Annotated in this window: 57 protein-coding genes (1 of these 57 only partly in view); 20 read left to right on the plus strand and 37 right to left on the minus strand. The window is 44.2% G+C overall.

Going from position 1 to position 57,362, the window contains the following annotated elements; translation table 11 throughout:
* A protein-coding gene (addA, locus tag ACGTN9_RS13660) for a helicase-exonuclease AddAB subunit AddA (protein WP_499593651.1) crosses the window boundary here: on the minus strand, nt 1-1,800 show its beginning. The gene continues 1,920 nt to the left of window position 1, outside the view; 1,800 of the gene's 3,720 nt are visible here — the first part of the coding sequence; the start codon lies at nt 1,798-1,800; the stop codon falls past the left edge of the window.
* Entirely contained in the window at nt 1,800-5,300 is a 3,501-nt protein-coding gene (addB, locus tag ACGTN9_RS13665) for a helicase-exonuclease AddAB subunit AddB (RefSeq protein ID WP_499593653.1), read from the minus strand. Before addB ends, addA begins: the two co-directional genes overlap by 1 nt.
* Nucleotides 5,301-5,385: 85 nt before the next feature.
* Between addB and ACGTN9_RS13670 the strand changes: the two genes are divergently transcribed.
* Nucleotides 5,386-6,528 (plus strand): MFS transporter, encoded by a 1,143-nt coding sequence (locus ACGTN9_RS13670; protein ID WP_499593655.1) that lies wholly within the window; start codon nt 5,386-5,388, stop codon nt 6,526-6,528.
* An 81-nt stretch (nt 6,529-6,609) separates the two neighbouring features.
* Here ACGTN9_RS13670 and lepB read toward each other — a convergent pair whose 3' ends face one another.
* Entirely contained in the window at nt 6,610-7,152 is a 543-nt protein-coding gene (gene lepB, locus ACGTN9_RS13675) for a signal peptidase I (RefSeq protein WP_499593657.1), read from the minus strand.
* A 53-nt stretch (nt 7,153-7,205) separates the two neighbouring features.
* The gene (locus ACGTN9_RS13680) at nt 7,206-7,853 is read right to left on the minus strand and encodes a TVP38/TMEM64 family protein (RefSeq protein WP_499593659.1); all 648 of its coding nucleotides are present in this window, start codon (nt 7,851-7,853) and stop codon (nt 7,206-7,208) included.
* 230 nt (nt 7,854-8,083) lie between these two features.
* Between ACGTN9_RS13680 and ACGTN9_RS13685 the strand changes: the two genes are divergently transcribed.
* Nucleotides 8,084-8,473 (plus strand): YhjD family protein, encoded by a 390-nt coding sequence (locus ACGTN9_RS13685; protein WP_499593661.1) that lies wholly within the window; start codon nt 8,084-8,086, stop codon nt 8,471-8,473.
* On the opposite strand, the gene ACGTN9_RS13690 is transcribed toward ACGTN9_RS13685, so the two are convergent.
* Entirely contained in the window at nt 8,421-8,939 is a 519-nt protein-coding gene (locus tag ACGTN9_RS13690) for a competence protein ComK (protein WP_499593663.1), read from the minus strand. The genes ACGTN9_RS13685 and ACGTN9_RS13690 overlap by 53 nt on opposite strands.
* 123 nt (nt 8,940-9,062) lie before the next feature.
* Entirely contained in the window at nt 9,063-9,206 is a 144-nt protein-coding gene (locus ACGTN9_RS13695; RefSeq protein ID WP_499593665.1) for a hypothetical protein, read from the minus strand.
* A gap of 65 nt (nt 9,207-9,271) precedes the next feature.
* On the opposite strand from ACGTN9_RS13695, the gene ACGTN9_RS13700 reads away from it, so the two are divergent.
* Both ACGTN9_RS13700 and ACGTN9_RS13705 read left to right on the plus strand, forming a co-directional pair.
* Nucleotides 9,272-9,745, plus strand: a complete 474-nt coding sequence (locus tag ACGTN9_RS13700; protein ID WP_499593667.1) for a DUF3939 domain-containing protein — start codon at nt 9,272-9,274, stop codon at nt 9,743-9,745.
* A 1,009-nt stretch (nt 9,746-10,754) separates the two neighbouring features.
* Complete coding sequence (locus ACGTN9_RS13705) at nt 10,755-11,345, plus strand: SCO family protein (protein ID WP_499593669.1); 591 nt, start codon at nt 10,755-10,757, stop codon at nt 11,343-11,345.
* A 138-nt stretch (nt 11,346-11,483) separates the two neighbouring features.
* Here the strand turns inward: ACGTN9_RS13705 and ACGTN9_RS13710 are convergent, their stop codons facing one another.
* The 3 genes from ACGTN9_RS13710 to ACGTN9_RS13720 all read right to left on the minus strand — a co-directional run bounded on the left by ACGTN9_RS13710 (nt 11,484) and on the right by ACGTN9_RS13720 (nt 14,993).
* Nucleotides 11,484-13,022, minus strand: coding sequence for a fatty acid--CoA ligase family protein (locus tag ACGTN9_RS13710; protein WP_499593671.1), 1,539 nt, complete (start codon nt 13,020-13,022; stop codon nt 11,484-11,486).
* A 157-nt stretch (nt 13,023-13,179) separates the two neighbouring features.
* Complete coding sequence (gene lplA, locus ACGTN9_RS13715; protein ID WP_499593673.1) at nt 13,180-14,178, minus strand: lipoate--protein ligase; 999 nt, start codon at nt 14,176-14,178, stop codon at nt 13,180-13,182.
* Nucleotides 14,179-14,258: 80 nt separating this feature from the next.
* Nucleotides 14,259-14,993, minus strand: a complete 735-nt coding sequence (locus ACGTN9_RS13720) for an MBL fold metallo-hydrolase (protein ID WP_499593675.1) — start codon at nt 14,991-14,993, stop codon at nt 14,259-14,261.
* A gap of 131 nt (nt 14,994-15,124) precedes the next feature.
* Between ACGTN9_RS13720 and yhfH the strand changes: the two genes are divergently transcribed.
* Nucleotides 15,125-15,253 (plus strand): protein YhfH, encoded by a 129-nt coding sequence (gene yhfH / locus ACGTN9_RS13725; RefSeq protein WP_084315598.1) that lies wholly within the window; start codon nt 15,125-15,127, stop codon nt 15,251-15,253.
* A gap of 160 nt (nt 15,254-15,413) precedes the next feature.
* Here yhfH and ACGTN9_RS13730 read toward each other — a convergent pair whose 3' ends face one another.
* From ACGTN9_RS13730 to ACGTN9_RS13750, 5 genes are all read right to left on the minus strand, one after another.
* The gene (locus ACGTN9_RS13730; protein ID WP_499593677.1) at nt 15,414-16,139 is read right to left on the minus strand and encodes a CAP domain-containing protein; all 726 of its coding nucleotides are present in this window, start codon (nt 16,137-16,139) and stop codon (nt 15,414-15,416) included.
* A 222-nt stretch (nt 16,140-16,361) separates the two neighbouring features.
* Nucleotides 16,362-17,774 (minus strand): protoporphyrinogen oxidase, encoded by a 1,413-nt coding sequence (gene hemY / locus ACGTN9_RS13735; protein WP_499593679.1) that lies wholly within the window; start codon nt 17,772-17,774, stop codon nt 16,362-16,364.
* A gap of 9 nt (nt 17,775-17,783) precedes the next feature.
* Nucleotides 17,784-18,713: a ferrochelatase gene (gene hemH / locus ACGTN9_RS13740; RefSeq protein WP_499593681.1), complete on the minus strand. Its 930-nt coding sequence runs from the start codon at nt 18,711-18,713 to the stop codon at nt 17,784-17,786.
* 13 nt (nt 18,714-18,726) lie between these two features.
* Entirely contained in the window at nt 18,727-19,764 is a 1,038-nt protein-coding gene (gene hemE / locus ACGTN9_RS13745) for a uroporphyrinogen decarboxylase (RefSeq protein WP_499593683.1), read from the minus strand.
* 179 nt (nt 19,765-19,943) lie between these two features.
* The gene (locus tag ACGTN9_RS13750) at nt 19,944-22,124 is read right to left on the minus strand and encodes a transglycosylase domain-containing protein (protein ID WP_499593685.1); all 2,181 of its coding nucleotides are present in this window, start codon (nt 22,122-22,124) and stop codon (nt 19,944-19,946) included.
* 104 nt (nt 22,125-22,228) lie between these two features.
* Here ACGTN9_RS13750 and ACGTN9_RS13755 point away from each other — a divergent pair, with 104 nt between their 5' ends.
* Nucleotides 22,229-22,735 (plus strand): antibiotic biosynthesis monooxygenase family protein, encoded by a 507-nt coding sequence (locus tag ACGTN9_RS13755; protein WP_499593686.1) that lies wholly within the window; start codon nt 22,229-22,231, stop codon nt 22,733-22,735.
* Between the two features lie 111 nt (nt 22,736-22,846).
* Here ACGTN9_RS13755 and ACGTN9_RS13760 read toward each other — a convergent pair whose 3' ends face one another.
* The 4 genes from ACGTN9_RS13760 to ACGTN9_RS13775 all read right to left on the minus strand — a co-directional run bounded on the left by ACGTN9_RS13760 (nt 22,847) and on the right by ACGTN9_RS13775 (nt 26,112).
* Nucleotides 22,847-23,482, minus strand: a complete 636-nt coding sequence (locus tag ACGTN9_RS13760) for a response regulator (RefSeq protein WP_499593688.1) — start codon at nt 23,480-23,482, stop codon at nt 22,847-22,849.
* Entirely contained in the window at nt 23,479-24,540 is a 1,062-nt protein-coding gene (locus ACGTN9_RS13765) for a HAMP domain-containing sensor histidine kinase (protein WP_499593690.1), read from the minus strand. The genes ACGTN9_RS13760 and ACGTN9_RS13765 overlap by 4 nt, the downstream gene beginning before the upstream one ends.
* Before the next feature lie 12 nt (nt 24,541-24,552).
* On the minus strand, nt 24,553-25,320 hold the full coding sequence (liaF, locus tag ACGTN9_RS13770; protein WP_499593692.1) for a cell wall-active antibiotics response protein LiaF: 768 nt from the start codon (nt 25,318-25,320) through the stop codon (nt 24,553-24,555).
* Nucleotides 25,321-25,464: 144 nt separating this feature from the next.
* Nucleotides 25,465-26,112, minus strand: a complete 648-nt coding sequence (locus tag ACGTN9_RS13775; RefSeq protein ID WP_499593694.1) for a phosphatase PAP2 family protein — start codon at nt 26,110-26,112, stop codon at nt 25,465-25,467.
* Nucleotides 26,113-26,220: 108 nt separating this feature from the next.
* Between ACGTN9_RS13775 and ACGTN9_RS13780 the strand changes: the two genes are divergently transcribed.
* Nucleotides 26,221-26,655, plus strand: a complete 435-nt coding sequence (locus tag ACGTN9_RS13780; protein WP_499593696.1) for a ferritin-like domain-containing protein — start codon at nt 26,221-26,223, stop codon at nt 26,653-26,655.
* Nucleotides 26,656-26,778: 123 nt separating this feature from the next.
* Entirely contained in the window at nt 26,779-27,957 is a 1,179-nt protein-coding gene (locus ACGTN9_RS13785) for a M20 metallopeptidase family protein (RefSeq protein ID WP_499593698.1), read from the plus strand.
* Here the strand turns inward: ACGTN9_RS13785 and ACGTN9_RS13790 are convergent.
* Genes ACGTN9_RS13790 through ACGTN9_RS13800 form a run of 3 tightly spaced genes read right to left on the minus strand, consistent with a single transcriptional unit; the run spans nt 27,954 to nt 30,701 of the window.
* Nucleotides 27,954-28,709: an EcsC family protein gene (locus tag ACGTN9_RS13790; RefSeq protein WP_499593700.1), complete on the minus strand. Its 756-nt coding sequence runs from the start codon at nt 28,707-28,709 to the stop codon at nt 27,954-27,956. The two genes, ACGTN9_RS13785 and ACGTN9_RS13790, sit on opposite strands and share 4 nt — an antisense overlap.
* 41 nt (nt 28,710-28,750) lie before the next feature.
* On the minus strand, nt 28,751-29,965 hold the full coding sequence (locus ACGTN9_RS13795) for an ABC transporter permease (protein WP_499593702.1): 1,215 nt from the start codon (nt 29,963-29,965) through the stop codon (nt 28,751-28,753).
* Nucleotides 29,958-30,701, minus strand: coding sequence for an ABC transporter ATP-binding protein (locus ACGTN9_RS13800; RefSeq protein ID WP_499593772.1), 744 nt, complete (start codon nt 30,699-30,701; stop codon nt 29,958-29,960). The genes ACGTN9_RS13795 and ACGTN9_RS13800 overlap by 8 nt, the downstream gene beginning before the upstream one ends.
* A 501-nt stretch (nt 30,702-31,202) precedes the next feature.
* On the opposite strand from ACGTN9_RS13800, the gene ACGTN9_RS13805 reads away from it, so the two are divergent.
* The 3 genes from ACGTN9_RS13805 (at nt 31,203) to ACGTN9_RS13815 (ending at nt 32,845) form a co-directional block, all read left to right on the plus strand.
* The gene (locus ACGTN9_RS13805; RefSeq protein ID WP_499593704.1) at nt 31,203-31,637 is read left to right on the plus strand and encodes an HIT family protein; all 435 of its coding nucleotides are present in this window, start codon (nt 31,203-31,205) and stop codon (nt 31,635-31,637) included.
* Nucleotides 31,638-31,758: 121 nt separating this feature from the next.
* Nucleotides 31,759-32,283: a tryptophan transporter gene (locus ACGTN9_RS13810; RefSeq protein ID WP_499593706.1), complete on the plus strand. Its 525-nt coding sequence runs from the start codon at nt 31,759-31,761 to the stop codon at nt 32,281-32,283.
* 151 nt (nt 32,284-32,434) lie between these two features.
* Nucleotides 32,435-32,845 (plus strand): YtxH domain-containing protein, encoded by a 411-nt coding sequence (locus ACGTN9_RS13815; protein ID WP_499593708.1) that lies wholly within the window; start codon nt 32,435-32,437, stop codon nt 32,843-32,845.
* 515 nt (nt 32,846-33,360) lie between these two features.
* On the opposite strand, the gene ACGTN9_RS13820 is transcribed toward ACGTN9_RS13815, so the two are convergent.
* The 3 genes from ACGTN9_RS13820 to ACGTN9_RS13830 form a co-directional block, all read right to left on the minus strand.
* A complete protein-coding gene (locus tag ACGTN9_RS13820) occupies nt 33,361-34,299 on the minus strand; it encodes a glycine betaine ABC transporter substrate-binding protein (RefSeq protein WP_499593710.1) in 939 nt (312 codons plus the stop codon).
* A gap of 76 nt (nt 34,300-34,375) precedes the next feature.
* Nucleotides 34,376-35,221 carry an ABC transporter permease gene (locus ACGTN9_RS13825; RefSeq protein ID WP_499593712.1) on the minus strand — a complete coding sequence of 282 codons (846 nt, stop codon included), beginning with the start codon at nt 35,219-35,221 and terminating at the stop codon, nt 34,376-34,378.
* A complete protein-coding gene (locus tag ACGTN9_RS13830) occupies nt 35,205-36,407 on the minus strand; it encodes a quaternary amine ABC transporter ATP-binding protein (protein WP_499593714.1) in 1,203 nt (400 codons plus the stop codon). Before ACGTN9_RS13830 ends, ACGTN9_RS13825 begins: the two co-directional genes overlap by 17 nt.
* A 286-nt stretch (nt 36,408-36,693) precedes the next feature.
* Here ACGTN9_RS13830 and ACGTN9_RS13835 point away from each other — a divergent pair, with 286 nt between their 5' ends.
* A complete protein-coding gene (locus tag ACGTN9_RS13835) occupies nt 36,694-37,218 on the plus strand; it encodes a GbsR/MarR family transcriptional regulator (RefSeq protein ID WP_499593716.1) in 525 nt (174 codons plus the stop codon).
* A 52-nt stretch (nt 37,219-37,270) separates the two neighbouring features.
* On the opposite strand, the gene ACGTN9_RS13840 is transcribed toward ACGTN9_RS13835, so the two are convergent.
* A complete protein-coding gene (locus tag ACGTN9_RS13840) occupies nt 37,271-38,920 on the minus strand; it encodes a right-handed parallel beta-helix repeat-containing protein (RefSeq protein ID WP_499593718.1) in 1,650 nt (549 codons plus the stop codon).
* A 313-nt stretch (nt 38,921-39,233) separates the two neighbouring features.
* On the opposite strand from ACGTN9_RS13840, the gene ACGTN9_RS13845 reads away from it, so the two are divergent.
* Together ACGTN9_RS13845 and ACGTN9_RS13850 are read left to right on the plus strand one after the other, a co-directional pair.
* Complete coding sequence (locus ACGTN9_RS13845) at nt 39,234-39,782, plus strand: DUF3267 domain-containing protein (protein WP_499593719.1); 549 nt, start codon at nt 39,234-39,236, stop codon at nt 39,780-39,782.
* A 127-nt stretch (nt 39,783-39,909) separates the two neighbouring features.
* Nucleotides 39,910-40,095, plus strand: coding sequence for a hypothetical protein (locus tag ACGTN9_RS13850; protein ID WP_499593721.1), 186 nt, complete (start codon nt 39,910-39,912; stop codon nt 40,093-40,095).
* 87 nt (nt 40,096-40,182) lie between these two features.
* Here ACGTN9_RS13850 and ACGTN9_RS13855 read toward each other — a convergent pair whose 3' ends face one another.
* Nucleotides 40,183-40,266: a YjcZ family sporulation protein gene (locus tag ACGTN9_RS13855; protein ID WP_037985558.1), complete on the minus strand. Its 84-nt coding sequence runs from the start codon at nt 40,264-40,266 to the stop codon at nt 40,183-40,185.
* A gap of 189 nt (nt 40,267-40,455) precedes the next feature.
* On the opposite strand from ACGTN9_RS13855, the gene ACGTN9_RS13860 reads away from it, so the two are divergent.
* A complete protein-coding gene (locus ACGTN9_RS13860; RefSeq protein WP_499593723.1) occupies nt 40,456-41,370 on the plus strand; it encodes a peptidylprolyl isomerase in 915 nt (304 codons plus the stop codon).
* A gap of 885 nt (nt 41,371-42,255) precedes the next feature.
* Here ACGTN9_RS13860 and ACGTN9_RS13865 read toward each other — a convergent pair.
* From ACGTN9_RS13865 to ACGTN9_RS13885, 5 genes are all read right to left on the minus strand, one after another.
* Nucleotides 42,256-42,453: a sporulation YhaL family protein gene (locus tag ACGTN9_RS13865; RefSeq protein WP_499593725.1), complete on the minus strand. Its 198-nt coding sequence runs from the start codon at nt 42,451-42,453 to the stop codon at nt 42,256-42,258.
* 66 nt (nt 42,454-42,519) lie between these two features.
* Nucleotides 42,520-43,467, minus strand: coding sequence for a 3'-5' exoribonuclease YhaM (gene yhaM / locus ACGTN9_RS13870; RefSeq protein WP_499593727.1), 948 nt, complete (start codon nt 43,465-43,467; stop codon nt 42,520-42,522).
* Between the two features lie 144 nt (nt 43,468-43,611).
* Complete coding sequence (locus tag ACGTN9_RS13875) at nt 43,612-44,175, minus strand: GbsR/MarR family transcriptional regulator (protein WP_499593729.1); 564 nt, start codon at nt 44,173-44,175, stop codon at nt 43,612-43,614.
* A 70-nt stretch (nt 44,176-44,245) separates the two neighbouring features.
* Complete coding sequence (locus ACGTN9_RS13880) at nt 44,246-47,182, minus strand: ATP-binding protein (RefSeq protein ID WP_499593731.1); 2,937 nt, start codon at nt 47,180-47,182, stop codon at nt 44,246-44,248.
* Between the two features lie 13 nt (nt 47,183-47,195).
* A complete protein-coding gene (locus tag ACGTN9_RS13885) occupies nt 47,196-48,416 on the minus strand; it encodes a metallophosphoesterase family protein (protein WP_499593733.1) in 1,221 nt (406 codons plus the stop codon).
* 118 nt (nt 48,417-48,534) lie between these two features.
* Here ACGTN9_RS13885 and ACGTN9_RS13890 point away from each other — a divergent pair, with 118 nt between their 5' ends.
* A complete protein-coding gene (locus tag ACGTN9_RS13890) occupies nt 48,535-48,687 on the plus strand; it encodes a YuzL family protein (RefSeq protein ID WP_139823792.1) in 153 nt (50 codons plus the stop codon).
* 51 nt (nt 48,688-48,738) lie between these two features.
* Here the strand turns inward: ACGTN9_RS13890 and ACGTN9_RS13895 are convergent, their stop codons facing one another.
* Together ACGTN9_RS13895 and ACGTN9_RS13900 are read right to left on the minus strand one after the other, a co-directional pair.
* On the minus strand, nt 48,739-49,995 hold the full coding sequence (locus tag ACGTN9_RS13895; protein ID WP_499593735.1) for an ABC transporter permease: 1,257 nt from the start codon (nt 49,993-49,995) through the stop codon (nt 48,739-48,741).
* Complete coding sequence (locus tag ACGTN9_RS13900; protein ID WP_499593737.1) at nt 49,988-50,887, minus strand: ABC transporter ATP-binding protein; 900 nt, start codon at nt 50,885-50,887, stop codon at nt 49,988-49,990. The genes ACGTN9_RS13895 and ACGTN9_RS13900 overlap by 8 nt, the downstream gene beginning before the upstream one ends.
* A 183-nt stretch (nt 50,888-51,070) precedes the next feature.
* Between ACGTN9_RS13900 and ACGTN9_RS13905 the strand changes: the two genes are divergently transcribed.
* On the plus strand, nt 51,071-51,256 hold the full coding sequence (locus ACGTN9_RS13905) for a YhzD family protein (protein ID WP_093046071.1): 186 nt from the start codon (nt 51,071-51,073) through the stop codon (nt 51,254-51,256).
* A gap of 185 nt (nt 51,257-51,441) precedes the next feature.
* On the opposite strand, the gene ACGTN9_RS13910 is transcribed toward ACGTN9_RS13905, so the two are convergent.
* From ACGTN9_RS13910 to ACGTN9_RS13920, 3 genes are all read right to left on the minus strand, one after another.
* Nucleotides 51,442-52,212 carry an enoyl-CoA hydratase gene (locus tag ACGTN9_RS13910; protein WP_499593739.1) on the minus strand — a complete coding sequence of 257 codons (771 nt, stop codon included), beginning with the start codon at nt 52,210-52,212 and terminating at the stop codon, nt 51,442-51,444.
* Between the two features lie 216 nt (nt 52,213-52,428).
* Complete coding sequence (locus ACGTN9_RS13915; RefSeq protein WP_028781945.1) at nt 52,429-52,782, minus strand: YlbF/YmcA family competence regulator; 354 nt, start codon at nt 52,780-52,782, stop codon at nt 52,429-52,431.
* Nucleotides 52,783-52,871: 89 nt separating this feature from the next.
* Entirely contained in the window at nt 52,872-54,008 is a 1,137-nt protein-coding gene (locus ACGTN9_RS13920; RefSeq protein ID WP_499593741.1) for a DUF445 domain-containing protein, read from the minus strand.
* Nucleotides 54,009-54,125: 117 nt separating this feature from the next.
* Here ACGTN9_RS13920 and ACGTN9_RS13925 point away from each other — a divergent pair, with 117 nt between their 5' ends.
* Together ACGTN9_RS13925 and ACGTN9_RS13930 are read left to right on the plus strand one after the other, a co-directional pair.
* Nucleotides 54,126-55,436 carry a YheC/YheD family endospore coat-associated protein gene (locus ACGTN9_RS13925; protein WP_499593743.1) on the plus strand — a complete coding sequence of 437 codons (1,311 nt, stop codon included), beginning with the start codon at nt 54,126-54,128 and terminating at the stop codon, nt 55,434-55,436.
* 64 nt (nt 55,437-55,500) lie between these two features.
* The gene (locus tag ACGTN9_RS13930; protein WP_499593745.1) at nt 55,501-55,668 is read left to right on the plus strand and encodes a hypothetical protein; all 168 of its coding nucleotides are present in this window, start codon (nt 55,501-55,503) and stop codon (nt 55,666-55,668) included.
* A 161-nt stretch (nt 55,669-55,829) separates the two neighbouring features.
* On the opposite strand, the gene ACGTN9_RS13935 is transcribed toward ACGTN9_RS13930, so the two are convergent.
* Nucleotides 55,830-56,108, minus strand: coding sequence for a metal-sensitive transcriptional regulator (locus ACGTN9_RS13935; RefSeq protein WP_028781942.1), 279 nt, complete (start codon nt 56,106-56,108; stop codon nt 55,830-55,832).
* A gap of 169 nt (nt 56,109-56,277) precedes the next feature.
* Here ACGTN9_RS13935 and ACGTN9_RS13940 point away from each other — a divergent pair, with 169 nt between their 5' ends.
* Complete coding sequence (locus ACGTN9_RS13940) at nt 56,278-57,198, plus strand: PucR family transcriptional regulator (protein WP_499593747.1); 921 nt, start codon at nt 56,278-56,280, stop codon at nt 57,196-57,198.
* Nucleotides 57,199-57,362 lie beyond the last annotated feature (164 nt).

Genomic DNA, 57,362 nt, shown 5'->3' on the forward strand with positions numbered 1-57,362 from the left:
CCATGTCATGGAACGCATCAAAATCACGATATCGCGGTATTGGACAGGACGCTGGAATTCCGTCTCTTTATCGATGACTTGCAGCGGCTCCTGTTCATGTTGTCCAATCCACGTTTTAATCATCTGACCGTATGCACGTGCTTCGAGCTGGGCCTTTTCTAAATCACGATAATCCTCGCCTTCTTCTGCCGGCTGTTCTTCACCGGATTCCCGGTCAATGACCAGTAACTCGGCATCGGTATCGGAAGAAGTGAGTTCATCATAAATCGTATTACTGTATATCAGCTCAGCGTCCGGGTCATAATTCATCTCACCGACTTCCTCATCCAGTATCTGTCGGAAAATATAGTTCGTGGCAGCCAGCACTTGCTTACGGCTCCTGAAGTTACGTGCCAGGTCGATCCGCTCGCCGGGATGGTCGTCAAATTTGAACTGTTGATATTTATTCAAAAACAACGTCGGTTCGGCATGGCGAAAACGGTAGATGCTTTGTTTCACATCCCCGACCATGAACAGATTACCTCCCCGGTCCCCGCCTGTTAAAAGCAGTAAGAGTGTTTCCTGGACCAGATTGGTATCCTGATACTCATCAACCAGCACTTCTGAGAATTTTTCCTGAAAATCAAATGCGACATTTGATGGCACCAGGTTGTCCGCAGTCGAGGAGTCATCACGCAAAACATCCAGGCAATAATGTTCCAGGTCAGAGAAATCGACTATCGCTTTTTCCCGTTTCAAGCGGGTGTAGCGATCTCGGAAATCTTTAACCAATTTCACCAGTTGCACTATGACCGGGTGCAGTTCTTTCATATCATCCAGGTGACCGGTCAGTGAACGGGTGAACCATTCACCCGCCATATCATTCCAGCGCTTCTTATAGCCGTCCCGTATCGCTTTCACCTGTTCCTTTTTCGCTTCATCGCAGTCCACTTTTTTGCCGGACAGACGGGCGAACTTACTCGTCTGCATGAAAGTTTGCAGCTCTGTCCATGAAATAGCGGCAAGCCCTTTCGCTTCCTGGACCATGGCTATATCTGCGTCGATCGTATCGGCATAGTGATATGGCCCATCCGCTTCCCTGGTAACTTCCAGCGCTTTCTCCGCTTCCACCAATATGGCGTCAAGCTGGCTGGCCACTTCCCGCTTCAGCATCTTCAGCCATGGCAGATCTGATTCTTCGGTGTCTTCGTCCACCCCATACATTTCTGCCATCTGATCCAGCCATGCTTCAGGGGATGGGTTCTGCATCGCGAAGGTGTAGAGGTCGATCATCAGCGATTCTACCTCAAGGTCACTGCGATCATTGGAAAAACGGTCAACGACAGCGAAAAACGCATCCCGCTCTTCTCCTTCTTTGCCATACCAGTCCTCAAACAATTCTTCCAGCACTTCCTGTTGCAGGAGATCGGCTTCGATATCATCAGCAATCCGGAAGTTAGGATCGATATCAAGCAAATAAGCATACCGGCGCACCACCTCCATACAGAAGGAGTGCAGCGTGGAAATAGATGCTGTCTGCAAAAGTGACAATTGTTTTTTCAGATGGCTGGATCCAGGATTCTCTTCTAGCGCTTTGCTTAGCGCGAGCCCGACACGGCTCCTCATTTCCTGCGCTGCCGCATTGGTGAAGGTCACGACAAGAAGTGAATCGATATCGACCGGGTCTGTCGGATGCAGCAGTTTCTGGATGATCCGTTCGACCAAAACAGCGGTCTTACCCGAGCCTGCCGCTGCCGACACGAGGACATCTCTGCCGCTCGTATGGATCGCACGTTCTTGTTCTTTTGTCCAGCGTACCATCAGACATCCCCCTCTCTTTCTTGTTTGGCAATCCGCTCTAAAACTTCCTCATCTTTCATATCCTGCAGCTTGCGGAAGCTGTTCTCTTCCAGGGTCGGATCGAACTGGCAGACCGAACGGAACGGACAGAATGTACAAGCGGCCTGCTGACCATGCTGGTAGGGATTGAGCTTCACTTCCCCATTGGTGATCATTGTACCGGCCTGGACCATGACGTCGCGAATGTAGCCCTGGAGACGTTCGAACATATCTAAGTCCGCCGTTTTGGAACTTTTATAAAAGCCGCCTTTCGCAGTCAGTCCAGCTGGAACCATGTTGCTGGTGCCTTTCTCGAGACTTGTATCCATCATTTGAACAATCTGTTGATTTTCCAACAATAAGCCCTGCATCTTGAATTTCTTTAAAATCTCATCTTCGATTTTTTTATCGTCGATTTTCTGCTTACCAGAAATCATCGGGTTATGGACATGGAAGTACAATACCCCTGCAGGCGATGCTTTGGCACCAAGCCACTGCTCGGCATAAGTAAGTACAACGTCCAGGTAGGACAGCATCTGAAGCGCCAATCCGTAATAGACTTCAATCAGATTCAACCCTTTGGCGCTTGATTTATAATCGATGATCCTTAGGAACAGATCATCCTGATTAAGTGCTTTATCTACACGGTCGATCCGTCCGCGCAGCATCAATTCAAAACCATTCGGTAAATCGAGCGTAAGCGGAGGAAGCTGCTCTTTCGGACCGAAGCCCAGCTCCATTCCAACTGGGGAAAACTTCGAGTTCCTCGCCTGCTCGCTCAATACGAATGCCGCGCGGGCAATGACATTCTGTAATTTATGCTGCAAATACTGATAGCGGTTCGAGCTGTGAAGGATTTGATGCTGTAAAATCGGCGCTAATTCCTGGACTGCGCGGGATGCATACTGCGTACTTGCCTGTTTATCCAGCTGGGAGAAGTCTTTTCCTTCTCCTTGAATCCATTCGGTGATTTTTTTCAATGCTTCATGGAATAACTGGCCAATATCAGGGGCATCAAGCTTATAGGTCTTCCGTTCTTCCAGCTGCAGGCTATACCTCGCAAAGTGCTGGTAAGAACAGCGATTATGCATCTCAAGCCTTGAAACACTTGCTTTCACCTGTTTCGGGTACAGCTGCTCGGTCGTCTGTTTGCTGAGGTTCACTGGCTTGTTCTGATAAAAGAGACTCTCGAGAATCCGATTAGTCAGCCCGCCTTTTTGCTCGTTACGTACATACCAATTGAAGACATCCCACCAGACCGGACGCATGCTGTAACCCTTCAAATAACGGGAAAGCTGTGCCGTAAGTGCGCTCCTCGTCTTCGTCTTTGTCGTGATGAAACGATCGGCATCTTCCAGGTCATCCGGATCTTGTAGCAGGATATGCTCCTGACAGCACGGAAATAGCTCCTCCACTCTGCGGATAATCGGGGAAGGTGTCTTTGATTTCCCCTCCTCATTACTGAGCGGGTAGCTGATCCATAACCTGTCCCGCGGCATCGTCAATGCCAGGTATACGTAGAATCGGTCATCCAGGAGCTGCCGTTTGCTGCCATCCGCCAGCCTCAGGCCATGGGTAGCAAGTAAATCACGCTCTTCTTCACTGATCATCCCATCCCCTGATGGCTTCATTGGCCAGATTCCTTCGGTCACTCCCAGTAAAAACGCCGCTTTAATACCGGAAATCCTCGACCGATCCACCGTTCCGACAATGACATGGTCCATGCTAGGCGGCACATGAGAAAACTTTAAGGATTCTAATCCGCTTTCCACGGTATTGCGGAACACCTGCAGGGACATTTTTTCTTCGCCTGCCATCTCGACGACTTCATCGAGCAATTGCAGGACAGCGTCCCACACCTGCTCCTGTTCACGGCCCCGTTCCAGTGCACCAGCGGCATCAAAGTCATCCCGCCATGCTTCCAACTGACCTGGTACGTCCATTGCTTCTAACCAGATATAGATGACCCGGCACTTTTCCCCAATCGTTTTTGCTTCTCTCAATCCTTCATCGAAGGTTTCGAGAATCTTCGTCACTTGACGGCGGTACCGATTAATACGAGTCTGTTTCTCACGTTCCTCATCGGTCTGTGATGCCTGATCGAAGCCACGGAACCGCTGGTATACCCATGGTTCGTCACTGCACCAGCGCTCACGGGAACGGATTCCATATTCGAGCACATAATTCTCGAGTTCATCAATAGCATCCTCATCCAGCGGATACCGCTTGTCATCTGCAAGACTGAATCCGCTTTTCAACAAACGAAACACAGCGTCATAGCGCCAGTTTCCTTCGACGACATCCAGACCCGAGCGAATCAATTCGATCAGCGGATGGTTAAGCATGGTCCTTTTTTCATCCAGGAATACAGGTATCTCATAATCTTTGAAAACAGTCGTAATCAAGTCATGGTAAGTCTCAGGTTCACGCATCAGGATAGCGAGGTCTTTATAGCGGTATCCTTCATCCCGGACTAAGCGAAGAATTTCCTGTGCGACACCTTCGACTTCTGCCCGTGGATGGACCGCTTCAGCTATCTGAATAGGTGCTTCCCCTTCATACGGAGGAGCCGGCCGCTCATCAAAATACCGCTCCATATGCAAAAAGTGCGGGCGGTTCTCAAACCGGCCCTGCTTGTTATCTAAGATGGTCGTTCCATCAAATCCTATCCCTTGCTCCTCTGCCATCGCAGCCAAAGTTTCATAGGTTTCTCCCGACTCGTGAAACAAATCCAGTTCCGAACGATCTCCTGCTGAAGGCTTGTCTAAAGTCAGCGCCACATGGACACACTTCGTCCGCTTCAACAGCGCTTCGATGACCATGATTTCCTGGGGCGTGAAACTATGGAAACCATCGATATAAATCTCCGCACCATCCAGGAAGCGTGCGGTAGGGATTTTATCTGCCAGCATCTGCAGTTGATCCTCCCCGTCCATATACTGATCGCGGAGCGCATGATCGAGCCGGTCATAAATATAACTGAGATCCTCGAGCTTGTTACGAAGCGCGATTTCACTGGCATACTGGTGTGTATATTGATCAATCGCTGTCATTTGCTCATGTAGTACCTCCGGCGTGATCCGGTACCGCTTGAACTCCGTAATCATCCCTTCCAGTTGTTCCATGAACCCCTGTTTCTCGATTGCTTTTTGGAACACCAGCCAATCGGAAGTCCTTTCTTCAGTGATTTTCCGGAGCATCATCTGAATCCCCGTCGAGCTTATGTACTTTCGGGTATTCCCACCCGTTTCCTGGAGCACCCGCCAGGCAAGTCTTGAAAAGCTGAACACCTGAGCCCGGATCGACCCTTCGATGCCGTCTCTTTTCAACAAGGCGTACTCCTGCTGGAACGTCATCTGGTCGGGTACGAGATAGATGATTGGCGGTCCCTTTGGATCCTCTTTTAGCTTTGCTTCTATTTCTTCCATGACGGCGGAGCTTTTTCCTGCACCAGACCGTCCAAGTATGAATCGGATACCCATCGATCGGTTTCCTCCTTCTTCATGCACACTGTGGTCTCCATTACATATCGTGAATTATATTATCGCAACGAGAGGATGACCCGTTATGAAGCAAGCCTTCCAGGCGATGGTTCTGATAGCTTCCGGAATATTCATCGCAAGCAACCTGTATACCATGCTCCCGCTTCATCCTGCTCTCGCTGAACATTTTGGAACCAGTCCGGCCTGGACTTCTCTGACCAGCACGTTGTTCATCATTTGCTACGCAGTCGGGCTGTTATGCTTCGGCATCCTTTCCGATGTCTATTCCAATGCCCGCATCCTTCAAATCGGCATGGCTGCTGTCGTGGCTGTGACAGGCATCATCGCCTTGACCGATTCTTTTGGTATGCTGTTGTTTTTACGGGCAGTGCAAGGTTTTTTAGCAGCAAGCTTTGCGCCACCCGCCTTCAGCTATACCTTCAAACAGTTTTCAGGTTCGCGGCAGTCCTTTGTAATCGCCATGATCAATACCGGCTTTTTGTTTGCCGGTATTTTTGGTCAGCTGGTTTCCGGTTATTTCGGGTCATCTTACAGCTATCAAATGGTATTTGTCTTTTTCAGCTTTTGTTACTTGAGCTGCGCTGTTCTGATGGTCGCAGCTTTACGTCCTCCTGACAAGGTAGACAGAAGGAAAGCAGCGATTTCGCTTACTACCATTCTATCATTTTTCAAGCAATCTTCCTTGCAAAAACTCTACCTGATCAGCTTCTTTCTACTTTTTACCATCATGTTATTCTACAGCAGCTTCGAATGGTTTATCGAAAAGAATCCAAAAGGGCTGCCACTGACCCTGCAGCAATTTCGCATGCTCGGTTTGATCGGAGTGATTCCTGCTTTTTTCGTGAGTCGCATCCAAAAACGTTTGCCTCCTGCTGTTCTGCTATGTCTGTTTCTTAGTCTGATGATGGCGGCATTTATCCCGGCCATGGTCGTAATATCTACAGGGACATTGGTTTGGGCGTCGGTCATGATGGTGGCTTCGACCTCGGTGACTATCCCCATGGTCATCGTTCTGATCGGGAGCTTAGCCGTCAAGAATAGAGGGAGTGCTCTTTCCATCTATTCTTTTGTACTGCTAACCGGTGCAAGCGCCGGCTCATTCCTTTCTCCTTTTTTACCATTGGAAACTGCTGTGTATGCCATTGCAGTTTTATTTGCCTGTCTAACCCTGATCGCGTACCGCTTGATTTCCGAAAAAATTTGTTGAGAATCATAAAATTCCTTCAAAAAAAGAAAACCCCTGCCGGCAAATAACTGCCATCAGGGGTTTTCGAATAAGCTTTTTTAATTAAAACTGGATCGCCAGCTGTGACATCGGCCAATACCGGACATCGACTTTCCCAACCACACTGTCCATCGAAACAAATCCGAAGTAGCGGCTGTCTAAGCTGTCCCGCCGGTTATCACCCATCACGAACAAATGACCTTCCGGAACCTCGCTTTTACCTGTCACTTCTTCCAGTGTGAAGTCTTTGGTGAATAACTTTCCGTCGTTTGGACGCAGCGCATCCAAATATTTTTCCGGCTGAGCTTCGCCATTTATATATAACGTATCATCTTTGAACTCAATGTGATCTCCCGGTACGCCGATCACCCGCTTCACATAATCTTCTTTTTCATTAGCATGGAAAACGATCACGTCGTCCCGATTGATTCCCTGCCAGTCGTAAATCACTTTATTAACCATCAACAAGTTTCCGTCATACAATGTCGGTTCCATCGATTCTCCGTCTACAATGTAGCTGGCAAACAGATAATTACGGAACAAAAATGCGATCAATAACGCGAAAAGTACTGTACGGAAAACACGCCAAAATTTCTTCTTTTTCATAACTATGCCTCCAGGGTGTGTGCTAACAACATCTTACCCTGTTTTGACAAAGTCTAATCGTTTTGATAACGTTTCCGCTCCGCTTTTTTCTGAAGCCACTTTTCAAGAAATTTCCCAAGCACCCAGAATAACGTGATACAGACTGCGACAACAATTGTTTTTACTGGATTCTGTGCGAAGGAAGTAATGCTTTCCCCAACATAAGCGATGGTGAAAATCATCACCGATTTTCCTAACAGGACGGCCAGGACGAACTGCTGCCTGCTGACATCAGATAATCCAGCCACGACATTGATAATTGCCGATGGTGAAAAAGGAAAACACATCAATAGAAACAAAGGACCGAAACCATGACTCTCGACCCAGCGTGTCACCTTCCTCACCTGCTTTTGATCAGCGATGAACTTCATGAAGCGCTTTTTTCGGAGACGCCGAATAATGGTGAATACGATGATCGCTCCGACACTCGAACCAATCCAGGAATAAAGAAATCCTTTCAGCAAGCCATATGCCACGGAATTGGCTAAAACGAACATTACTAATGGAAGGATAGGCAAAAAAGCTTCAAACATCGGCAGCAGAATCCCAGGCAGAGGACCGAGAGCCTCGTACCTTTCCAATTGCGCCATAATATATTCATAAAGCCTGTCATCTTCATACATTTGCTGGAATTTATCGAAATTCAGGGTATAGATATACATCAAAGTAGCTCCTTAGCTTGTGCAATTCATTCCTCTGATTCCATTTTAATCAAAAATAGCCGGTTTGACTATTGATTGATGCAATGGATTCTTTCATCTATAGCTTACCCTAATTTCACCAGCCTCAGTGGCGGGCTTCAAAATTTTCCAGAAAAAAACTTGCATACTTTTTTCCCGTTCGTGCTATAATACCTATATCAGAACACATGTTCGCAACGGAGGGAAATGTCATGCGCTATTTGAAAGAAGAAGAGCTGGAGGTCACCTCCCGCTACCTATTCCTTTCGATGGCTCTCGTGGTCATCCAGCAGGACCGCCGGCATATCGAAAAGGGTCAATTTAAAATCAAGGAGCATTATTTGGAGTTATTAGGGAAAATGGAATACGAAGCCCGTACCGAGCGGAGAGAGCTCCGTGCCCGCATGGACCGGGAAAAGCTTCAGGTAGTCCAGGTCAGCAAAAATGATTCCTTCACTTCATTCCTGTTCCTCGCTCATGGCTATGAAGAAAAACGTAATTACTTCAACCCGGCTATTCGCAAAAAAGTTGAAAATATCCTGTATGAACTTATGCAAAAGGCTCTGCGATCTGCTCCGCAGTATACACAGAAGAATGCTTGATCCGGTTTTCCAGTAAGAAACGGAACTGTGCAGTACGCTGAATTTGATTGGCAATCATACCGGGAGAAACGGGAACGACAATCGAGGTGCCATTGGTGAAATGAATGGTGGTATTGTATCCGTCGTTGCTATCGAAGGAGTGAATATGACTGTGGGCGATCCAGGAACAGTCTTTTCGTTTCGGGGATATGGTAGGAAAGAAATAAATGCCCATCGATTGGGAAATGACGATCGGCGGCTTATGGGTGAAACCGGCGACTTGTTTAGTGCCAGCTAAGCGCCCTGGCAGACTGGCGGCGAAATAGCGGCACGCTTCATCGACAAGCCGGCTTGGGTGGACTGGAATTTCGCGTCTCGAATGGGTTTCGATAACCTCTGTTGTCACTTTTCCATACGGAGTGGTCGTTGCAAGCAGTGCTAGGGTCTGGGAGGTGATTTCGAAATCACCTTTTTTGGTTGGATTCATTCATGTCATCTTCCTTTCACAATCAAGAATAATTTGTGCTCTTTAAATGTACCAGAAAACATGAATAAAGTCCTAATTTTTCGCAAAAGTTTTTCAATTTTTCATTGAAATTTAATCCTTCTGCTATAATTGTGCTAAAGGATTCTGTCTTGCCTCCAGTTCTTCCCTGTGACCGTCATGCCAGCAGTCATCGTCCGGCCAGCCGAATTCAGGGTTGATACAGGTATAGATATCAAGCTCACGGTCATTATTTTGCCCATTCTCCATTTTACACACACCTCCCCTGTTAGTGTGTGCATGACGGGCGTATTCTAAACAAGGAGGGATGATGAATGTGGAAGAAGAAAAAGAAGACAAAAAGCCCTTCAAAGCCGACAGAAGTTTATGAAGAGCGCAGCATTTCGATTCATGAAGTACGGAAAGCGGTCAATGCTTATGCCAGCCAGCTTCCAAAAGGTGTCGAACTCAGCGTCATCATAAAGGAAGACTTGACGATTGATTATGACTTAGTCGCCCCTTTTCTGAAAGGGATTCCGATAGAAACTTACTATATGTCACGGGAAACTTATGAAATTTTTCCCGAGGAAGAAAAGCAGCTCGCCATCGACCTTGATAATGTCCAGCGTGCAGTCGATCAGTATATGAAAGCCACGAAAGAACTTCCGATTATTGAGAATGATCCTTACAAACGGGTAAGCTATTATAAGCTCGAGACATTAAAGCTGCTTCCTTACCGGCCTGATCGCGATTTCTACATTACGGATGAAGAATTCCTCATCACTTACCAATCCCCCTCAAAAAAATAAACGAGAACTCCTCGCAGCACATCGAGGAGTTTTTTTATGCAAAGGCTTCGCTAAGCGTTGTTGGTATTTCCTTAGAGGCTTATTCAACAAAAGGGCCGTATAATGGAAAACTCGATTTCGAGATATATTGTAGTTTACGGGCTCCAGGAAACGATTCGCTTTCCGCGGGCGTGTGCTGAGTCTCCTCAGGCTTCGCCTTGCGGGGCCTCAGCTATCACTCAACTCCCACAGGAGTCTCACCGTTTCCCTACGCCTATTACCTTAGGAAGTTGTCGAAATCACCCTTATGGAATCGCCCTATGATGTTGAAAAAATAAGTTGGCTTCTGTATATCCTTTATAAATTAGTCAGGAAGATGGATTTAGTTGTACACTATTCTCTTTTTGAAGGGTCCGTTTAGTACAAAACTGGCTGGATGGGAAGGGAAACGACGAGACTCCCGCGGGAGAAGGGGCTAGGCGAGATCCCGTAGGGCTTTAGCCCGAGGAAGCTTGCCAGGTCCCCCGCAGGAAAGCGAGTTGTTTCCCTATCCATCCTATTCCGTTCATGGTAACGGACCCCACTATCTCGAAACTGATTGTTCATGTAAAGGGGGAATAAGTGGAATAAAAAAAGGACCAATATCCAAACGGTGGATATTGGCCAAGAGACGACTGGTTAAACTTTTGAGTGAGGGAATTAAATCCATGAAAAAGCTTGGGAAAAGCTTTTCCATTGCAGTTGCCGATCGCCATCAGGTGATCAACAACTAACTCATATTTTTATTCTAATATATCCCGCCTAGTCCTTCACCGAAAAGATATTGCGGTACACCGCAAATGCCATTGCGTTATTTCTAGTTTTTGTCATAAAATTCTCATTTATTTGAATTTATTGTTATTGAAATGGGATTTTGTGAATTTCATTTTCAATCTTTTGTCATCAGTTCGTCACGAGTTTCCCCTATATTCCCTGCTATAACATTGTATGATAAGAATATATTCCATTCGTAGACGCAGGGGGAGTAATTATGAAAAAAAGATATTATGCAATGTTTGCTGGTATCATTGCCATTGGTATTACCATTGGCATCTTGTATCTGGAAGTTTGGCGTGATTCAGGGGTTCAGCTGCCAAAGGATATTCTGCTTGAAACGGTATCAGCAGAAAGCTATGATTTTGAAAACATGGAGCCTAAAGTCCGCTTGATTGAATTTTACTACACCAAGTGTCCAGACGTCTGCCCGCTGACTACCCAGCGAATGATGCATTTAAGGGAAATGTTGAAAGAAGAAGGCGTCTATGGCAAAGAAGTAGAATTCATCTCCGTGTCCATTGATCCTGAAAACGATACAGCGGAGCAAGTTAAAAAATATATGGACACGTACGCCATCAGTCCTGAAGAAGAGGGGTGGACTTTCCTGCGTGGCTCACTTGAAGATACGAAAGCTTTCGCGGAACCCTTCCGATTCCGTTTCCAGGACCGTGGAACAGACTATATTGTCCACGATTCTTTTACTTATTTGATTGACCAGGATAACTACCTGATTGAGAAGTTTTCCATGGGCGAAGGATTTGATAAAGAAAAAGTGTTCAAACGGATTATGAGGACAGTTGACTGATTCCTCGCTGACACACCCATCTTATTCAATTATTTCGACTTTAGTCATAATCACAGCGGAAATAAACATAGGGATGAGAGTCAGTTTTGAAAATAAGAGAGACAAAAAGGAGGGCCGCAACGGGACCTCCTTTTGTAATTATTGAGCAATTTTATCTCGCAGATTTTTACGTAAAATCTTACCGGTCGTATTCTTAGGAAGCTCTTCTAAAAATTCGACGCTGGTCGGCACTTTGTATTTTGCGAGATGTTCACGGCAATAGGTGATCACCTGTTCTTCATTTAAATCAGGATTGTCAGAAACGACAAAGCTGATCACGCTTTCCCCGGAATCCGGATGGGGAGCTCCGATGACTGCTACCTCAGAAATGTTTGGATGCTCATACAGCACTTCTTCTACTTCCCGCGGATAGACATTATAGCCGCCGACCAGAATCATATCCTTTTTGCGGTCGACGATATAGAAATAGCCTTCATCATCCATTTTCGCCATGTCGCCGGTATATAACCATCCGTCTCGAATCGCTACCGCTGTTTCTTCCGGCATTTTGTAATAGCCTTTCATGACATTCGGTCCTTTGACGACCAGCTCGCCGACTTCTCCTGGTGCCACTTCTTCACCAAGCTCGTCTACAACTCTGTTCTCGACATTCTTGATATTCTTCCCGATCGAACCTGGCTTTCTTGGACGATCAAGCGGGTTGAAACAGGTAACAGGACTTGCTTCGGACAACCCATAGCCTTCCGATACAATGACATCGAATTTTTTCTCGAACGCTTTGAGAAGCGCAACCGGCATGGAAGCACCACCGGAAATACAAAGCCGGTTGTGCTTGAATGTCTCTTCCATGCCATCGCCTGTCTGTAAGAGGTAATTATACATCGTAGGCACCCCTGCGAAGACGGTGGCCTGCCATTCCTTTGAAATTTTGAAAACTTCCTGTGGCGAGAACTTCGGCACAATCAGAACTGTTCCTCCGTTCATCAAAGGTCCATTCAAAGCGACGGTCAAACAGAACACATGGAACATCGGAAGCGCTGCGATGACCCGATCATCATTTGTAAATTCCAGATAATCAGCGACATCTTTGGCGTTGGAGTAGATATTTTTATGGGTAAGCATGGCGCCTTTCGGCTTTCCTGTAGTGCCTGAGGTGTACAGAATAACTGCAGTTTCGTTATCATCCAGCTGCGGACGATCCAACTCCAGGCCGCCTGCTTCCACCGTTTTTGTAAACGATTTCATTTTTTCGCCCAACGAAGACTGTTGCCAATCCGGTTTACCACCTGTTTCCCCAACAAAATAATGCTCAATTCCTGGAATTGCCGCATCCATATGCTCGAATTTCTCAAGCAGGACATCCATTGTGATGACACCTTTCACATCACCATTTTTCAAAATGTAGCTCATTTCATCGACCGTATAGATCGGATTTATTGGAATGACGGTTGCTCCGATCCTTAATGCCCCATACAATCCAATAATGAAATATGGACTGTTGCCTGCCACTAATGCCAGGTGATCACCTTTTCCATAGCCGAGCTCCTTCAGACTGGAAGCAAATTTCGTGACGGCACCTTCTAATTCCCGGTAGCTGGTTTCTTTGTCCTGGAATATGTAAGCTGCTTTGTCCGGTTGCTGTTTGGCCGTCAACGACAACTGATCACTAATATTCAAGCATGATTCCCCCTTTTTCCATTGAATGAATGAATGATCATTCACCATATTGTAAAAAATATTCATTCTAATTATAAAATACTGAAAACTTTCCTGCAACCACGGATGCTTCATCCCCTTTTAAAAAAGACCCCTCATCAAGGGGTCTTCCAAGCTATCAATAAATAATATTCAAAAAGTCTTCTTTACTGATTTTACCGAGATAATGGGAAATATCTACATCAGCAAGTGCTTGATCAATCGCACTTTTCTCGTATTTTGTTTCAATTAATCGCTCTTCGATTTCACTGATATCGCCGACACCGAAAAAGTCGCCGTATATCTTTGCATTTTTTACGACCCCTTTGGAGACATCCAGCCGAACATCATAACTGCCTGCTCCTTCTATCCGCTTGGTATGCTGAATATTGAACTTCGGAGACTTTCCGTAATTCCATTCCCAGTTTTGGTAGCGTTCTTCGGACAGTTGATGGATCGCTTTCCAATCTTCCTCTGTCAGTTTGTATTGTGGTACGTCTTTCACATCTTCTACATCAAAAATATAGCGAAGGATCATGCGCTTAAACTCGTCCATCGTAATTTTTTCTTCGAGGTATTCAGAAATATTGGCAACCCGGCTGCGAATCGACTTGATACCTTTGGATTTGATTTTCTCCGTTTTGACATTCAAGGATTTCACCACATGCTCGACCTCCGAGTCGAACATCAAGGTGCCATGGCTGAACATTCTGCCTCGTGTAGAGAACTGGGCGTTCCCGGAGATTTTACGCCCATCAACAGTGATATCATTCCGGCCGGAAAGCTCTGCTTCCACCCCCAGTTTCTTAAGTGCTTTCGTAACTGGCTCTGTGAACTTAGCGAAATCATGGAAGCTGTCTCCGTCATCCCTTGTGATGAAACTGAAATTCAAATTTCCAAGATCATGGTAGACTGCTCCGCCACCAGACAGACGGCGAACTACATGGATTCCGTTTTCTTCTACATAATCGGTGTTGATTTCTTCCACCGTGTTCTGGTTCTTTCCAATGATGATGGACGGTTTATTGATATAGAACAGTAAGTATGTCTCATTGATATCCAGGTTTTTCAATGCATATTCTTCAATAGCGAGATTGATCCGTGGGTCATTGATCCCTTCATTATCGATAAAAAGCATTACAATCAGCCCCTTTTTTTATTCTGCCACCTTCCATTGTAATGAAATCCCGCTAAAGAAACAATTCATTGGAATCAGAATCAATGGGAGCTCCATGTCCACCCTTCACGCGCCAGGGAAACGGGCCCATCGTACCTTTCTTTCGCTTCTTCGACCAATTGACGGTGTTCACCGAAATGAGGCAGGTGGCTCAGCAGAAGCTCTTTCACTCTCGCTCCACTTGCCAGTTTGCCAGCCTCTTCGCTGGTCATATGTCCAGGTCCTGAACCGTCCATCCCTTTGTAAAAATTCGTATCGGTAATCAAAAGATCTGCGTCTTGAGCAAATAAAATCCAGTCCTCGGAAAAACTGGTATCAGCCGTATACACAATTTTCTCTTCTCCATCTGAAATCCGCATCCCATAACATGGCACAGGGTGATGGGTTTCGTGAAAATCAATCGTAAAAGGACCAACTTTCAAGGTCCGGATCGGATCGTATCTAATTCCTTCTGTATACTGGTGGCTCAGTGCCTCGAACTTACCTGTATCGTAAGGATGCCCGTAAATCGGCAGCTTCTTTTCGGTGCTTTTCAGCGTATTCTGTACCAGCCAGGCATATTGCAAAACACCAATATCTGCTACATGATCGTTATGATAATGGGAAATAAGTACCGCATCCAGGCTGGTTGGATCCATAAATTTTTGCAGCCTGGACAAACAGCCGCTGCCACAATCCACCAGTAACCGAAAACCATCTTGTTCATATAAATAGCATGAGGTCGCACTTTCTGTGGCGGGATAAGCTCCCCAATAACCAATGACTGTCATCTTCATAGCCATTCCTCCTATTACCATCATTTTTACTATTTTAAGATTGTTTTATAACAGCCTATTGATTTATTTGTTTTGTTATAATACAATGTGGGTATACTAATTCTAAACACATTTTCAGGAGGCGATTCTTCATGATGAGTATTGTTGAATTCTTTAAAAATCTACCACGTAAACAGTGTGTAAGCTGCGGTAATGCCATTGATGAGAAAGCAGATTGCTACGGTAACCTTTGCGATGAATGTGATCACCCAGCACGCTAAGTGCTGTTATATCAATAACCATTTGCTTTGATATCCTTCCTGTCGGGACAGCTGTTATATAGCTGTCTCATTTTTTGTGATGTGTATTAATAGGACTATAACAAATATGCTGTATTAAAAAAAGAATTCCGTCATTGAAACGGAATTCTTTTGAGTCCACCTATTTTCTGATAAACATCTGGGTCCAATAGTTTCCATCTTTATCATATCCGACTCCGATATGAGTCAATTGGCCATTCAAAATATTTTCCCTGTGCCCGGCACTGTTCATCCAGCCATCCACGACACTTTCAGGAGTCTTCTGACCGGCTGCGATATTCTCAGCCGCTCTCGTATAATCGACCCCAAAGTCTTTCATCATATCGAATGGGCTGCCATAGGTCGGAGAGGTATGGGAAAAATAATCGTTCTCCGACATGTCCTCTGATTTTTCTTGTGCAACTTCCATCACTTCTTGATCGATTTTCAATGGCTTTAAACCATTCTTTTTACGTTCCTGGTTGGTCAACTCGACAACTTGCCGCTGGATCTCGTTAATATCCCCTTGAGGCTGGTTCTGCTCCGGCTGTGGCTGATTCTGTTCTGGCTGTGGCTGTGTCTGCTGCGGCGCGTTATCATAACCTCTGTCAGGCGCGGCAGTATCGCCACCGTTCCAGTTCGGGTTGTAGTCCCGCTGGGTACGGTATTCACCTAAATCGAAACCGGTAAAGAAACGATATTCATCACGCTGCATCTCATTCCGGTCAGGGGTAGCATCGCCCGGTCCATAATTAACCCGCTGCATATCATTATTCATATCCTGCAACCCCTGATCATTTTCAGCGGCGCAGGCGATTAAAAATGTCATTAAAAACAGAGACATTACCCTTGTTAAAAGCTTTTTCATAAGATAACCTCTTTCTATTTGTGGATGGTCATCTGTAGTATTTGCTGTGCGGTTGTAAATATGCCGCCTACAGCCTCTCCTATAATTGGAAAGCTCCGGCCTTTCGTAAACCGTGGCAAATAAAAAAAAATATTAACAAAAAACCGAGTAGAAATCTTTAAGATTTCCTACTCGGTTTAACTTACCATTTATACGGTTTCTGCAGCTATATGCCAGATAACTTCAGTTATTTTTTTGCAGAAAGTTTAATACCTTTCCGACTGCATCTTTCCCCTGGTCGATACAATCAGGTACGCCAACGCCATGATAAGATCCTCCAGCGAGGTATACTCCTGGAAGCTCCTGTGCCATAGCTTGGTGGATTTCTTCCATCCGCTGTTTATGACCTACCGTATATTGAGGCATGGCGTTTTTCCAGCGGGTAATTACTGAAAATTCCGGTTCTGCGGTGATATTCATTGTTTTATTCAAATCTTTAAGGACGATATCGATGATTTCCTGATCAGATAAATCGACGACCGCTTGATCATCCGGCTTACCGACATAGCAGCGAAGCAGTACTTTGCCTTCTGGTGTTGAATGTGGCCATTTCTTATGTGTCCAGGTGCATGCCGTAATACGAAAATCACTGTTACGGGAAACGACGAAACCAGTACCATCGATGTCTTTTTTAATAGCCGATTCATCAAAAGCGAGTGCCACGTTGGCAACTGAAGTTGCGGGCATCTCCTGGAATGGCTTCATGAAATCATACTTGCTCAGCATCCGCTCCGTAGCAAAATGCGGTGCAGCCAAAATGATGGAGTCAGCTTTCATGACCGTTCCATCACCTAGAAGCATGTGATAATGGCTGTCTTTCTTCTCTATATGATCAACTGCTGTATTGGTACGGACCGTATCTTTTTCAAGCTGACCGGCAACGGCATTTACTAAGGATTCCAATCCATCTCTCAATGTCAAAAACATGCTTGGTTTTTGACATTTTTTAGCAAGCTTCCGATTCGGCATCTTTTTATTCAAGCCTTTGATCAGACTGCCATATTCCTGCTCCAGATGATAGAAGTTAGGGAAGGTGGACATCAAGCTTAAGTTATCTATATCACCGGCATAAATACCTGAAAGCAACGGCTCAATCAGATTTTCGACGACTTCATCACCCAGACGGCCGCGGAAGAAATGACCAAGCGATTGATCATCCTGCGGGTCCCCTTTGGACTTGACGAAATCCTTGGCCGCCTTCACTTTTCCAACAGGAGAAAATAAACTGGAAAAAAGGAAAGGCCGTACTTTTGTCGGAATTCCCATGAATGAACCACTCGGCATTTTATGCAGTTTGTTTTTCACTAAAATGTAGGATTGGCCGGTGCCACTCGGCACAAGCTGATCTCCCAGCCCAACATCAGCGGCAAGCTCCGAAGCACTTTTTTTCCGGGCCAGAAATGAGTCAGGGCCTCGCTCTATGGTAAAGCCATCCCTTTGTTCTGTACGGATTTTTCCGCCCAATTGGTCACTTGCTTCTATAAGCTTCACTTCGTAAGGAAGCTCTTGATGCTTGATTTCTTTTTGTAAGTAGTAAGCAGCCGCAAGGCCGGAGATCCCGCCGCCCACAACTGCAATTTGTTTAGTTTCAGACATGTACATCCCCTATTCTTTCACTTTTTCCAAAACTACTTCAGCTAAAGTTTCAATGAATTTAGGATGAGTATTCGGCATTTCCGGACGATAGTAATTAGCACCGACTTCATCACAGACAACTTTACATTCATAATCATTATCATAAAGTACTTCCAAATGATCAGAAACAAAACCGACCGGCGCATAGACGAAGGATCGGTAGCCTTTTTCATGGTAAAGATCTCTGGTCAAATCCTGGACGTCCGGACCAAGCCATGGATCGGGCGTGTTCCCTTCACTTTGCCAGCCAATTTCATACTGTGTGATGCCTGTAGCATCGGCGATCAGGTCTGCTGTTTTTTTCAATTGGTCCGGATAAGGATCACCGCCCTGAAGGATTTTTTCCGGCAGACTGTGCGCGGAAACGATCAAGCATGCCTTATCCTTTTCTGCTTCATCCATATTGGCATACACAGCATTGATCTGTTCTTTCCAATAATCGATGAAGCCTGGCTTATCATACCAGCTCTCCACAGATTTGATGGTTAAACCATGTTTCGCCGCCTCTTCCTGGGCGCGGCCATTATAGGATTTCACACTGAAAGTGGAATAATGAGGCGCCAGTACAAGAGAAACTGCTTCTTTGATGCCGTCTTCGGCCATTTTAGCTACCGCATCTTCGACAAACGGCTCGATGTGCTTAAGACCAAGGTACAGCTTGAATTCTACATCGTCCTGCATATCATTCAGCTTCGCTTCAATCGCTTTCCCCTGATTTTCCGTAATGCGGGCCAGTGGAGAAATTCCGCCAATTGCATCGTAGCGCTCCCGTAAATCCTGAAGCATCTCTTCGGATGGCTTACGTCCACGGCGGATATGCGTATAGTAACGTTCCAGGTCTTCTTCTTTATATGGGGTGCCATAAGCCATCACTAGCAGCCCTATCTGTTTTTTAGCCATTAAATTTCACCTCTTAATTTCTGCTGGAGTATTCGTGGATCAACTGCGTCAATCGTTTCAACGTTTCGGGTTTAATATCCGGAGTGACCCCATGCCCCAGATTGAAAATATGGGCAGGGTTCTCTTTCCCTTCATCGATGATTCGCTTGGCACGTTCCTCAATGACATGCCAGTCGGATAACAGCAGTGATGGATCCAAATTACCCTGGAGCGGTTTGGTAATTCCTGCATTTCTCGCTTCCGTAATTGACATTCTCCAGTCCAGACCAAGAACATCAACAGGCAGGTCGTTCCATTCCGTAATCAAATGCCGTGCTCCGACGCCGAATAGGATCAATGGCACGCCTTCTTCCTGTAATGTTGAAAAAATCCGGTGCATCACCGGCTTGATGAAAGTACGGTAATCTTCCTGGTTCAAGGCACCTACCCAGGAATCGAAAATCTGGATCGCTTTCGCCCCGGCATTGACTTGCCCTCTGACATAATCAATCGTCATATCCGCCAGTTTATCCATCAACAGGAACCACGTTTCGGAGTCGCTGTATATCAATGACTTGGTTTTATTATAGTTTTTCGATGGTCCACCCTCAATCATATAGCTTGCCAGGGTGAATGGAGCTCCGCTGAAGCCGATCAACGGGACGTCCAGCTGTTCTTTCGTCAATAGACGAATGGTGTCCATTACGTAAGGTACGTCGGATTCGGGATCAATGGTACCCAATTTTTCCACATCTGCTTTGGACGCGATCGGGTTATCGATCACAGGACCGATCCCTTTCACAATGTCCACATCGACGCCAATCGCTGGTAATGGCGACATGATGTCCTTATATAGGATCGCTGCATCGACGCCGTATTGCTCAACCGGCAGCCTTGTTACATACGCACACAGCTCCGGCTGATGGGTGATTTCAAATAAGGAATATTTTTCCTTCATCTGGCGGTACTCAGGCTGAGAACGTCCTGCCTGACGCATATACCAGACTGGTGTGTAATCAGTCGTTTCCCCACGGAAAGCTTTCAAAATCGTATCGTTGATCTGTCTTGTCATGCAAAATAACCCCTTTACTATATGTTGAACTAAGCGGGATGAACGGAAGCATCATGCTCCCGGCTGGACCACTTCTTTGCTCATCTGTCATACTTTTTATCCGTATTCCACTATAACACTTTTTTACTATCTACATAGTAATTGACGATTTTTGTCACCATTTTGTACTTTTTATGCTGCTACCATTCCAACACTGCTTTATTGGACGGTTCCCCTTCCATTTTAGTCAGTGGATCATAAGGAACGACATAATAGGTATTTCGCTTAAATACATCCTTCGGGTTCACGGTATAGGATCCCTGGCCGGTCACCTCTCCAATTCGCGTGTCGACTCCAGGTTCATCCCGGTAGATCCGATAGACAACTCGATCATCCTGTGCCGGTGTCCAGGATAATCTTCCTCTTACCAGGGAGACGCCACCAACTTCAAAGTTCACCTTTAGATCTTTGATTACAGGAAGCTCCATCGGCGGCGGCACTTCTTTCACTTTCTCTGGTTTCTGGAAACTTGCACTCAACCCTTTCTGGCGATCGATTTCAGTCAATATCGACTTCATCATGGCTGTCGGATAACTGCTTCCACCTTCCAGGTAGTGCTCTTTTCCGGAAGAATCATACCCCATCCAGACACTGCCGACATATTGGGGGGTGTAGCCGGCAAACCACACGTCTTTATTTTTTCCTGCTACTGAATCATGCTGCTGGGTACCTGTTTTGCCAGCTAATGCTTTTCCATAATTGCCAGCTGTTCCAGTCCCATGAGTAACGACTCGCTGGAGCATCTCTGTGATATTCCAGGCTGTCTGTGAGGAAAAAACCTTCCGCTCTTTCGGTTTCATCTCTTCTATGACTTTGCCGTTGCGGTCTTCTATCTTCTTGATCGTGTAGGCATCAATGGCCTTGCCGCCTTTGGCAAATGCCCGATAAGCTTCGACCATCTGGACTGGTGTGTAACCATGCTCAAGGCCACCGAGAGCCAGTGAAAGCCCGCTATCATTCGTTTCAAGGCCAAGTTTTTTCAAGTACTCCTTGGATGCATCTATTCCAATCTGATCAAGCAGCCAAACAGCCGAGACGTTTTTAGACTCTACCAGCGCCTGGTATAGCGACACGACCCCTTCATAATTATCATCATAGTTCTTTGGTTGATACTTGCCGAATTTCATCGGGCGATCCACCAATAAGGAATATGGATGATACTTCGCTTCCATCGCCGGTCCATAGACCGACAATGGTTTGATCGTCGATCCGGGAGCACGCCGGACATTGGAACGGTTCATGCCACCATGTTCAAAATCACGGCCGCCGATAGCAGCGACGACCGCTCCACTGTCTGCATCCATCAACGTGAATGCTCCTTGCACACCTTCCACTGAACCAGGGACATACTCTCCATTTTGCATCTGCTCATAGGCGATTTTCTGTATGTCCGGATCCATCCCGGTTACGATACGGTAGCCTCCGCGTTTCAGTTCATCACGACTGATATTATATCGTCCAGCCGCTTCCCGGATAACGAGATCCACATAACTATTCGACCATTTCTGCTCCTCCCGTTCCTGATGATTCACTTCCAATGTCTTACCTTGGAGCTGCAGCATCTGCTCGGAAGTAATCATGCCAACATCATGCATCCTGCTCAATACGACATTCCGGCGTTTCACCGCTTCTTCAGGGTTATCGAGCGGAGAATACGTATTCGGAGCTTTCGGCATCCCCGCCAGCATCGCCCCTTCGGAAATGGTCATTTCAGAGGCAGGTTTGCTGTAAAAAGTCTGCGAGGCCTGTTCAATCCCATAAATTCCTTTGCCAAAATAGATGCGGTTCAAATAAAGCTCCAGTATTTCTTTTTTGGTATAATTCCGCTCTAAATAAAGAGCAGCCATGACTTCCTTGGTTTTTCTCATCCACGTTTTATCGTTGGTCAAAAATAAATTTTTGGCAAGCTGCATCGTAATCGTACTGCCGCCCTCCACCTTTTTCATCGCAATCAAATCCTTATATAGCGCACGGAAGATTGCACGGGGATCGATCCCGCCATGCTCATAAAAGCGGGCGTCTTCAACGGCAATAAAAGCATCCTCTACATGATCAGGAACCTCATCAATGGATATCGAGGTACGATTTTCGGTATATATCCGCTCAATCACTTCTCCGTTTTCCAACTCGACTGTTGTGGCGTCATTTAATACAAGCTTTTCTTTATCGGCAACCAAAATTCCGCCGAACAGGATGGTCAGGTAACCGAGCACCGCTAACAGTACAGCACTGAGAGCGACAATCGCTGCCCATTTATAACGCTTCTTCTTGAGCCGTTTCATCCTGGTAGGTGGTCTTTTGCTGTCATTCCATATCTTCAAGGTTTGTGCACCCTTTCTTCTATCTTTCCTGTATGGGTTATAACTTGTTTTTTCAATTCTTTCATTGCTACACTGAATTTATAATGGAAAGGGGAAATGTGCAAATGAAAGTTTCTATGACAAATGGTACACCAAACTATTTAGCAAATCTAGATAAGAAACATCCAGAAACAACACTCTTTTTCATGCAAGACCAGGACAAGACAGTCGCTTATCATGAAGGTGAACCGTCCATATTCGAAGAAGGCCGGGAATATGAAACCGTAGACGCTGTAGGTGAAATGAAGCCCGACGGGTTCGTGGTAATGAATAACATTCCGGTCAGTGATGAAGGTCGTCCAGTTTTTGAAGACCGTTTCAAAAACCGCAAAGGCGGGGTTGAACAAATGGAAGGTTTCCAGGCACTGCGCATTCTCCGTCCTTTAAAGGGAAACACTTATGTCGTACTTACCCAGTGGCGAAATGAAAATGATTTTGAAGACTGGAAGAATTCCCAGTCGTTTGAGAAGGCACATCAAAATTCCGGACCAGATCACGCCAAAAAACCTTCCTTCATTGATGGGAATGCTTATATTACGCAATACCATATGGTTCAATTTGTAGATGAATAGAAAAAGTGAGCGGCATGAGACCGCTCACTTTTTTATTCACTTGCAATTAGATCGTAAAATGATTATTTTTTCACAAGCCTGGTTTTTTCGTTCACCCGGATTCTGGTTTATTTATGTCTTTTTCAACAATTGATTCTTATGGGCATAAACGGCTGCCTGGGTCCGGTCATGAACGCCAAGTTTACTGAGGATATTGCTGACATGGGTTTTGACCGTCTTGATACCGATATAAAGAGAATCACTGATTTCCTGATTCGTCATTCCTTCTCCGATGCATAGCAACACTTCTAATTCTCTTTGAGTCAACTCGTCATGGGGTTTCTTTTCTGAAGATCGAAAGCGATTCATCATTTTGCTTTGTACCTTCGGTTCGATTGTATTTTCACCACGGTATGCTTTTTTGATCGCACCCGCTATTTCCTCTGCAGAAGATGTCTTCAGCATGTAGCTGAACGCTCCTGCTTCTAAAGCCGGAAATACCTTTTCATCGTCATAATAGCTTGTCAAAATGATCACTTTGCAACGCGGATGGTCGGCCATGATTTTTTCAGTAGCCTCAATCCCGGTCCCATTCTCCATGATCAGATCCATTAATACCACATCCGGCTTCAGTTCAGCTACCAGTGCTGCTCCTTCATATCCGCTCGAGGCTTCACCGACAATATCAAGCTCGTCTTCCGTGTTCAGATAAGCGATGACTCCTTTCCGCACAACATCATGGTCATCAACAACCACTACCCGTATCATCCAATCTCCCCCTTCACTTCCCGTAATGGCACACGTATATCAATATGCGTCCCTTCACCTTCCCGTGAGCGGATGGCAAAGGCTCCCCCGATTTCTTCCGTTCTTTCTTTCATCGTCTTCAACCCGTAGGAAGCAACAATCATTTCTTTTTCAGCGGTATCAAAACCGACGCCATTATCTCCAATATGTAAAAATAGTTCCTTGTTTTTCTTGTTTATCGTCACTTTGACCTCTGTTGCATTAGAATGACGCAGAATATTAGAAAGTGCTTCCTGGACGATCCGGAACAAATGCTCTTCAATTGTTTGAGAAAAAACTTCTGTTTCTTCCAGATGGAGGTGAAAATCGATTGGACATTTCTGTTCTAATTCCTCTACCAGCCGCTTGATCCCTGTCGCCAACGGGTCTCCTGATAAATGAACAGGACGCAGATGCAATAATAATGCCCTCATCTCTGTTTGTGCCTGCAGCGCCATGGAAGTAATTTCTTCCAGCTGCTGCTTCGCTTTTTCCGGCTTCTTATCAAACATTCTTACCGCAGCCTGAGACATCATGGTCAATGCGAATAACTGCTGGCTTACCGCGTCATGCAAATCACGGGCCAGCCGCTGACGTTCTTCGATGGTCGCGGCACTATGTGCTTTTTTTGCCAGTTCTGCTTTCTCATCCGCCAAACGCACCAATGATTCCTTCTGCTCCTGCAATTTTCCGCCAAGTTCATTCAATTCTCCGCCAATCCTGGCAATTTCATCTTCTTCACTGAATAATACCTTCGTTTTGAAGTTGCCCCTCGCAAGATGGGTGATCACGGTTGATAAACTGTCAATCCGGTCCTTCAGATCTCCACTCGACCGGAAGCCTGCATAAAAAGACATAAACAACCCAAGCAAAAAGTAAACAGACATAAACAACAGAATAGCCCCCGGCGACAGCCATGACGGTGAAAACCAAACATGGATCGACAATAGGATAGCAAGCAGGACAAACGTGTTCAATATCAAACCGAATAGATGAGACCTTATAAAGCTATATCGAATACTGCTCAACCGCTTCAACATAATCATCCGCTCCTATACTTTATCGACCCGAATATCGCCGGCCTTTAATTCAATGGCAACCGTTAATCTCCGTGTCGCTTCCTGGTAGCCTGGCGTCTCATAAGACACCGTGCGGTTGATGCCATCTGTCTTTTTCCCCAGGATAGAAATATTTCCTGCTTTAACGAATGCTTCAATACGAAATTCCAGATGCTCGGGCATCAGCATCTTGATATCTCCAGCCCATCCCTTTACGGAAATCGGGGTATCTTCTTCAGGAATGAAAGCTTTTGTAAAATCAAAGTGATAGTCACCGACCACATTGCGCAGCTCCATTGGCTCTACTTTCCAGTTATCTGCAGTATATTGATGATCGCCGATTACCATGTGTTGTTTTTTATGTTTCTTCTTAGCAACTTTCACATCTTTGCCATTTGTATCGACCTCTACCCGGAATTTGGGTTTGCTGCCTCCAAGAAATATTCCAAAGCCGATATAGATAAACAACAACGGCCATAATTGCAACACATCCCCGAAAGTGAACGGAATGACATTCATCATACCCAGCAGCACCAATGATCCATAAATGAAAAGGAATGACCCCGCCATCCATGAGCCTCCGTTGCCGGTGATATTGTCCCACCAAAGCTTTAGCCCTAAAATTGTCAAGCCTGCCGCAATAAGGATGCCCCAGGAAAAATACAAAGTTTTATCAATTACTCCGAGATTCTCCAGCACCAGTACACTGCCAACTGCTATCAATAAAACAGCAAGCAGAAATTGTAACCATCCTTTTTTCATCATCGCTCATCCCTTTTTATCTCTATCTTTTGTAAATTAGACATTTATGTCTTTAATCCCTTCTTTTCAGGATCCTTCCTTGTCTTTATTTTCACAAAAAAACCCCCGGGCAGTAACGCACGGAGGAATGGTTTCATCTCCGCCTTAAGACGGAGATGATGCTTTATGTTTTTTCAACCAATGATAGAATGACAGCCAGATGACCACCACAAGGATACCGAAACTGAATCCTGCTGCCACATCGGTCAAATAGTGTACCCGCAGGATGTACCGGCTGAACCCTATTAATAAAATCAATACTACTCCTAAAGCGACCAGCCAGATGGCAGCTTTCATATTTTTCATTTTTCCTATTAAAAAATAAATCAAGAGACCATAAGTCACCATTGAAACCATGGCGTGTCCGCTGGGGTAACTTAATCCTGTTCCATCAACGCTTTCCAATATGCGCGGGCGTTCCCGCTCTACCAGATGCTTGATTAAGAAATTGGCACCATAACCGATCGCCACTCCGAGCACAAGCATAAAACCTGCAATTATGTCTTTAAAATACAACCATAGCACCAGTCCAAAGATAATTGCTATCGTATATAAAGCTATGCTTGAGCCTAACTCTGTAACCCAACGGAAAATGGTTTCGATACCCGTCCCTTCGATGTCGGCAACGAACTGGTTCGCCCAGCGATCGATGGCTGGCTTCCCGTCCCCGGTCACTTCTATTGTGAAAATGACTACAGAGAGCAAGGCCAGGGTTACCATGGCAGCAACAAAATACCGTTGTTTTCGTGTCAACAAACCTACCACCTCTATTCTTCATTACGATACCCACTGACACGTTTATTAAAAACAATCCAGGGAATATTACCTGTGGATGAAGAATAATTGAAAGGATGATAATCAATGGATGAAAAAATGAAAGAATTAATTGATGGATTGAACGAAGATTTAGCTCATGAATATGCAGCTTCTATCATGTATACGTACAACGCAGCTACTGTAGATGGGCTATACTATTCTGTCCTGAAACCGTTTTTCGAAGGTGAAATCGCTGACGAACAAGGACACGCGTTATATCTATCAGAAAAAATCAAGATTTTAGGTGGTACTCCGACAACTACTCCGGCTGAAGTCAAGCAATTGACCAATGTCAAAGAAATGCTTGAAGAAGCACGCAAGTCGGAAGAAGACACAATCAGTCGTTATGAAACGCGTAAAAAGCAGGCAGACGAATTAGGTCTCACCGAATTGGTTGTCAAACTGGAAGACATGATCACTGACGAAACACAGCACATGGAAGAAATGGAACGCCTGTTGGCGGACCCTCGTTTATCATAATAAGTGATGGCGCTCTGACGGATGACCGTCAGGGCGCTTTTCTTTAATGATTGAACTATTCTGACATTGATTGAGGATGTGGTAGAATAGGGACATTCAAACCTGTAAAGGAGGAGCTAATCGATGTGGAAAGACATTTTTATGGCAATTGATCAGGCTTACGAAGAAATGGTCGAGATCCGGCGATATTTACACCAATATCCTGAAGTTTCATTCAAAGAAGAAAAGACCGCCAAGTATATTGCAGATACATATGAGCAGCTCGGTATTCCTTATCAAGCACACATAGGCGGAAACGGGGTCATCGCCAGACTCGAAGGAGGAAAGCCTGGTAAGACGGTCGCTCTCAGAGCCGACTTCGATGCATTGCCGATCCAGGAAGAAAATGATGTACCATATAAATCAAAAAATGATGGTGCCATGCATGCATGCGGCCATGATGGTCATACCGCGACCCTTCTGTCCCTCGCCAAGGTACTGGTTGATTATCAAAAAGAACTGCCAGGCACGGTCGTATTTTTGCATCAACATGCGGAAGAATATGCTCCGGGTGGAGCAAAACCAATCATCGAAACCGGTGCACTGGAAGATGTCGACGCTGTGTTCGGCACCCATCTATGGGCAACGACTCCCCTCGGAACCATCGAAACCGCCAAGGGCCCTTTTATGGCTGGAGCAGACCGATTTGAAATCCTCATCAAAGGGAAAGGCGGACACGGAGCACAGCCACACTTGACAAAAGATGCGCTGGTCATCGGTTCCCAGCTGGTCACCTCGTTGCAGCAGATTGTCAGCCGGCGCCTTGACCCACTGGAGACAGCCGTGGTCACCGTCGCGCAATTTGAATCAGGTACAGCATTCAACGTCATTGCAGACACTGCCAAACTGACGGGAACCGTCCGCACCTTTGATGCGCAGGTACAGGATACGATCATCGAGGAGATGGAGAAGATTATCAAATCCTCCTGCATCCCTTATGATGCAGACTATCAATTCGATTATTACAAAGGCTACCCTCCGGTGATCAACCATGCCGATGAGGCAGACCTGATCCTGAAGCATGCTCACGAGGCAGATGAAACCTTAACTACCAGAGAAACAGCACCAAGCATGGCCGGTGAGGACTTTGCTTATTACCTTCAGGAAAAACCAGGTGCCTTTTACTTTACAGGCGCAAAAATTGAGGGTCATGCTTATCCCCATCACCATCCAAAATTCGACATTGATGAAAGAGCGCTCCCACTTGCAGCGAAGACACTGCTACAGGCGTATCGTTCCTATCAGGAAAAGCATGCTTCTTAATCTCTTAGTAATCGGAGACGGTAGCAATTCATGGCCGTCTCCCCTAATTGCTCCAGCAAGCGTGTGTTGGCTACGGCCCCGACAATAGCACCGACGCCCGGCAGCAGCTGAAGCATTTTAGCAAAATCGATGGTATCACGATATTCTAACTGCAATGTTTTCCAATCGACTTCCTGCCATTTTTCTTTCTCCTCTTCCCAATTAGCAAGGATCCTCGCTACCTCTTTTTGATTGGCATCGCTGGAAAAAGCGAGCATGAAGACATGCAGGATATACATCCGCTCCCGATAATCCCTTACCTCAAAGCCATATATTTGACCGACGTCAAACAAAAATTTCATTTTAAGGCTGAGCAAAAGGGGGAAATCAGCCATCCCAAGCCATAATCCTCCCGCTCCTGTACCTGCGCCTTCAATGGCAGCGGTCCGCTTATACTTTTTCAATCGTTTGTGTACCATTTCTTCCCTCTCCCTGAAAGAAGCTTCTGGTGATATTTCCACTGTATCAATATAATCGGAGCTGGTTAATGCTAGCTCAATCATTTTCCGGATACTCTCCGTCACAACATGGTGGACGCGTTCGGGTATTTTTTTATTGATTTTCTTCTGTAACTGCTTTGATGAACGCTGCAATAGTGATGATCGTTTGCTTAACGACTTCTCCCATCTTTTCGCTTCTTTAAGTACAGTCTCTTCGTAAGCTGTCAGCATACGCATCACTCCTTCTGCCTCCATTCCTGGTAATGGAGACATTTTTTTCTTTAAAAAAGGAGCCTGATGTAAGGCCCCTTCCTTTAAGTCAATCTCGGTTTTATATAGCTTTGGGTAAACAGCCAGCTGAAAACCGCACCGCCGCCCCAGACAAGGACGAGACCGAGCAGATTCCACTGGAAAATGAACAGCAGACCGAATAAAAATGTCTGAAACAGCATCAGCATAAGCAGCCATTTCAGGACAGCCTGCTGCCTCCATTCCTGTTTCAATGGATATAAATCCATCCAGGCAATCGTGCGGTGATGGTTCCACAGCGTCATCATCTGAAAAGCACTCAAGTAAAGGAACAGAATGGCGAATGCTACCTTCACCCAGATGTTCGGCACGTAATAAATAGCCAGCCCGCCGATGACAACCAACCTGAAATACATCCCCACATAATCGCTGCTGCGAGCAAACGTAATCCGGTATAGATAATCGAACGATTCGGATTGTTTGTAAGGTACGGGCTTCACTAGCAATCTGACAAGCCAGTGGCGTTTTTTGATTGTATTTTTTAAATGCGGGACATCCGTAAACATATTGGCGATCCGGTAGAACGCCCGCATCCGCGCCTGGTCTTTTTCCACGAGGACATCCCAGACAAGGCCAGGCTTTTTCTTAGCAACTGTATAATTGTACATGGTGACACCGAACAGCAAGACGGTGACTACCCCTGCGAACAGCAATTCACCAGCTGCGAAAAAGTAAAAGACGACGATATTGAGCGTAATACGAATCAACAGATCCCATAGCCTGGTGTTTGCATTCCGCTCTTTCAACATCCACCAGTTGGCGAGCATATTCCAAACTTTAAAAATTAAAACCACCAGAAGCATCAATAAATAATAATTGGTTCCCTGCTCTGGATAGCTCGCGAAATAGAGCGGACCTAATGCCGCACCCACCAGCAGCACCAAATACAATTGGACGACGTAGCTGTAATATAAGCAGCGTTTGAAGTAGTCATCCAGCTGATGTTCTGCCGGCAGCAGAAACACAAGGTCCGGCTCCTTTAATAAAGTTCGCACCGGACTATAACTGGCAATCAAACCAAATGCGATGCCCACAATCAAAGCGGTTGGAAAGTTTTCCGGTAAATCAGCAAGCCACTGCTGATAGTAGAAAGCCAGGGCGGAGATGAAAAATATCATGGCGACCGCGATATGACCATTGAAAATATATCTTAAGTACCTGCCTGTTTCTTTGGTATGCTCATTGAACCGTTTCAGCCAAAACGCTTTTGCATCAATCATGGCTCTCTTCCTTTGTCAATTGGACATATAAGTCATCCAGCGATGAACCCGGCATCTGGAACGATTCACGAAGCTCCTCAAGCGTTCCTTTGGCACGAATTTCACCATCATGCAAAATGACGAAACGATCGCAATATCGTTCGGCCGTCGCCAAAATGTGTGTAGACATCAATACACCCGCACCTGCCTGTTTCATTTCCTCCATCAACTGGAGATAGGACTGGATACCAAGCGGATCAAGTCCTACAAACGGTTCGTCGACAATATACAAAGATGGCTCGATCAAAAAAGCGCACATGATCATCACTTTTTGGCGCATTCCCTTGGAAAAATGGACAGGAAACCAGTTCAATTTCTTTTCCAGACGAAATTCTTTCAAAAGCGGGTCCAGCCGTTGTTTGAACTGTTGTTCTTCTATCCCATAAGCCATTGCAGTCAAATGCAGGTGTTCGTACAAAGTCAACTCATCATAAAGTATCGGCATTTCCGGAATATAAGCCATTTGCTGGCGATAAGCTTCCGGATTATCCTCAAACCGTTGTCCGTTGACAGCTACTTGTCCTTTTTTAGCCTGCATCATCCCAATGATATGTTTGATCGTCGTACTTTTACCGGCACCATTCAAGCCAATCAGTCCGACGATTTCATTTGGATAGACATCAAAAGAAATTCCATGCAATACATTTTTATGTGTATATCCTCCATGGAGGTTATCGATATGTAATAAAGGTTTCATAAAACCATCCTCTCTCCATTCCAATCCTTCATTATAGAATTTTACCATTCCCCACATCCTATGCCAAAAAATTCTTGTGCATATTTTCTCCTCTTTTCGACAAACTACGTAGTAAGGAGTGAGGCAGTACCCCGTTTCACAAGGACAATTCAACTAGTGGTTCAACCACGAAATGAGGTGTCGGTGAAAGATCATTCATGAGCCAGATTCAGATTACCCATGTAAATGAGGTGTTGACAGAAGGCTTATAAACGGTTTCCTATCCGAAATTCCGGAAGCCTTTCCAATTGAATGGCTTCCCTTTTTGAAAGTAGGCAACAAAGTTCGATCTATTAGCTTCACTCCTTTTATGGCAGAGTACCGATTTCGGTGCTCTGTTTTCTTTTTGAGGCATTTTTAGTTTAATTATATATTTTACGTCCTTTTTCCTTGTCAGATGTTTCTTACGAAAGGAAAGATTATGGTACAATACAATCAACTATTTTAAAGGGAGTGAGTGCGATGAGCCATAATGAAGATTGTATCTTTTGCAAAATCGTAGCAGGTGACATTCCTTCTGCTAAAGTATATGAGGATGAAGACGTTTATGCCTTCCTTGATATCAGCCAGGTGACGAAAGGGCATACACTCATCATTCCAAAAAAACATACAAAAAACATTTACGAAACCGATGCAGAAACGGCAGGAAAACTTTTCACTCGCGTGCCTAAGGTTGCTGCAGCTATCAAAGAAACGTACCAGCCGATCGGGATGAACTTGTTGAACAACAATGAGAAACCTGCCGATCAATCCGTATTCCATTTACATATCCACCTAATTCCGCGTTATGGCAAAGGGGATGGGTATCGTTCAAACTGGGAAGTGCATGCAGATGAGTACAGCCCGGAGGACCTTCAGAAAATCGCTGGAGAAATCAATCAACACTTTTCATCCTAAACAGATACTTTGCTGTTTGACAATGTTTTGATATAATGTACCTATACTTTTGCAGACGGTCATGAGGACACGTTTGAAAAGTAAATTTAGTAGAGATTAGTTGAGAAGAGGAGAGAGTAAAGTGAATATTCGTATTTTAGTCATGCTTTCATTACTTGTTGGTATCGGTGCCGTTTTACATGCAATCATGCCGCCATTCTTTTTAGGAATGCGTCCTGATATGCTGTTAGCGATGATGTTTCTGGGAATCATTTTATTTCCTAAATTCAAATATGTGATGATCCTATCCCTGGCGACAGGATTCATTTCCGCACTTACAACAACAGTACCTGGAGGTCAGATTGCGAACATTATTGATAAACCGTTGACCGCACTAGCTTTCTTCGGGTTATTCATCGCCGGGCGTAAACTTGTGAAGCACAATATCTATGCCCCTGTATTGACAGCAGTAGGTACGATGATCAGCGGAACTGTTTTTCTCAGCATCATCCTTTTTATCATCGGTTTGATGGAGGGAAGCTTCGCTGTCATGTTTGCTACTATCGTGCTGCCAACAGCTGCGATAAATGCCATTGCAATGATGGTCATATATCCTGTAACCCAGGGAATTATGAAACGGTCACAACTAAGCGCTAGTTATCAATAACATTCCTAAACCTCTGGCTGCCAGGCTGGGGGTTTTTTTACTACTGGAAGACATATTCCCGGAAACTTTTGATATTCTTTTAAAAAGGGTTTCATTTTTACATATATAGAGAAAATAATCACAAGAAGATGTTTTGAAAGGGGTTTTGTTCATGGCAAACGGTAAATCGTTATTTTTAGGCTTCATTGTTGGAGGAGTAGCAGGTGCAGCCTACACGTTAATGAATACGAAAACATCAGGGGAAGAGTTCCGTGAAAATGCGAAAGCCAAGAGCGCGCAGCTGAAAGATACTGTCTTCAAATTGAAAGATGATGGCGTGCAATTGAAAGATCAGATTATGCAAACCTCGAAAGAAGGCGCCGAACTGATCAAAGACCTTTCGGAAGATGTGAAATCATCCATCGAGAGCTGGAAGAAAACCGTTGAACCACATCAGAAGAACATTCAAAAGTACCTCGAGCAAATTGAAGAAAGTTTGAAAGAATTAGAAGAAAAAGCTAAATCAGAACAAAACACTTCCCGTCAAACTCCACCAATGGAAGATCCCGATAAGCAAGAATAAATCATATGCAAAAAGCTCCGTTTCCTGATGGAAGCGGAGTTTTTTTACGCACGTATCAGATTTGCTTTGCCAGTTAAGCTCCCCTGTTGGGTCCGTTATCATGAGAGCAATGGGATGGGCGGAAAACGACTCGCTTTCCAGCTTCATCTCCTAGACACTCGCGACATAAGCAGCCCATCAACGGGAAGAAAGATCACTTCCCTTTTGCTGTTCTGCTTATGCGTGTCGTGTCCCCCAAGGCGATTACGCATTTATTTCTTTCCTGCGGGAGTTGAGTGATAGATGAGGCCCCGCAAGGCGAAGCCTGAGGAGACTCAGCACACGCCCACGGAAAGCGAATCGTTTCCCGAAGCTCCTAAACCCCAACAATATCTCGAAATCAAGTCTTCGACTTTTCAGCCCTTAAGTTGAAGAAGCTTTTTTATGAAAACAACAATAACATTTAACTGAGACCTTTATCTAAAGACATGCAAAAACCCCGCTCTTCAAATGAGAGCGGGGTTTTAAACGTTTAATTACTCAGCTGGTTGAAGATCTTCGATAGAGTCGACGTCCATGTATTTCGGAACGACAAGACCGATTTTCGCACCAGTCAAGTTAGCACCAAGATCAACAAGGTCGTCTTTATGATCTTCATATTGAGAACCATGCGTTCCAGGCAGCCATGCAGCAACCATACCATCTGCTTCACCAGATGCAACTGATTCCCACATCGGCCCATTATCCAAAGCAGTCATGGTTACATCAAAACCTTGCTGTTCCAGGACATGACCGATGACATTAGTGGATGCAATTTCAGAGTCCCAGTTCACATAAACCAATTCGATTTCTTTACCATCGACTTTTTCTGCACCTTTTGTCCAGGCTTCTACTTTATCGGAATTACTTTCTACCCAATTCTTTGCAGCTTCCTCTGGAGAAGAACCTTCTTCAGAAATCTCCAGCATAACCTTTTCCATGTCGCCTGTTTCCCATTCAAATTGATCTAAAATCTTATGGGCATTCGGCATATCTTCTTCTAAGCCTTTACGCACCATTGTTTTGATTTCTTCTTCACCACCGAATACTTCTTTCGGATCTTCAAGGTATTTCAAGTCAAACTTGGCAAACTTCCAGTGTGGTGTCCAGCCAGTCACCACGATCGGTTCCTCATTTTCATAAGCACTAGTAAGTTCTTGCGCCATTGCACCACTGGAAGAAGTTGAAACTTCCCAGCCGCTTAGGCTGTCATATTCTTCTACAGCTGATTGCGCTGCGCTGACTACTCCAGCGCCGGCTTCAATACCAGTGATGGTGTAATCCATTTCTTCACTATAGTTAGGCGCTCCACTGTCACCGTTGTTTCCTTCATTGCTGCTGCCGCTTTCTTCTTCGCCAGATCCACAACCTGCAGCTACTAGTGATAAAGATAAACCTGCAGCCATACCAAGGCGTTTCCAGTTTACATTAAACATAAAATAATCGCTCCCCTTTTAATAGTTTTTTATATGAGAAGACCAGCCGGAGCCGGCCTTATCTCCTTTTTAGACCTTATTGACCTTTTTGCGTATTCAAGTTTTGTGTGAAGCGATCGATGATAATCGCTAAAATGACAATTCCTAGACCGGCTACGAAACCAGTACCAACGTCTGCACGCTGCAGACCGGTAATTACCGTCTGTCCAAGTCCTTTTGCCCCGATCATGGAGGCAATGACCACCATGGAAAGTGCGAGCATGACCGTCTGGTTGATTCCAGCCATTATCGTGGTTTTGGCCATCGGCAGCTGAACTTTAAAAAGCTTCTGCATGCCGGTGGTACCAAATGAGTCGGATGCTTCAATCAATTCTTTTGATACTTGCCGGATTCCTAAATTCGTGAATCGGACGGTCGGCGGGGTCGCAAAAATAACAGATGCAAATACACCCGGAACCATTCCGATACTGAAAAATGCAACCGCCGGTATCAAATAAACGAATGCCGGCATCGTCTGCATGAAATCAAGCACCGGGGTGAGAATCGCCTGAACGGTCTTACTTTTGGCCATCCAAATCCCAAACGGAACCCCGATGATTACAGAAATCAGACTGGCAAATATGACCAGGGTGAATGTGTTCATAAGCTCTTCCCATAATCCCTGATTGCTGATGAACCACAATCCGATAACGGAAAAAACCACTAAACCAAATCGTTTTCCAGAGGCAAAGAATGCCAGGACTGCAATGACGGCTATGAACAACCAAATCGGAACGGCCATAAGCAGTTCTTCCGCAAAGAATTCAATGAAGTCTCCAAAATCTTCTTTAATAAAATCAAATAAAAATTCAAATGTATCTGTTGTCCATTCAGTGGCGTTATCAATCCACTCGGCAACAGGCAGCTTAGGAATGATTTCCATTGATAGACACCTCGCTTCCTGCTAATGCAGCAATCACAGCTCCCCTGACAATTATTCCCTTCAGCTTGTCGTCCTCTACGACAGCAATTGGAACTGGAGAGTCATGAATCATATTGAAGATTTCATGCATGGTCGTATGCATATCTGCTTTCGGTACATCCGTATGAAGAATGTCATGCAGATCTTTCTTGTCTTGTTTCGCAGCGGCAGAAACATCATCAGCAGTTACATAGCCATACAACTTCCGTTTTCTATCGACGACATAAATGCTGGATAACCCTTCTTTGCGCATTCTTTCTAACGCTGCCCGCGGACCGTGTTTTTCAATGTCAACGGTTTCCGGACGCTTCATGATATGCTGAGCCTCCAAGACCTTGGAGCGGTCGACATCCTCGACGAATTTCTCCACATAGTCGTTAGCTGGATTGACAAGAATTTCTTCCGGTGTTCCGATCTGGACAATTTTACCGTCCTTCATCAAAGCGATTCGATCGCCAATCCGAAGCGCTTCATCCAGATCGTGTGTAATGAAGAGAATTGTTTTCTTCATATTATCCTGGAGCTCCAGGAGTTCATCCTGCATTTCTTTACGGATCAATGGATCCAAAGCAGAGAATGCCTCATCCATCAGCAGTACTTCCGGGTCATTTGCCAACGCACGAGCCAAACCGACACGCTGCTGCATCCCGCCGGATAATTGGGATGGGAATTGATGAATGTATTCTCCAAGCCCTACCATATCCAATGATTCTTTGGCACGCTTGCTTCGCTCTTCTTTATCAATCCCTTGGACTTCCAAACCGAACTCAGCATTTTGTAAAATTGTACGATGAGGGAAAAGGGCAAACTTCTGAAAAACCATACTTAATTTTTCACGTCGTACGTTACGTAAATCCTGTTTGTTCATTTTAGCCAAGTCATCTCCATCGATCATGACGCTTCCTTCCGTCGGTTCAATCAGACGATTGATCAGACGTACCAGCGTGGATTTACCACTCCCTGATAAACCCATAATGACGAAGATCTCTCCTTCTTCCACTTCAAACGAAGCACGGTTTACCCCTACCGTGTTTCCTGTTTTCTTCAGTATTTCTTCTTTGGATAATCCTTCATCAAGCAATTTTGTTGCATGCTTGGCATTCTTCCCAAAGATTTTTGATAAATTTTCAACTTTAATTACGGGCACGAAATTCACCTCACTAAAACTTTTTGTCTAATTTCTATGATTATTATTGCCCATTCCTTATCTTTCACCCTACATACTGTAACGCACTTGTAATAAAAAGTACAAACAATAAACTCAGATAAAAAAGTATGAAAAATACGTACAGTTTAAACTGTATGAAATTTAAACGGGAAAATACGTACTTTTCCTTTGATTTTCAAGAAAATACATGGTCATCTGCTATTTTCATTTTTTCCCACCTTAATATAACGTGTTAATTGGTCAATATTTGAAAAAGGAGGATTTGATGGCTCCTAACTCCCAATTAATAGAAGAACTCCACACCAAAGTGATTCATGAATTCTCTAAAACACTGGAAATGTTCGCATTGTCACCAGCAGAAGCCCGCTTGTTTGTCACCCTCTATCTTCACGGGGAGCCGATGACGCTCGATGAAATGAGCAATGCATTAGGAAAAAGTAAAACCGCTATGAGCAACGGGATCAAAAGCCTGGTCGATCTGAACCTTGTTGAGCGTGTATGGAAAAAAGGGGTACGGAAAGACCTTTATCAGGCTGATGAAAATTTATATCGAAAGTTTATGACTTCCTATATTCAAAAATGGCTGGATGCCGCTCAACGACAGGAACACTCCTTGAAAGAGATCGAATCCACCCTGGAACAAAAGGTGAACCAATTAAAGAAGCCGGGTGAAATTGAAGAAATCAAGGAACTATACAATCGGCTTGGCGATATGATTCGCTTTCATCGATTGATCAGTGAAAAATTCAGCGATATGAAACCTTCTGCTCAGGAGGCTTCATTCAAATAAAAAAAAGATGAATCTTCCCGTTAATGGGAAAGATTCATCTTTTTTTTGCGGTTCATTCTATATTACCATTTGCTGAGATGCTATCGCAAAGTTCCAAACCTATTCCGGCCGCATTGTTTCCGACTGCTAACGCATTGGTGGTGCACACTGCAGTATATATGGCGCATGCCATTTGAAAACCCGGTTCCCGATTACTGAAAATGTTACCGACTAAGGAAATCCTGTTGCAGGAAGATGTCACACGAATTCCTTGACTTTCTGACGCATAGTCAGCTCCAATACCAGTCAAGCGATTATTACTGATGGTTGTGGTATCATTGCAGGTTATCCAGATACCATGACCACCGATATGCGACAAAGCATTATTTGCAATTGTCAAGTCCCGGTTACCCGTAAACGCCTCAACGCCAGTGCTCGATATTGATTTGATGATATTGCCTGTAACATTCACCATCGTAGTTGCCGTCAGCTTGATTCCCTTTTCGGCACCCACGATGATATTCTCAGACAGGCTCGACTGAGCGACGTGTGCAAGATAGATCGCATTCGTAGACACAGCGCCTTCGATCGTATTTCCTGTGACACTTACTTCGAGCATGTCATGACGTTTATCCCCGGTTATACTCATCACTGACCCATGAGCACCAGGTTGGATGAAATGGTTGCCCTGGATGGTAACCCTTTTAACCTGGTTGCTGTCATTCGTTTGATCCCCAAAGATATCCTCGCTGTCCACTTCATTATCGCCGTAGTAGTTCGGGTCGATGGAAAGCCCTGCTCCGCAGCCATCTAAGATATTGCCAGTGATCGTAATATCTTCCCAGGAATAAGCCCGTATTCCCCACTGCAGGGTGCCGCTGACAATATTATTCGATATAATAATCCGCTTGTGCCAACGATCTGCTGTTGCCGAATGCGAGCCAATAGCTCTGCCCCAGCTCCCCAGCCGGTCACTGGGACCGAAATAACAATTGGTAATCATTACATCCTGACAAGGTGTATGATCGAAATGGGATTTCTTCCAGGGAAACACACCGCTGCTTTTCATTAAATCCAGCTGGATGGCTTCTGAATATAACTTGCGTTTTTTGGGTGCCATGCCGATAAACTTACAGCCATCAATCAACACATTCATGGAAGAATTAATTTCCATTCCATGACCTGGTGACACATCCTTGATAGTTAAGTCCCTGAAAATTAAATTTTTCGCGTGGCCAATTACAAAACTGGTGCCGCCTAAATACCGGTGGCCATTATTATCCCAGATTCCACCGATGATGGTAATGTTGCCGTTTCCCTCATACCCAGTATCGGTGCTGTTTTTCTCGATATTCTTGAGCATTCCGCGATGGTGGACTTTATTAAATATGGCCTTAGGGTGGCACTCGATTCTTGTACCTTCATAAATCACCAACGTCGATGTAAGTTTATACACACCTGCTGGAAAGTAGAGAGAGATTCCGTTCGGCCTTCTCTTTGCTTCATCCAGCAATGATTGGATACCGGAAGTATCATCATGCTTACCGTTCCCTTTGATACCGGGCATATTTACTGCTATATAATGTCTGCTATCCTCACCGGTTTTCTGTTCGACAGCTCTCAGTCTTTCTCTTAAACGAGCTGTTAATAAGGCTTCACCCAGGTCATCTGCACTGGTGCGGTCAGGTTTATTTCGCTTTAGGATATCGGTGTATTTCCCCATCATCATCTCTCCATTTCATCCTTCAAATCGTTCCTCTCCAAAACTCTTATACCTATATTTATATAAGCTTCCTCATTTCTTTATCCATAACCTGTTATTCACGTTTCAAACGTTGTATACATAACTGCGACAACTACTGTCATGGCAGTTTATAAACTCTTTTATTTTTTTTTGAGAAAACCTATTGCTTTTTCTATCAAAACATACTATTATTCCATTTGTGCTACTCAATACATAACGGTTCACCCCAAATATCATAGAGACATTCCTTACTAATGTTTCAGTCATTTTTGTAGTAAAGGGGGATTCTGAGATGAACTGCTGGAAAACAGTAAACATCACAAAGGATTTCGGTAATAATCGCATTTATCTCACATCCTTTCTTACAGGGTTGTTAGCATTTCTGATTTTGTATCTGCCTTTTTCGTTGTTGCATTTGACGCATGATGTAAAAGACCATGGTTTACTTCCATTGCTGGTCATTCTTTTCTTCTTGCCGTCCCTTCATCGAATGATGCATATACTGCCTTTAGTTCTTGCTAATAAACGCGTAAGGGTGAAATGGAAATTCAGAAGACGATTGATTCCAACATTCGATTACCGGTGTCAATCCAAATTATCTAAAAAAACATCTATTTTCATGGCACTGGCACCAACATTATTCATCACTCTTCCAGGTTTAGCGATGAGTTATGTATTTCCTGGATATTTTGCTTATTTTGTGCTGTTTTCAGCTGTGAATATTGGGTTATCGTTTACCGATTACCTATATTTGAACCAATTCATCCGGGCTCCTCGCCGCTGTGTCATTGAGAATGCCAAAGATGGCTATGATATTCTGATCAAACGTAAAAGCTCATAAATATAGATAAGAATAAGAAGGGTGCTGACTCAGCGCCCTTCTCTTGTTTTTTCGGACATAAATTCTGTTCAAAAAGACCTTTTTTTGATAAAGTAAGTGAATAAGGAATAAAGGAGGTATTTCAGCAGTGGCATTCGTGTTTATCCTATACGCCTTAATTATCCTATTCATCATCAATTCTCTGACACATTCCTTATGTATGAAGACTAACATGTCTAAAGAGAAGCAGCCGCGCGTGTTCCGTACCATCAATGTTCTAATAACGATTTTATTGATATCCTCTTATGTAGAAGTATTGAACGCGGCGTCTTAATATGATGAGCCTAACCATAAAAACAACACAGAAAAAAGCCAGACGCCTGAACCGGCGTCTGGCTTTCTTATTAAATCCTGTCAGGGATTACAGCCATGCTGCCCCTACAATAATGAGCAAAATGAATAACACGACGATCAAAGCGAAACCGCCACCATATCCTCGACTCATAACCTCACCCCCTTATCTGATACGTACAGTATCCTATGCAGCGGGGCGTGAAGATGGATAGGCGTTTGCCCCCTATCCTTTATCTTTTGAAAAATGTACTAGTTTTTGTTAATGCGGATATGTTATATTATGTCATAGGTTGTTTGCCTTACGTCTAGAATTTAATTACATAATAGGGGTGTATGAGAAATGAAGAAGTTTGCAGTTGCAGCTACAATTGCCGCAGGGGTTTTAACCTTATCTGCTTGCAGCTCTGATTCAGAAGAAAACAGCAAAGCAGTAGTTGAAACAAAGAGTGGCGAAGTGACAAAAGAAGAGTTTTATGAAGCATTGAAAGACCAAAATGGTGAAGCAGTTCTTCAGCAATTAGTCATGGAAGAAGTGCTTTCAGATAATTATGAAGTAACCAAAGAAGAAGTGAATAAAGAATTAGAGAATATGAAAGAGCAGTATGGGGAACAATTCGATATGATCCTTCAACAGAATAACTTCAAAAGCGAAGAAGATTTCAAAGATATGCTTCGTCTTAGCTTGTTACAAGAAAAAGCAGCTATGGAAGATGTAGAAGTTTCTGAAGAAGAAATGAAAGATCATTACAATAAAATGAAAACCCAGGTCCAAGCGAGTCATATCCTTGTCGATAATGAAGATACAGCTAAAAAAGTGAAACAGCAGCTCGAAGATGGAGCGGACTTCAAAAAGCTGGCTGAAAAATTCTCAACCGATAAAGCATCACTGGAAAATGGCGGGGACCTTGGATTTTTCGGACCAGGTGAAATGACAGCTAAATTCGAAGATGCAGCTTATGCACTTGAAGAAGGCGAAATCAGTGAGCCGATTAAAACGGAATTCGGCTTCCACATCATCAAGAAAACCGGCGAAAAGAAAGCTGAAGATGTAGGTTCTTTTGAAGAAGAAAAAGATACCATCAAACGTCAATTAGCTTCTAAGAAAATTGATCAGACAAAACTACAAGCAAAAATGGATAAAATGATGGAAAATGCAAATATCAAAGTCAAAGACGAAGATTTCAAAGGTTTATTCGATAAACCAGAACAGCCTGCCCAAGGGGACAGCGGTTCTAAAGAAGACGCACAAGGATAAATATAATCTAAACTCAGAGCACTAGCTCTGAGTTTTATTTTATTTAAAGTTATTTATAAAAATGTCTATAGTAGAAGGAATTGTTAAATATTGTTCATTTTTCATTAAGGGAGTTATTCCACTATAGGGCTGAAAATCCGAAGACTTGATTTCGAGATCTTCGGGTCCGTTGCCGAGTCAGGAGTAAAGGCGGCTGGGAAACGATTCGCTTTCCAGCTTCATTGCCTAGACACTCGCGACATAAGCAGTCCATCAACGGGAAGAAAGAGCCCTTCCCTTTAGCTGTTCTGCTTATGCGTGTCGTGTCCCCCAAGGCGATTACGCATTCATTTCTTTCCTGTGGGGGAGCTGGCAAGCCTCCTCGGTCGTTTCACGACCTGTGGGGTCTCGCCTAGCCCCTTCTCCCACGGGAGGTCTCACTGTTTCCCCGCCACCCTATTCGTTTTTGAGATAAACGGACCATTACCATGGATGAAGATGGCTTCTACTTACGCGGTATAATGTATAACAAGGGTTATGGTAGTAAGACCCTTTTCGTGAGTAGCTCTTTGAAATGCTCCAATATCGAAGTTTCCGTTTCTCTCATAAATGCAAGGAGGGCCGGGAAATTGCGAGACTCCTATGGGAAAATAGTACATGGTGAGATCCCGCAGGGCTTTAGCCCGAGGAAGCTCACCGTACCCCATGGAAAGCGAGTGATTTCCCGGACCTCCAAAGGCTTTCAACCTTAACGGAAACAGTTTCTCTCGAAACTGAGTCTTTAAGTAAAGGGAGCTTAACTGTAAAATCAACACTGAAACTCAACAGAGCCATAAAGAAAAAAGCTGTCTGCTAAAGGGTTTACCTTTACAGACAGCTTCATCATAAGGAGGAATTAACAGCAAATCAACCTGAAGCAACAGACTTCTTATGCTTTCTTTGCTCCTTCTCTTCTTCCATTCGCCTGATATAGACCTGGCCTTCGCGTTCGATGAACTGACGCTCGAGTCTTTGCTCGGCACGCATCGCCTTGTAAGCCATATACCCACTCAGAAAGATGAACAGGATGCAAAAGAATACCCAAATTGGAATTCCGAATAACATGGCATGATCCTCCCTGTCGGCTTTGTTCTATATTTATGCGGACAAGCGGACAGATATGCCATTGGGTTAATTATCTTCAAATAATGGTTTATAAAAGTTCCGCTGTTCCATCGAAAATAACCGTTCGGTAAATTCTCCAGGCTCTACTTTATCCAGGGCACGGTCCAGCATATTCATTTTGGCATCCATTAAATCAATCAAATGAAGCACTTCCGCTTCCCGGACAAGCGGCGGTTTTGGGCTTCCCCACTCACTCTTACCATGATGGGAAAGCACAAGGTGCTGAATAATCGTCACTTCCTCGCCCTCAATCTTCAACTCTTCTGCCGCCTGGCCAATTTCCTGAATCATCATTGGGATATGTCCGATCAGTTTCCCTTCTATAGTATAGTTAGGAGCCGCGGCACCAGAAAGCTCTTTTAATTTCCCTAAATCATGAAGAATAACTCCCGCATATAACAAATCTTTATTCAAGGAAGGGTAAAGCTCCTTCAACTGGCGAGCGAGATTCAACATCGATACGATATGATGCGCCAATCCAGACACATAAGCATGGTGATTTTTAGTTGCAGCAGGATAAGTCAATAATGCTTCCTGATACTTTTGGACAAAATATCTAACCAGCCGCTGAATATTAGGATTTTTCATTTCAAAAATCGCTTCCGTTATACGCTCCATCAATTCTTCTTTTTTGATCGGTGCTTTTTCTACAAAGTCTTCCGGCTTTACCCCATCTGTTGCCTGAACGGGGCGAATCGACTGGATTTTCAGTTGCTGTCGTCCTCGGAAACTGGTTACTTCTCCACTTAGTTTCACCAGTTCCTCTGCCTGGAATAATGCCTCATCCTCTGGCGTGGCTTCCCAAAGCTTGGACTCGATCTCCCCAGTGGCATCTTTCAATATCAACGTAAGAAATGGCTTGCCATTACTTGCCACCCCTTTACTGGCAGACTTGATCATCATGAAGCTGTCAAAACCATCCCCTACACTATAATAGGCAATTCCTTTTTTCATCGAATCTCCTCCCCAGTTTCCAACAAAAAAGGGATCATACCTTATATTTACGACTAACTTTATATGAGAAAGTCTCTGTAAATTAAACTATGATCATACTATCTGTCATCCTAGCGTTATATCGCTGAATTATATTTTTCGTAATCAATATTCTTCTGAGTGATCGACTTTCGGCACGTACTGGAAAATTTCCCCTGATTCCACAACACGTATGAATTTCATCAGCCAGCGATAATAATTTTGCGCATAACGAAGGCGCTCAATATCCGAGTAAATTTTTTCTTTCAGCTGCTCATCCTCTGCGTCACCGGAAATCTTCTCCAGTTTATCGATCGTTTCTTCCGCTTCCTCGATATTAGTCTCTGTATGATGCCGCCAACGGCTACCGAATAGTGTGGTGAATGATTTATACCAATCTTCTTCTGATTTATATAAGTCCTTACGCACACCCCGTTTAAACGCAGGTTCTACCATCTTCATATCTGACAACGCCCGGACGCCGGTAGACATACTTGTCTTACTCATCTCGAGCGCATCCCTCATCTCATCCAGGGTCATCGGATCCTCCGCAAAATAAAGGACACCATATAAGCGGCCAATTGATGGTGTGACCCCATAAAGACTCATGTTTTTCGCGATAACCTGGATGAATTTTTCCAGGGTTTCTTCATATTTACTCCATTCTGTTTGTTGATCTTTTTTTGCCAAAGGAAAACCCTCCATTATCCATCACAATCTGACCCTATAATCTGAACACATTTTACCATTAATATTTTTATTAAGCGAATTCTCCTGCTATTTGGTCTGCCAATTTAATTGCACGACTTTCATTCGTTCCCTCAGCTAATTCTTTTCTGGTAGTAAATAAGAAAACCTGATGTTGCTTTGACATTTCATCCAGTATTTCCATCATGACACTTGTCCGGGTATGGTCAAAATGCACAAAAGCATCATCGATGAAAAACGGCAAGCGTTCCTTTTGGGAGAGAACCGCACTTAGTGAAAGGCGTAGAGCGATATAAAGTTGGTCTGCCGTTCCCCGGGAAAGTTCGGAAGCATCAAAATTCCATCCAGAAGCAGCTTCAATCTGAAGCTTCCCTTCTTCGGGATGAAAATAAACCTGTTTATACTGGCCGTTAGTCAGTTTATCGAACCATCCGGTAGCACGCTCCAATACCTCTGGTAAGTATGAATGCTGGTATATTTCTTTTGTCCTTGATAACAACTGATAAGCCGCCTGAAGAACAGCCCATTCTCTTGCTTCCTCACGCAGTTCATCACGCTCTGTCTGTAACTGATAGCGTTTATAGGAAAATTGCTCGGCGTCTTCCAATTGCGCCAGCCTGCTATGAATATCTGCAAGCTGTTGTCGTACGTCTTCTTGTTCGGCTTCCATCTTTTCCTGCCTCTTCTGTTGCTCTGCTTTATCCCTTTCCAACTGCTGATAATCAGGGACAGCTTCGAAGACACGGTATTCCTGTAGATCGGCTTGTTTTAAAGTGGCAGCCAACTGTTGCTGTAATTCTTTCTGCTTCTGATGATGATGTCTTGCTGTTGCTACAAAAACGGCGAGTTGAAGGAATTCCTGCTCTGTGTCCACTCCACCCTGCTCCAGCAAAACTTGTCGTTCTTTTTCATAAGGAACCATACGTGTGTGCACATGCTTTAGCTTATCTTGCAGCTCTTCCTTTTGATTCTCATACTGTTGGAGGTTCCTTTTTATTTCTTTACTCTGATCGTTTATAAAGGACAATTCAGATAATAGAGCAGAAATCTGGTTATCTTTCCATTCCCATCCTATTTCTTTTAAAAACCTCTCTACTTGAGCGCGATAGGAACGCAGCTCCTGCTCCAAGGTATCGATTTCCTTTTTAGCTGCCTGATACTCTCTATACTTTTCTTTCAATGGCTTAAGGGCATGATAAAGTTTGAACCAATGACCGCATTCTATGTTCCTTAAAAATGGATAGTTCGTGAGGTGTCCCTGCAGTAACTGGTCTAATCGTTCCCTTCTGGAAGATAGCGTCTGCGCTTGTTCCTCTGTTTTTATTGTTTCTACAGCAAGACGCTGACGTTCCTCATGCAGCCGCTTCAACTGATACGAAGCTTCTTCATGCCGGTCGACCTTGTTTCGTATTGCCTGATATTCTTCCTGAGATAGGGAACTTCCGGTTTGATCATTTTCTGAATCAGGCATATCAGCGGAAGATTGCTTATATATATAAAAACCGCCCAAGAGCATCAATCCTGCAAAAATAGCAATTGGAAACGAAGATAACAGCCAGGATGCCAATAACCCTGCTACCGACAAACCGGTTGTCAGTACAAACATCCTTTTAGCCTGCTGTCTGCGTTTTTCCAACATCGATGATAAAACATCACTGTCATTCCTGATCTCAAAACGCTGCTTTTGTTCATATGCCTCCAGATCAACGGTATAATCCCGGTACACTTTCTCTGACAAGAGAGTTTCTTCAAGTGCAGCATAACGTTGCTTTGTATGTGTTTCCTTTGCTGCCAGCTGCCGTTCCTGTTCTACGAGACGTTCTCCCTCATTCTCCAGGCTCTCTTTCTGCTTGGCTGCCTGGTTCCATTCCTCTTCTAAATAGAACGGGAAATCGTAGGTGTCCAATTCGTCGAGGCTTAGATCGATAGCTAAGTCTTCTAACTCGCGGGTAAGCCTATGTTCTAATTGTCGGACTCGCTCTTTAAGGGTGTCATTGTTCCGGATTACATCCTCCACAGAAGGAATATCCCCTATCAAGGCTTCCAGCTTGTGACAGGATGCTTCCGGAAGCTGCTGTGCTTGAAGTTCATCCAGCTTCTGCTCAGTTTCTTGCAATGTTTCCGCGATCAATTGCCGTTCACTTTCCAAAGGTAGCAGCTGTTCTTTAATCGCTGCCAGTCTTTCTTTTCCATCGACAGGAAAGTTTTCGGGATACGCTTCAGATGCATTAGCGTGCTGGTGATAGGCTGTCACTAAATCCTTCACTTGCAGTAGACGCTGCTGCTGAAATAGAACTTCCTGCACAGAAGCTTTCTTAACACGCAGCTCCTCCATCTTTTCTTGTAATTTTCGTTGCTCTTCCTTTAACTGTTGATAAGAGCCTTCTTCCTGCTCCAACTCTCGCAACTCCTTGGCTGACTGATCGATCTTATCGAGCCGTCTATTGATGAGCGGTTTCTTCCCATGGGGTTTAAAAAGTCCAGCGATTTGCTGGTCCAGTTTCTTTTCGGTTTCCTTGATCTGTGCTGATCCGGTCAACCCTATATTGAGTAATGTCTCTCCCAAATCCTGTTGCTCCATATGATGAATATCGGTAAGGTCACTGGCTTCAAAGGAAAAAATCGCTTCATAGGAACCACGTTCCATCCCTATCAATGAGGCCAGGTAGCTCTCATCCCTTTCTTCCCCATTCGGCAGCCGACAGACGGCCGCCCCGTTATGACGATCATGGACCCGCTCAACCATCACTTTTTTTTCATCTTCCATGAGGAGTTCCATTCTTCCGCCGATCGGACCACCAGTTTTCGGCTGGAAAAATTCCCGTTGTTTCGGCGGCAATCCAAATAGCATAAATAACAAGAACTTACGAAGTGTCGATTTTCCTGCCTCATTATCTCCAACCATAACTGGAAAATTACCGTTTTCGAGGTCAAGCTCAAAATTCTGCCATTTCCCGAAACCGTAGATATGTAAATAAGTTATCTTCATTAGTACCCTCCTCTCATTTCAGCAATTCCATCAACACTAAATCCTTCGCTTCTTTCAACACTTGCTTTTTTTCATCATCTGACATCTTGTCAAGATACTTTCTAGCAGTACGGTGACGGTATAAGGGCTTCAACCAATTTTCCATATCATCTGCCGCTTCATATTGCCGTAGTACTTCTCCGACAAAATGCTTCTCCTGCTTCAATTCTTCCTCATTCCAGGAAGGCATTACATCAAACGTTATATCCCGGATCCATAACCACTGGCTTTCTGCCTGTTCTTGCTCATTAAGCCACTCGAGCAATGCCGCTATGTCATTTTTATTATGCCAGAGGGCTGCCAGTTCCTCACCGCCGGTTAGATGGATATGGATAATAGCTGGACCTGTAGGACGCCATTGATCCTTTTTTGCTGAAAGAAACTTTTCCAATTCATCGAAGCCGTCTGCTTCTGTTTCAAGCGTAATGTTATAAAATTGAAACGTATGTAATGGCAGGAACGTCAAGGTTGTGCTGGCAAGGTCCATCTCCACTAAGTAACAGCCTTTCTCGCCCGTTTCTTTGATGGAACGACCCTGGATATTCCCGGGGTAAATGATGTAGGGAGATTCCGATAAAATTTCACGCTTATGGATATGCCCGAGTGCCCAGTAATCCATATCCTTCTCTTGCAGTTCTCCCACACGGAAAGGAGCATATACATCATGATCGGTATTTGTTTCGATACTTCCGTGCAGCATTGCGATATGATATTTTCCTTCGTCTATACGTTGGAACTCTGCTGCTTTTCTCTCTTTCACGGCCCGGTGATGATAACTGAAGCCATAAACAACAGCTGCCGGCTCACCATTTTTATAAAAAAACTGATTGGTCACATGTGGCTCCGTGAACAGATGGACATTATCCGGGTATTCAACCGGGTGAAAAACTGCTGATAAATAATCATGATTCCCATGGCTGATAAATACTTCGATGCCATGCTCGTCAAGCTTCTGAAAGGCATCACGCAGTCTGATTTGTGCCTTCAGGCTTCTTATTTCATGATCGAATAAGTCTCCTGCTATCAGGATAAAGTCTACCTGGTGGACGATGGCCTGCTCTACTAGTGACTGCAAGGCGGTAAACGTACTATCCCTTATTTGCTGTTCTATCATGGATGGAAGTTCTCCTATTCCCTTGAATGGACTGTCGATGTGCAAATCGGCACAATGAAGGAATTTGATTTGATCGGTCATACGCTCTTCTCCTTCTCCCTATTTTCTTTCATTGTAGCAAAGCAAAAAAACGAATGCACGTTCGATAGCAATTTTTCTGAAAGATGGGAAATGCTAAGTCTAAGGAGGTGCCTGGACGATGCCAAAACAAAAGAAAAATCCATCGGAACGAGCGAAAAGCGCGGCCAGCGTCAAAGGAAAGAAAAACCAGGGTCCTGTCGACCCATTCGTGGACGAACCGGAACATCAGACGACTAATATGCAATACGGCAAAAAGAACATGGGAGAATGAATATAAATAACCGCAAGCAACGGAGACTCCATGCTTGCGGTTGTGTTGTATTTACTCTTTTTTCGATAGCTGTATGGCTGCTTTGATATCTTTGAGTGACGATGATTTTCCATACATCAGGACACCGCCGCTGTAAATGCGCGCCCCGATAATCGCCATTATTATAATGGTTAAAATTAAAATACCGATGGATAAGCCTACTTCCCAGAAGGGGAGGTCCAGCATGCCAACCCGTAAGAACATCAGCATCGGTGTAAAGAACGGGATAAAAGACGTCACCGTTACAAACCCGGAATCCGGAGCGTTGAGACCGAACATGGCAATCATGAAAGCCGCCACAATCACCAGGGTCATCGGTGCAATCAACTGCTGTGCATCTTCAAGACGGCTTACCAGTGAACCAAGCATGGCTGCAAGCGTTGCATATAATAGATAGCCAAGAATGAAGAATACAATCAGATAAATAAATAAACTTACCTTCAAATCATCCAGCCCGAAGTATTCAAAAATACCTCCAGTCATTACATCCTGATTCATTTTTACCGCCTGGAAGCCCACCACCATGAATAACGTAAGCTGCGTCAACCCCAGTAACGCGACACCGATGATTTTAGCAAACATCTGAGCAACTGGTGAAGCACTTGAAATCAATATTTCCATGACCCGGCTCGACTTTTCCGTGGCTACTTCCATCGCAATCATGTTTCCATACATGAGCACAGCAAAGTACATGACAAATAGCATGACGTAGACAAGTCCGCGTGCTTCGCTCAACTCTTCCTCAGTCTTGGCATTCTCCTCTAATGCAATCGTATCGAAATGGACCGGGGAGGAAATCTGCTGAAAAACGGCAGGGTCGATGTCAGCTTGATCTGCCGCTATCATTACTTTCAACTGCTGCAAGGCATCCCTAATTTTATTGCTTAGCGTCGTGTTGGCAATCTGATTGGCATAAAACGTTGCAGACGGTATTTCATTTTCTGCTGTAATTTCCACAAAAGCCTGATACTCCCCATCCTGGACAGCCTGCTCTGCTTCTTGTTTTGAACCGTCAAATGCTGTTAAATCAACGGAAGCCTTCTGCATCTCCAATTGATTCTGCAGCGGATCAATTAAGCTATCTTTGTCACCGATGACCGCAACTTCCTGACTATCGTCTTCTTCACCACCAGTGAACTTCTCAGCAATTGTCTGGAAGTTTGCCAGACCAATAATCAATAACAGCGTCACACCGGTAGTGATCAGAAACGACTTTGATTTCAATCGATTCATATACGTATGGGACAACATAATCCAAAATTTATTCATAAGAAGCACCTACTTTTTCGATGAAAATGTCGTTTAAGGACGGCTCTTCTAAATCAAACAGACGGACGAAACCTTTTCCATGGAGGGTATCGAATACACGCTGGGCTACAGACTCATTTTCAATTTGCAGCTCACAACCTTCTCCCGTCCGCTTGTATTTCACGACCCCCGGTATTTCTTGTACATGTGTCAAATCGAAATCCGCATGGATACGCAGATTTTTCTTGCCGAACGATCGTTTGATTTCTTTCAGTTTGCCTTGCACTACTGGCCGCCCTTTTTGTAAAATGCACAAGTGCTCGCATAGTTCCTCGACATGCTCCATCCGGTGAGAAGAAAAGACGATGGTGGTGCCCTGCTCTTTCAAATCGATGACTGCCTTTTTCAATTGCTCGACATTGACCGGGTCCAGCCCCGAAAACGGTTCATCTAAAATCAACAGTTCCGGTTTATGTATGACAGCGGAAATAAACTGGATCTTCTGCTGGTTTCCTTTAGACAATTCCTCGACTTTTTTCTCTTTATATTCAGGTATGTTGAAGCGATCAAGCCAACTGTCCAGCTGCCCAAGTGCTGACTTTTTCTCCATACCTCTCAACCTGGCTAAGTAGACAAGCTGGTCTTTCACCTTCAGTTTCGGGTACAGCCCACGCTCTTCCGGCAGATAGCCGATAAGATGGCTTTTCTCATAGCTGATCGTCTCATTGTTCCAGGAAATAGATCCTCCTGACGGGTCAAGGAGGCCAAGAATCATCCGAAAGGTCGTCGTCTTGCCAGCACCATTCCCTCCTAAAAATCCAAACATCTCTTTTTCTGGTATCGTAAGGGACAAATGATCGACTGCTACTTCACCGCCGAACCGTTTTGTCACTTGATGCAATTGTAATGCCATAACTGTTCCCCCTTTTTTCACTTCTTAATTATACGCTGTTACCAGGCAAATAGTTTCAATTATATCTATTATTTTTTAAAAGACTCTTTTCAGGGAAATAAAAAATAAATTAGCAACAAGCAGGATTTTCTGCTATTCATATTTAATTGTAGAAAGTGGGAAAATTTTAGGAGGGGTTAAACTATGAAAGCCTACGCACTGACTGTCTTTGCCAAAGATGGCGAGAAATTATTGGATGAAAACTTTGAAGCTGCCGATGATAACGATGCGAAACAAATCGGCCAGAATAAATTACAAGAACATGGCTACGAAGAACATACCCATCGCTGTGTTGCACCAGAAGGCCACCTGGTTCTATTCCATAGGTAGGTAAAACAAAAGCAGGCTCAATTCGGTTTTCCGCGATTGAGCCTGCTTTTTTAATGGCAAGGTGCTTATTGGTTGGCTAGCTTCAATCATGTCATAGGCAACCTGTGTTGTGGAAGAAAGGGAAACTTCCTCCATCCGTTTTGCTTATGCGTGTCGTATCTTTCGAAGCGATTGCCCTTTTCTTATTATTTTCCGGTGAACTCAGGTTTCCTTTTTTCCATAAATGCTTTGACACCTTCCTGGTGGTCACTCGTCTGACGCAGTTTCCACTGGGCTTTTCTTTCTTCTTCAAGATATTTCTTCAACTTTTCCAGTCCATATTGATGGTACAGCTGTTTCGTAGCAATCATCGACTGAAGCGGTCTGTGGCTCCATTCTTCCGCTAGCGCTTTTGTTTCTGCTTGCACGTTTTCATCTGCTACCTGGTCGACAAGATGATAGTCATAAGCCTTTTTCGCATATAACTCTTCCCCATTCCATGCGAACTGCTTCGCGCGGTGCGTGCCCAGCCGTTCCTGAAGCCAGAAGTGTCCGCCGCCATCCGGAAAAAGTCCGATCCCGATGAAATTCATGGAGAAACGTGCCTCTGGATCGGCGATGATGTAATCAGCCGCAAGAGCAATACTTAACCCTAAGCCCACAGCCGGACCGTGAACGGAAGAAATCACTACTTTTGGCATCGTGTATAGTTTAGTAACGATAGTTTCGATATTCCCCATCACTTCATTGAATTTGGCCTCATCACTTACTTCCGTCATCATTGTGACGTCGCCTCCTGCACAGAAACCATCTCCTTTTCCAGAAACTACAACAATTTGTGCATCGGATGCCTCTACCTTCTCCAGCGTTGTTACGAATTCCTCGAGCATTTCTACATGCAGTGCATTATAGCGTTCACCACGAGCAAGTTTAAGCTCGATGATATTATCTTTATTTTCTAATTCAAAATAGTTCATAACGATCTCCCTTCATAATAAAACGCTTCCATTTCTTTTTCGCTATCTCATTTACAAAATCCTGCCAGTTTCGACAAAATGTTGAATAGGACTCTCACGAAACACCACCAACAACATTTAATAGAGCCTAAATAAAAAAAGTAGTTCAATCAGGGAGCGCAAAATGTTTTTTGCACTCCGAAACTGAACTACCTTACTAGGATTTAACCCTTTATATTACTGTTCTTCTGGTGTACCGTAAAGCTCTTCTAGAGGCTTTGTGATGATACGGCTCACGTCGTTGATTACCGTGTTCAACTGCTGTTCTTTTTCCATAAGTTTAGAAATCACTTCGTGCTGCTGTACAAGCTGTACTACTTGCTGTGCCTGCTGCACTTCTTCTTCTGTGATTTCTTCCCCTTGCATTTGTTTTTGCTGCAAGTTGATTTGTGTTTCACGGAAGTTATCGAACATTTTCTTCGCTGCTTCGTCAGCCATTACTGCTTCGTATGCTTCTTTCAATCCTTGGAATTCATCGCTATTACGAATCGCTTTCTCTAAGTCATACGCGTTATCATAGATATTTGCCATTGTTTTAAAAAACCTCCTGTATAATTCACTTACTTTGATTCCTTCCCCACTATAACAAACGTAAACGGATGTGTATAGGAATAGAGACATTATCCTAAAATTAACACGATTACTCCCTGGATGATCCCGATCAATCCACCAAGCAATGCTCCCAGATAGGTAATCATTTTCAATTCTCGTCTGGAAATATCCAGCACCATTGCTTCTAATCTCCCAACAGAAAAAGCCTCGACTTGATCCTGGACGATTTCCGCCAGGTGAAGTTTTTTCATCATCGGCTCAATTCGATCCGCCAGCAGGGTACCTGCTTGCGCGACCAGCACCGGGACTGCATCCTGGATGATTTTGGAGCGAATCGGCTTCACCCAATCGGCTACGGTGCGATTCATCCAGTTTTTAAGCGGGATAGTTTTGGCTACGGTTGTACCTAACGTTCGTTTAATCGCGTTTTTTCCGATTTTTTCTTCAATTGTTCCTACCGGTTGACGGATCCAATAATCTTTTTCATTGCCGATCAATTCTACGAGCCATTCCTTCGTTTCCGGAGCCCTTACATACTGCAGGACGGCCGGATGGGCTTTATCTGTAAGTCCCTCTGGTGTTATGAAGGAAGAAATCATATTACCGAGAAATCCTTGGCCGGTTAAATAATGTTCAATCAATTCCGCAATTTTTCGCTTGCCTTCCGGGCTGTCAATGTAGGTGCTTAGCTTAAGCTGGATATTGGCAGCAAGCTTATCTACTCCCTTATCCGCTTTCTTTTTCCAATTGTCCGGAAGCACTTTTTCGACAGGAACAGAACGGTATTGGTTCATCATCTCTTCATATTGATTTTCCACCCAATAGGAAATTTTCCTGCGAAGCTTGTCCTCATCCGCTTCGACATCGAAGAAGTTCAGCAGTTCGATAATCTTCTTTTCCTGTTTGAGCAACTGTTTGACTTCATCTTGAGCCCATAGAGTCATCTGCCTTTGAAACTCACTCTCTTCCAGCTTTTTGCGGATCCCTTCTGCCGTCAAAAGATGCTGGACTACCATCCGGCCAAGCTGACGTGCCAGTTCCTGCTGACGCTTTGGAATCAATCCAGGAGTAAAAGGCAAACGATATTTGCCTATATATTTTGCTTCATATGGTCGGAATAACATTTTTATCGCTAATGAGTTGGTGAGACCGCCAATAAGAGCGCCAATCCCCATCATCATCAGTATTAACAAAACTACGTTCATGACATCAACCTCATTTCCATTCTCCGTCACCAGTATATATCATTTTCCCGGAATGAGAAACGGTCATGCTAAGAATTTCCTGTGCATATATAAATAGAAAGATGGGGAGGGCTGTCCATGTATTTTTCCATACGTTATTACGCAGGATCACACGCCAGAATGATCGTTCCAAAAGCCTATGAAAAAGAGTTCCAATCTGTCGATTCCTTATCATTCGGAAAAAAATCCTGTACGGTCCGATGCTTGACTCACCGGGAAAATGATAATTGCATTTTAATTTCTTCTGCAGCAATAGAACAATTGCAGCTGCCTAATCATCGTATGGCGATGTGCCATATTACTGGTGATAAAGCACGATTGACTGTTCCGTTCGGCGTATTTACAGCTGGCTTTCAAATAGAAGGCCAGTTACTGGGGCCGCGGACAAAATATTTCGAGGGTTTCAGTACCACAGGGCAGGAACTCGGATACCAGGCTGTTTTTTTCGGATACCAGCATTTGTCCACACTCCCGGCCTATATAAGTGGTTACGTCTACGACAGGCAAGTGTGGCGGAAGATAGAATCGCCTTTACCGGATATTATCTATAACCGCGTCACGAACAGGAAAACAGAAAATCACCCCAAAGTTTACCAGGCTCTGCGGACCTTAAACGAAAAGTCCCGTGTGTTCAATCCTGGATTCTTTAACAAAGCAACAATTTTGAAATATGTAATGGAAAGTAATGAAACGGATCATTTACTCCCCCATACCATTTTCAATCCTTCGAAACAAATGCTCAGCGATATGCTGCAAAAAAATGCTATATATATCAAACCTACCCACGGCAGCCGTGGCGAGGGTTTGATGAGAGTTAAACAAAATGAAGATGGTTCACTCGATGTTCTTGAAGCCGATGCCCGCCATCCTCATCACTTCCAGGGTGTCTATAGTTTTTTTCAAGCTTATTTTCCACAAGGCAGTTCCGGCTATTTAGTTCAGCCGAAAATCGATCTTCTTGAAATAGATGGGAAGCCATTGGATTTTCGTGTTCATAGCAATAAAGATGAAACAGGGACTTGGAAAATTACCCTGATCGGTGTCAGGGTGGGTAATGAAAAACAGCCTACCACACACCATATTCATGGAGGCACGATCAAGATATTAGAAGAAACTTTTTCTGAAGTACGCACACGCCAAATCAAACAGCGGCTGACAGACACAGCGCTTTTGGTCAGCAAGGAAATCGATCAGCATTTTGACGGTCAATTAGGCGAATTAGGCCTTGATATCGCCATCGACAAAGATGAGGGATTGTGGTTGTTCGAAGTCAATTCCAAGCCCGGATTTTTCTTATTCGATCATCCTGCCCTGGCCGAACAAATGGATAATTATTTTTCGTACAGCTATCGTTATGGGCAATACTTGATGGATCGAGACACTGATTGATTTCTTTACGCATGAAAAAGGCCTGCTGGCAAAAAATAAGTGTATATTGCCGGGAGGTGAAGAAGTGAAGGAGAAGAAAGAACGCCACCATGCCACAGAAGGCAAGGGAAAGTTTGAATTGGACGTCGACCGGATGATAAATGAAGGTATGGCCGGCGGGATGGAACGATCTGTTTATGGCAGAGAGCAGCTGGGAGAAGTTCATGAAATACCTGAACAAAAAGATGACTGAGCACTTTCATATCAGAAAGACCTGACTTATCGCCAGGTACTTATGGCGATAACCTAAGTGTTTCTTATACTTTAGTCCTTTAAAAAAAGTCTTAAAGCACAAAAAACGTACGTCAGAATGGCTGACGTACGTTTTTTATAAGGACTTTTCTCTATTTGTGCTTAGCGGCTTTTAACAATCATTTGTACGGCGTCGTTGATCAGCTGCTCGGCAGAATCGCCTTGTTCGTTGCTGGTACGGATGCAGGTTTCAAGGTTTTTTGCAACGATATACCCAATCGCACGGTCCATCGCAGAACGGGCTGCAGACAGTTGAGTGATGACGTCTTTACATTCTTTTTCCTCTTCCATCATCTTTAATACACCGCGGATTTGACCCTCTATACGTTTCAAACGATTTTTCGTTTCCTGGTTATATTGATCCATTTTAATTTCTTCCATGCTTGTCCCTCCCTTTCCCTAGGGTTATATCATGAAAAGTATTCCCTATTTTCAGTGTACCCTTATAGGTATATTATAATCATTTTCTCCTGAAAAATAAACCCTTATGTTTGGTATAAGTATTCCTATTGATATAATAAAGAATAACTTAAAAAAAAGGAAGAGACAAATGATTATAATAGAAAAAATAAAATCGATTTACCCTTCTCTCGTCAAACTCCCTTGCGAAAAGCATCTGGACGCAAATGAATATAAGTGGTTTCAAACAGAAACCGAGGAAATCATCGGGATTAAAAAAAGTGAACTTTCCAGTCGTGAATCAGACATGCTGGAAATCTTCTTGACCCCATATTACTATGACACCCCTTATATTACTGAACGGGAACAACAATGGATCGACTTGATTTATCACCATAAACCTGAAAAATTGATTTATAACGACCCACCCGGCAGCTTCCGGTTTGTTTTTTTCAAATTATCGGAGCGAAGTGCTGAGCCTGAGACCTTCCGGGAAGCAATCCAGGGTTTATTTTCCGTTCAAATGCCGATCATCTGGGAAAATGATCATACCGGATTCATCATCGAAGAAAGAAAAGGTAAGGAAGATGAGACACTCTCCTTTGAAGAAATCATCGATGTATTAATGAGTGACTTTTATAGAAAGCTTTCTTTTTATGTCAGTGAATTCGTCAATGAGATCGAGGATGCTCCCTCCCATTTCAGCTGGAGCAAGCAATGTTTTTATATCGCACAAAATCACGTAAAAAAAGATGTCACACATTTTCTTGATGTGCTTCCCTATGTATACCTGGATCAGCTTCCTGACGACCAGGCTGACCGGGTGACTCAGGCAATCTTGCAGGAAGTGATCAATGAACCAGAGCTTCTGCATACCGTTCAGGTATTCCTGGAATGCAATTCTAACGCTACCTTGACGTCAAAAAAATTATATATGCACCGCAACAGTTTGCAGTACCGGATTGATAAATTCATTGAAAAAACAGGGATCGATGTCCGGCAATTCCAATTTGCCCTCCCCACCTACCTGGCACTATTGCAAATGAAAATCAACAGCTGGAGCGACCGGTAATTATCGAATGGATTGTGTTGAACCTGGAAACAAAAGCCACAAAGAATCCAGGCGAGCTGGTGTCACCTATTCGTTCAGATAAAGAGAATTCACCAGCAAAGGACCTCTAAAAAGAAAGGTAAAGGCACATGAGCTAGTGCAACTATACAACGTGCACAACCAAG

Origin of the sequence: Halobacillus sp. B23F22_5, assembly GCF_043497085.1 — a bacterium.
Lineage (GTDB): Bacteria > Bacillota > Bacilli > Bacillales > Halobacillaceae > Thalassobacillus.

Excerpts from the sequence above, each read along its gene's own strand:
- yhaM (WP_499593727.1), bottom strand. The coding sequence starts at position 43,467 with ATGAAAAAAGGAATTGCCTATTATAGTGTAGGGGATGGTTTTGACAGC.
- ACGTN9_RS13840 (WP_499593718.1), bottom strand. The coding sequence starts at position 38,920 with ATGGGGAAATACACCGATATCCTAAAGCGAAATAAACCTGACCGCACC.
- ACGTN9_RS13695 (WP_499593665.1), bottom strand. The coding sequence starts at position 9,206 with ATGGAGAATGGGCAAAATAATGACCGTGAGCTTGATATCTATACCTGT.
- ACGTN9_RS13685 (WP_499593661.1), top strand. The coding sequence starts at position 8,084 with ATGCGCTATTTGAAAGAAGAAGAGCTGGAGGTCACCTCCCGCTACCTA.
- ACGTN9_RS13790 (WP_499593700.1), bottom strand. The coding sequence starts at position 28,709 with ATGTCTCCATTACCAGGAATGGAGGCAGAAGGAGTGATGCGTATGCTG.
- ACGTN9_RS13845 (WP_499593719.1), top strand. The coding sequence starts at position 39,234 with ATGAACTGCTGGAAAACAGTAAACATCACAAAGGATTTCGGTAATAAT.
- ACGTN9_RS13755 (WP_499593686.1), top strand. The coding sequence starts at position 22,229 with ATGAAAGTTTCTATGACAAATGGTACACCAAACTATTTAGCAAATCTA.
- ACGTN9_RS13860 (WP_499593723.1), top strand. The coding sequence starts at position 40,456 with ATGAAGAAGTTTGCAGTTGCAGCTACAATTGCCGCAGGGGTTTTAACC.
- ACGTN9_RS13680 (WP_499593659.1), bottom strand. The coding sequence starts at position 7,853 with ATGTATATCTATACCCTGAATTTCGATAAATTCCAGCAAATGTATGAA.
- ACGTN9_RS13820 (WP_499593710.1), bottom strand. The coding sequence starts at position 34,299 with ATGTTTAATGTAAACTGGAAACGCCTTGGTATGGCTGCAGGTTTATCT.
- ACGTN9_RS13760 (WP_499593688.1), bottom strand. The coding sequence starts at position 23,482 with ATGATACGGGTAGTGGTTGTTGATGACCATGATGTTGTGCGGAAAGGA.
- ACGTN9_RS13900 (WP_499593737.1), bottom strand. The coding sequence starts at position 50,887 with ATGGCATTACAATTGCATCAAGTGACAAAACGGTTCGGCGGTGAAGTA.
- ACGTN9_RS13880 (WP_499593731.1), bottom strand. The coding sequence starts at position 47,182 with ATGAAGATAACTTATTTACATATCTACGGTTTCGGGAAATGGCAGAAT.
- ACGTN9_RS13800 (WP_499593772.1), bottom strand. The coding sequence starts at position 30,701 with ATGAAACCTTTATTACATATCGATAACCTCCATGGAGGATATACACAT.
- ACGTN9_RS13920 (WP_499593741.1), bottom strand. The coding sequence starts at position 54,008 with ATGAACGTAGTTTTGTTAATACTGATGATGATGGGGATTGGCGCTCTT.
- ACGTN9_RS13855 (WP_037985558.1), bottom strand. The coding sequence starts at position 40,266 with ATGAGTCGAGGATATGGTGGCGGTTTCGCTTTGATCGTCGTGTTATTC.
- ACGTN9_RS13940 (WP_499593747.1), top strand. The coding sequence starts at position 56,278 with ATGATTATAATAGAAAAAATAAAATCGATTTACCCTTCTCTCGTCAAA.
- ACGTN9_RS13670 (WP_499593655.1), top strand. The coding sequence starts at position 5,386 with ATGAAGCAAGCCTTCCAGGCGATGGTTCTGATAGCTTCCGGAATATTC.
- ACGTN9_RS13690 (WP_499593663.1), bottom strand. The coding sequence starts at position 8,939 with ATGAATCCAACCAAAAAAGGTGATTTCGAAATCACCTCCCAGACCCTA.
- ACGTN9_RS13935 (WP_028781942.1), bottom strand. The coding sequence starts at position 56,108 with ATGGAAGAAATTAAAATGGATCAATATAACCAGGAAACGAAAAATCGT.
- addB (WP_499593653.1), bottom strand. The coding sequence starts at position 5,300 with ATGGGTATCCGATTCATACTTGGACGGTCTGGTGCAGGAAAAAGCTCC.
- liaF (WP_499593692.1), bottom strand. The coding sequence starts at position 25,320 with ATGAAAAAAGGATGGTTACAATTTCTGCTTGCTGTTTTATTGATAGCA.
- ACGTN9_RS13700 (WP_499593667.1), top strand. The coding sequence starts at position 9,272 with ATGTGGAAGAAGAAAAAGAAGACAAAAAGCCCTTCAAAGCCGACAGAA.
- hemE (WP_499593683.1), bottom strand. The coding sequence starts at position 19,764 with ATGACAAGACAGATCAACGATACGATTTTGAAAGCTTTCCGTGGGGAA.
- ACGTN9_RS13915 (WP_028781945.1), bottom strand. The coding sequence starts at position 52,782 with ATGGCAAATATCTATGATAACGCGTATGACTTAGAGAAAGCGATTCGT.
- ACGTN9_RS13885 (WP_499593733.1), bottom strand. The coding sequence starts at position 48,416 with ATGACCGATCAAATCAAATTCCTTCATTGTGCCGATTTGCACATCGAC.
- ACGTN9_RS13835 (WP_499593716.1), top strand. The coding sequence starts at position 36,694 with ATGGCTCCTAACTCCCAATTAATAGAAGAACTCCACACCAAAGTGATT.
- ACGTN9_RS13765 (WP_499593690.1), bottom strand. The coding sequence starts at position 24,540 with ATGTTGAAGCGGTTGAGCAGTATTCGATATAGCTTTATAAGGTCTCAT.
- ACGTN9_RS13805 (WP_499593704.1), top strand. The coding sequence starts at position 31,203 with ATGAGCCATAATGAAGATTGTATCTTTTGCAAAATCGTAGCAGGTGAC.
- ACGTN9_RS13780 (WP_499593696.1), top strand. The coding sequence starts at position 26,221 with ATGGATGAAAAAATGAAAGAATTAATTGATGGATTGAACGAAGATTTA.
- ACGTN9_RS13815 (WP_499593708.1), top strand. The coding sequence starts at position 32,435 with ATGGCAAACGGTAAATCGTTATTTTTAGGCTTCATTGTTGGAGGAGTA.
- ACGTN9_RS13825 (WP_499593712.1), bottom strand. The coding sequence starts at position 35,221 with ATGGAAATCATTCCTAAGCTGCCTGTTGCCGAGTGGATTGATAACGCC.
- lplA (WP_499593673.1), bottom strand. The coding sequence starts at position 14,178 with ATGCTTTTTATCGATAATGAAGGGATCAATGACCCACGGATCAATCTC.
- lepB (WP_499593657.1), bottom strand. The coding sequence starts at position 7,152 with ATGAAAAAGAAGAAATTTTGGCGTGTTTTCCGTACAGTACTTTTCGCG.
- ACGTN9_RS13720 (WP_499593675.1), bottom strand. The coding sequence starts at position 14,993 with ATGAAGATGACAGTCATTGGTTATTGGGGAGCTTATCCCGCCACAGAA.
- ACGTN9_RS13785 (WP_499593698.1), top strand. The coding sequence starts at position 26,779 with ATGTGGAAAGACATTTTTATGGCAATTGATCAGGCTTACGAAGAAATG.
- yhfH (WP_084315598.1), top strand. The coding sequence starts at position 15,125 with ATGATGAGTATTGTTGAATTCTTTAAAAATCTACCACGTAAACAGTGT.
- ACGTN9_RS13925 (WP_499593743.1), top strand. The coding sequence starts at position 54,126 with ATGTATTTTTCCATACGTTATTACGCAGGATCACACGCCAGAATGATC.
- hemY (WP_499593679.1), bottom strand. The coding sequence starts at position 17,774 with ATGTCTGAAACTAAACAAATTGCAGTTGTGGGCGGCGGGATCTCCGGC.
- hemH (WP_499593681.1), bottom strand. The coding sequence starts at position 18,713 with ATGGCTAAAAAACAGATAGGGCTGCTAGTGATGGCTTATGGCACCCCA.
- ACGTN9_RS13910 (WP_499593739.1), bottom strand. The coding sequence starts at position 52,212 with ATGAACTATTTTGAATTAGAAAATAAAGATAATATCATCGAGCTTAAA.
- ACGTN9_RS13890 (WP_139823792.1), top strand. The coding sequence starts at position 48,535 with ATGCCAAAACAAAAGAAAAATCCATCGGAACGAGCGAAAAGCGCGGCC.
- ACGTN9_RS13905 (WP_093046071.1), top strand. The coding sequence starts at position 51,071 with ATGAAAGCCTACGCACTGACTGTCTTTGCCAAAGATGGCGAGAAATTA.
- ACGTN9_RS13895 (WP_499593735.1), bottom strand. The coding sequence starts at position 49,995 with ATGAATAAATTTTGGATTATGTTGTCCCATACGTATATGAATCGATTG.
- ACGTN9_RS13705 (WP_499593669.1), top strand. The coding sequence starts at position 10,755 with ATGAAAAAAAGATATTATGCAATGTTTGCTGGTATCATTGCCATTGGT.
- ACGTN9_RS13795 (WP_499593702.1), bottom strand. The coding sequence starts at position 29,965 with ATGATTGATGCAAAAGCGTTTTGGCTGAAACGGTTCAATGAGCATACC.
- ACGTN9_RS13730 (WP_499593677.1), bottom strand. The coding sequence starts at position 16,139 with ATGAAAAAGCTTTTAACAAGGGTAATGTCTCTGTTTTTAATGACATTT.
- ACGTN9_RS13865 (WP_499593725.1), bottom strand. The coding sequence starts at position 42,453 with ATGTTATTCGGAATTCCAATTTGGGTATTCTTTTGCATCCTGTTCATC.